This window comes from Streptomyces sp. NPDC048018 (assembly GCF_043202995.1).
Taxonomy (GTDB): domain Bacteria; phylum Actinomycetota; class Actinomycetes; order Streptomycetales; family Streptomycetaceae; genus Streptomyces.
The window spans coordinates 964,835-1,021,056 of sequence record NZ_JBIDBK010000003.1 but is presented as its reverse complement, the minus strand read 5'-3'; the positions used below and the strand labels follow the sequence as shown (position 1 = coordinate 1,021,056).

General features: G+C 73.4%; 49 protein-coding genes, 1 pseudogene and 1 riboswitch (2 of these 51 running past the window's edge). Of the genes and pseudogenes, 31 read left to right on the top strand and 19 right to left on the bottom strand.

All coding sequences use genetic code 11. The annotated features are described in order from the left end of the window. Positions 1-871: the 3' portion of a DNA polymerase IV gene (locus tag ACGF1Z_RS15790; protein ID WP_393004105.1), read on the top strand. The gene continues 524 nt to the left of window position 1, outside the view; only the last 871 of its 1,395 coding nucleotides appear in the window; its start codon lies beyond the left edge, outside the window; the stop codon is at positions 869-871. Positions 872-1,104: 233 nt separating this feature from the next. On the opposite strand, the gene ACGF1Z_RS15785 is transcribed toward ACGF1Z_RS15790, so the two are convergent. Then, positions 1,105-1,476, bottom strand: a complete 372-nt coding sequence (locus ACGF1Z_RS15785; protein WP_393004103.1) for a PRC-barrel domain-containing protein — start codon at positions 1,474-1,476, stop codon at positions 1,105-1,107. A gap of 114 nt (positions 1,477-1,590) precedes the next feature. Further along, a riboswitch (glycine riboswitch) is annotated at positions 1,591-1,689 on the top strand. A gap of 179 nt (positions 1,690-1,868) precedes the next feature. On the opposite strand from ACGF1Z_RS15785, the gene gcvP reads away from it, so the two are divergent. Beyond that, positions 1,869-4,754, top strand: a complete 2,886-nt coding sequence (gene gcvP / locus ACGF1Z_RS15780; protein ID WP_393004101.1) for an aminomethyl-transferring glycine dehydrogenase — start codon at positions 1,869-1,871, stop codon at positions 4,752-4,754. A gap of 82 nt (positions 4,755-4,836) precedes the next feature. On the opposite strand, the gene ACGF1Z_RS15775 is transcribed toward gcvP, so the two are convergent. After that, the gene (locus tag ACGF1Z_RS15775; protein WP_393004099.1) at positions 4,837-5,043 is read right to left on the bottom strand and encodes a DUF5999 family protein; all 207 of its coding nucleotides are present in this window, start codon (positions 5,041-5,043) and stop codon (positions 4,837-4,839) included. 298 nt (positions 5,044-5,341) lie between these two features. Next, complete coding sequence (locus ACGF1Z_RS15770) at positions 5,342-5,962, bottom strand: hypothetical protein (protein WP_393004097.1); 621 nt, start codon at positions 5,960-5,962, stop codon at positions 5,342-5,344. A 481-nt stretch (positions 5,963-6,443) separates the two neighbouring features. Here ACGF1Z_RS15770 and ACGF1Z_RS15765 point away from each other — a divergent pair, with 481 nt between their 5' ends. Beyond that, positions 6,444-7,961, top strand: coding sequence for a glutamate--cysteine ligase (locus ACGF1Z_RS15765; RefSeq protein WP_393004095.1), 1,518 nt, complete (start codon positions 6,444-6,446; stop codon positions 7,959-7,961). Between the two features lie 67 nt (positions 7,962-8,028). Then, positions 8,029-8,817, top strand: a complete 789-nt coding sequence (locus tag ACGF1Z_RS15760; RefSeq protein ID WP_393004093.1) for a CPBP family intramembrane glutamic endopeptidase — start codon at positions 8,029-8,031, stop codon at positions 8,815-8,817. A gap of 75 nt (positions 8,818-8,892) precedes the next feature. On the opposite strand, the gene ACGF1Z_RS15755 is transcribed toward ACGF1Z_RS15760, so the two are convergent. Then, positions 8,893-9,702 (bottom strand): PhzF family phenazine biosynthesis protein, encoded by an 810-nt coding sequence (locus ACGF1Z_RS15755; protein WP_393004091.1) that lies wholly within the window; start codon positions 9,700-9,702, stop codon positions 8,893-8,895. A gap of 187 nt (positions 9,703-9,889) precedes the next feature. Here ACGF1Z_RS15755 and ACGF1Z_RS15750 point away from each other — a divergent pair, with 187 nt between their 5' ends. Then, entirely contained in the window at positions 9,890-10,510 is a 621-nt protein-coding gene (locus ACGF1Z_RS15750) for a PadR family transcriptional regulator (RefSeq protein WP_393004089.1), read from the top strand. 66 nt (positions 10,511-10,576) lie between these two features. Here ACGF1Z_RS15750 and ACGF1Z_RS15745 read toward each other — a convergent pair whose 3' ends face one another. Together ACGF1Z_RS15745 and ACGF1Z_RS15740 are read right to left on the bottom strand one after the other, a co-directional pair. Beyond that, positions 10,577-11,005 carry an SRPBCC family protein gene (locus tag ACGF1Z_RS15745; RefSeq protein ID WP_393004087.1) on the bottom strand — a complete coding sequence of 143 codons (429 nt, stop codon included), beginning with the start codon at positions 11,003-11,005 and terminating at the stop codon, positions 10,577-10,579. Positions 11,006-11,074: 69 nt separating this feature from the next. Beyond that, positions 11,075-11,296 (bottom strand): hypothetical protein, encoded by a 222-nt coding sequence (locus ACGF1Z_RS15740; RefSeq protein WP_393004085.1) that lies wholly within the window; start codon positions 11,294-11,296, stop codon positions 11,075-11,077. Between the two features lie 258 nt (positions 11,297-11,554). Between ACGF1Z_RS15740 and ACGF1Z_RS15735 the strand changes: the two genes are divergently transcribed. From ACGF1Z_RS15735 to ACGF1Z_RS15725, 3 genes are all read left to right on the top strand, one after another. Next, positions 11,555-12,100, top strand: a complete 546-nt coding sequence (locus ACGF1Z_RS15735) for a Clp protease N-terminal domain-containing protein (RefSeq protein ID WP_393004083.1) — start codon at positions 11,555-11,557, stop codon at positions 12,098-12,100. A 41-nt stretch (positions 12,101-12,141) separates the two neighbouring features. Beyond that, the gene (locus tag ACGF1Z_RS15730; protein ID WP_393004081.1) at positions 12,142-13,167 is read left to right on the top strand and encodes a DMT family transporter; all 1,026 of its coding nucleotides are present in this window, start codon (positions 12,142-12,144) and stop codon (positions 13,165-13,167) included. A 176-nt stretch (positions 13,168-13,343) separates the two neighbouring features. Further along, the gene (locus tag ACGF1Z_RS15725; protein ID WP_393004079.1) at positions 13,344-14,312 is read left to right on the top strand and encodes a DMT family transporter; all 969 of its coding nucleotides are present in this window, start codon (positions 13,344-13,346) and stop codon (positions 14,310-14,312) included. 90 nt (positions 14,313-14,402) lie between these two features. Here the strand turns inward: ACGF1Z_RS15725 and ACGF1Z_RS15720 are convergent, their stop codons facing one another. Next, entirely contained in the window at positions 14,403-15,062 is a 660-nt protein-coding gene (locus tag ACGF1Z_RS15720; protein ID WP_393004077.1) for an FMN-binding negative transcriptional regulator, read from the bottom strand. A 12-nt stretch (positions 15,063-15,074) separates the two neighbouring features. Then, positions 15,075-15,803 carry a pyridoxamine 5'-phosphate oxidase family protein gene (locus ACGF1Z_RS15715; protein WP_393004075.1) on the bottom strand — a complete coding sequence of 243 codons (729 nt, stop codon included), beginning with the start codon at positions 15,801-15,803 and terminating at the stop codon, positions 15,075-15,077. A 35-nt stretch (positions 15,804-15,838) separates the two neighbouring features. On the opposite strand from ACGF1Z_RS15715, the gene ACGF1Z_RS15710 reads away from it, so the two are divergent. After that, positions 15,839-17,170 carry an aminotransferase class I/II-fold pyridoxal phosphate-dependent enzyme gene (locus tag ACGF1Z_RS15710; RefSeq protein ID WP_393004073.1) on the top strand — a complete coding sequence of 444 codons (1,332 nt, stop codon included), beginning with the start codon at positions 15,839-15,841 and terminating at the stop codon, positions 17,168-17,170. Here ACGF1Z_RS15710 and ACGF1Z_RS15705 read toward each other — a convergent pair. Then, positions 17,161-18,246, bottom strand: a complete 1,086-nt coding sequence (locus tag ACGF1Z_RS15705; RefSeq protein ID WP_393004071.1) for a DMT family transporter — start codon at positions 18,244-18,246, stop codon at positions 17,161-17,163. The two genes, ACGF1Z_RS15710 and ACGF1Z_RS15705, sit on opposite strands and share 10 nt — an antisense overlap. Positions 18,247-18,321: 75 nt before the next feature. Here ACGF1Z_RS15705 and ACGF1Z_RS15700 point away from each other — a divergent pair, with 75 nt between their 5' ends. Next, positions 18,322-19,236 (top strand): LysR family transcriptional regulator, encoded by a 915-nt coding sequence (locus ACGF1Z_RS15700; RefSeq protein WP_393004069.1) that lies wholly within the window; start codon positions 18,322-18,324, stop codon positions 19,234-19,236. 61 nt (positions 19,237-19,297) lie between these two features. Here ACGF1Z_RS15700 and ACGF1Z_RS15695 read toward each other — a convergent pair whose 3' ends face one another. After that, complete coding sequence (locus ACGF1Z_RS15695; protein WP_393004067.1) at positions 19,298-19,774, bottom strand: pyridoxamine 5'-phosphate oxidase family protein; 477 nt, start codon at positions 19,772-19,774, stop codon at positions 19,298-19,300. Positions 19,775-19,864: 90 nt separating this feature from the next. Between ACGF1Z_RS15695 and ACGF1Z_RS15690 the strand changes: the two genes are divergently transcribed. Continuing rightward, positions 19,865-20,518, top strand: coding sequence for a cysteine hydrolase (locus ACGF1Z_RS15690; protein WP_393004065.1), 654 nt, complete (start codon positions 19,865-19,867; stop codon positions 20,516-20,518). Here ACGF1Z_RS15690 and ACGF1Z_RS15685 read toward each other — a convergent pair. Next, a complete protein-coding gene (locus tag ACGF1Z_RS15685) occupies positions 20,505-20,936 on the bottom strand; it encodes a Rieske (2Fe-2S) protein (protein ID WP_393004063.1) in 432 nt (143 codons plus the stop codon). The genes ACGF1Z_RS15690 and ACGF1Z_RS15685 overlap by 14 nt on opposite strands. Positions 20,937-21,100: 164 nt before the next feature. Between ACGF1Z_RS15685 and ACGF1Z_RS15680 the strand changes: the two genes are divergently transcribed. Then, a complete protein-coding gene (locus ACGF1Z_RS15680) occupies positions 21,101-22,624 on the top strand; it encodes an SDR family oxidoreductase (protein WP_393004061.1) in 1,524 nt (507 codons plus the stop codon). A gap of 91 nt (positions 22,625-22,715) precedes the next feature. Next, positions 22,716-24,161, top strand: a complete 1,446-nt coding sequence (locus tag ACGF1Z_RS15675; RefSeq protein ID WP_393004059.1) for a cryptochrome/photolyase family protein — start codon at positions 22,716-22,718, stop codon at positions 24,159-24,161. Between the two features lie 217 nt (positions 24,162-24,378). On the opposite strand, the pseudogene ACGF1Z_RS15670 reads toward ACGF1Z_RS15675, so the two are convergent. The 4 genes and pseudogenes from ACGF1Z_RS15670 to ACGF1Z_RS15655 all read right to left on the bottom strand — a co-directional run. Continuing rightward, a pseudogene (locus ACGF1Z_RS15670) lies at positions 24,379-24,708 on the bottom strand (adenosylcobinamide amidohydrolase); the annotation flags it as partial. Then, entirely contained in the window at positions 24,672-26,051 is a 1,380-nt protein-coding gene (locus tag ACGF1Z_RS15665) for an ROK family protein (RefSeq protein WP_393004057.1), read from the bottom strand. The pseudogene ACGF1Z_RS15670 and the gene ACGF1Z_RS15665, both read right to left, overlap by 37 nt. A gap of 91 nt (positions 26,052-26,142) precedes the next feature. Next, positions 26,143-27,789, bottom strand: a complete 1,647-nt coding sequence (locus ACGF1Z_RS15660; RefSeq protein ID WP_393004055.1) for an FAD-dependent monooxygenase — start codon at positions 27,787-27,789, stop codon at positions 26,143-26,145. 25 nt (positions 27,790-27,814) lie between these two features. Next, positions 27,815-28,690 (bottom strand): NAD(P)-dependent oxidoreductase, encoded by an 876-nt coding sequence (locus tag ACGF1Z_RS15655; RefSeq protein ID WP_393004053.1) that lies wholly within the window; start codon positions 28,688-28,690, stop codon positions 27,815-27,817. A 162-nt stretch (positions 28,691-28,852) separates the two neighbouring features. Between ACGF1Z_RS15655 and ACGF1Z_RS15650 the strand changes: the two genes are divergently transcribed. Next, entirely contained in the window at positions 28,853-29,182 is a 330-nt protein-coding gene (locus tag ACGF1Z_RS15650; RefSeq protein ID WP_393004051.1) for an ArsR/SmtB family transcription factor, read from the top strand. Here the strand turns inward: ACGF1Z_RS15650 and ACGF1Z_RS15645 are convergent. Together ACGF1Z_RS15645 and ACGF1Z_RS15640 are read right to left on the bottom strand one after the other, a co-directional pair. Next, complete coding sequence (locus ACGF1Z_RS15645; protein ID WP_393004049.1) at positions 29,161-30,369, bottom strand: Cmx/CmrA family chloramphenicol efflux MFS transporter; 1,209 nt, start codon at positions 30,367-30,369, stop codon at positions 29,161-29,163. The genes ACGF1Z_RS15650 and ACGF1Z_RS15645 overlap by 22 nt on opposite strands. A 101-nt stretch (positions 30,370-30,470) precedes the next feature. After that, positions 30,471-31,070 carry a TetR/AcrR family transcriptional regulator gene (locus ACGF1Z_RS15640; protein ID WP_393004047.1) on the bottom strand — a complete coding sequence of 200 codons (600 nt, stop codon included), beginning with the start codon at positions 31,068-31,070 and terminating at the stop codon, positions 30,471-30,473. Between the two features lie 274 nt (positions 31,071-31,344). On the opposite strand from ACGF1Z_RS15640, the gene ACGF1Z_RS15635 reads away from it, so the two are divergent. The 5 genes from ACGF1Z_RS15635 (at position 31,345) to ACGF1Z_RS15615 (ending at position 38,577) form a co-directional block, all read left to right on the top strand. Continuing rightward, positions 31,345-35,265, top strand: a complete 3,921-nt coding sequence (locus ACGF1Z_RS15635; RefSeq protein WP_393004045.1) for an amino acid adenylation domain-containing protein — start codon at positions 31,345-31,347, stop codon at positions 35,263-35,265. Positions 35,266-35,307: 42 nt separating this feature from the next. Continuing rightward, on the top strand, positions 35,308-35,532 hold the full coding sequence (locus ACGF1Z_RS15630) for a tautomerase family protein (protein WP_393004043.1): 225 nt from the start codon (positions 35,308-35,310) through the stop codon (positions 35,530-35,532). Between the two features lie 73 nt (positions 35,533-35,605). Continuing rightward, entirely contained in the window at positions 35,606-36,352 is a 747-nt protein-coding gene (locus ACGF1Z_RS15625) for an arylmalonate decarboxylase (RefSeq protein ID WP_393004041.1), read from the top strand. A 111-nt stretch (positions 36,353-36,463) separates the two neighbouring features. After that, a complete protein-coding gene (locus tag ACGF1Z_RS15620) occupies positions 36,464-37,687 on the top strand; it encodes an MFS transporter (protein ID WP_393004039.1) in 1,224 nt (407 codons plus the stop codon). Positions 37,688-37,890: 203 nt separating this feature from the next. After that, positions 37,891-38,577, top strand: coding sequence for a TetR/AcrR family transcriptional regulator (locus ACGF1Z_RS15615; protein WP_393004037.1), 687 nt, complete (start codon positions 37,891-37,893; stop codon positions 38,575-38,577). Here ACGF1Z_RS15615 and ACGF1Z_RS15610 read toward each other — a convergent pair. Further along, complete coding sequence (locus ACGF1Z_RS15610) at positions 38,546-41,410, bottom strand: BREX system ATP-binding domain-containing protein (RefSeq protein WP_393004035.1); 2,865 nt, start codon at positions 41,408-41,410, stop codon at positions 38,546-38,548. The genes ACGF1Z_RS15615 and ACGF1Z_RS15610 overlap by 32 nt on opposite strands. Positions 41,411-42,015: 605 nt before the next feature. On the opposite strand from ACGF1Z_RS15610, the gene ACGF1Z_RS15605 reads away from it, so the two are divergent. From ACGF1Z_RS15605 to ACGF1Z_RS15565, 9 genes are all read left to right on the top strand, one after another. Then, positions 42,016-42,399, top strand: coding sequence for a hypothetical protein (locus ACGF1Z_RS15605; RefSeq protein WP_393004033.1), 384 nt, complete (start codon positions 42,016-42,018; stop codon positions 42,397-42,399). Beyond that, positions 42,396-43,142 (top strand): thioesterase II family protein, encoded by a 747-nt coding sequence (locus ACGF1Z_RS15600; RefSeq protein ID WP_393004031.1) that lies wholly within the window; start codon positions 42,396-42,398, stop codon positions 43,140-43,142. Before ACGF1Z_RS15605 ends, ACGF1Z_RS15600 begins: the two co-directional genes overlap by 4 nt. A gap of 194 nt (positions 43,143-43,336) precedes the next feature. Beyond that, complete coding sequence (locus ACGF1Z_RS15595; protein WP_393004029.1) at positions 43,337-44,227, top strand: class I SAM-dependent methyltransferase; 891 nt, start codon at positions 43,337-43,339, stop codon at positions 44,225-44,227. Positions 44,228-44,584: 357 nt separating this feature from the next. Then, positions 44,585-45,412 carry a BTAD domain-containing putative transcriptional regulator gene (locus tag ACGF1Z_RS15590; protein WP_393004027.1) on the top strand — a complete coding sequence of 276 codons (828 nt, stop codon included), beginning with the start codon at positions 44,585-44,587 and terminating at the stop codon, positions 45,410-45,412. A gap of 45 nt (positions 45,413-45,457) precedes the next feature. Beyond that, a complete protein-coding gene (locus ACGF1Z_RS15585) occupies positions 45,458-45,922 on the top strand; it encodes a group II truncated hemoglobin (RefSeq protein WP_393004025.1) in 465 nt (154 codons plus the stop codon). Positions 45,923-46,236: 314 nt separating this feature from the next. Then, positions 46,237-47,463, top strand: a complete 1,227-nt coding sequence (locus ACGF1Z_RS15580; RefSeq protein WP_393004023.1) for a Cmx/CmrA family chloramphenicol efflux MFS transporter — start codon at positions 46,237-46,239, stop codon at positions 47,461-47,463. A 108-nt stretch (positions 47,464-47,571) separates the two neighbouring features. Continuing rightward, on the top strand, positions 47,572-48,321 hold the full coding sequence (locus ACGF1Z_RS15575) for a methyltransferase (protein WP_393004021.1): 750 nt from the start codon (positions 47,572-47,574) through the stop codon (positions 48,319-48,321). A gap of 70 nt (positions 48,322-48,391) precedes the next feature. Beyond that, positions 48,392-49,849, top strand: coding sequence for an NAD(P)/FAD-dependent oxidoreductase (locus ACGF1Z_RS15570; RefSeq protein ID WP_393004019.1), 1,458 nt, complete (start codon positions 48,392-48,394; stop codon positions 49,847-49,849). 87 nt (positions 49,850-49,936) lie between these two features. Next, the gene (locus ACGF1Z_RS15565; protein WP_393004017.1) at positions 49,937-50,344 is read left to right on the top strand and encodes a RidA family protein; all 408 of its coding nucleotides are present in this window, start codon (positions 49,937-49,939) and stop codon (positions 50,342-50,344) included. A gap of 65 nt (positions 50,345-50,409) precedes the next feature. Here ACGF1Z_RS15565 and ACGF1Z_RS15560 read toward each other — a convergent pair whose 3' ends face one another. After that, positions 50,410-50,994, bottom strand: a complete 585-nt coding sequence (locus ACGF1Z_RS15560) for a flavoprotein (RefSeq protein ID WP_393004015.1) — start codon at positions 50,992-50,994, stop codon at positions 50,410-50,412. Positions 50,995-51,216: 222 nt separating this feature from the next. Between ACGF1Z_RS15560 and ACGF1Z_RS15555 the strand changes: the two genes are divergently transcribed. The 3 genes in view from ACGF1Z_RS15555 to ACGF1Z_RS15545 are tightly spaced (at most 2 nt apart) and all read left to right on the top strand, a layout consistent with a single transcriptional unit that may run on beyond the window. Beyond that, complete coding sequence (locus ACGF1Z_RS15555; protein WP_393004013.1) at positions 51,217-54,483, top strand: amino acid adenylation domain-containing protein; 3,267 nt, start codon at positions 51,217-51,219, stop codon at positions 54,481-54,483. Continuing rightward, entirely contained in the window at positions 54,480-56,129 is a 1,650-nt protein-coding gene (locus tag ACGF1Z_RS15550; protein ID WP_393004011.1) for a GMC family oxidoreductase, read from the top strand. Before ACGF1Z_RS15555 ends, ACGF1Z_RS15550 begins: the two co-directional genes overlap by 4 nt. 2 nt (positions 56,130-56,131) lie before the next feature. Then, a protein-coding gene (locus ACGF1Z_RS15545) for a thioesterase II family protein (protein ID WP_393004009.1) crosses the window boundary here: on the top strand, positions 56,132-56,222 show its 5' portion. Its footprint extends 659 nt past the window's final position; only the first 91 of its 750 coding nucleotides appear in the window; the start codon lies at positions 56,132-56,134; its stop codon lies beyond the right edge, outside the window.

Genomic DNA, 56,222 nt, shown 5'->3' with positions numbered 1-56,222 from the left:
GCTGCTCGGGCCGCGTTCGGTGCGGATCATTCCCGGCATCGGCCCGGCGACCGGCGAGCATCTGCGGCGGGCCGGGATCGTGACGGTGACCGACGTGGTGGAAGCGGGCGAGGACGAGCTCGTGCGGATCCTGGGGCGTGCGCACGGGTCCTCCCTCTACCGGATGGCCCTCGGGCACGACGACCGGCCCGTGGTGGCCGAGCGGGACGCCAAGTCGGTGTCCGTCGAGGACACCTTCGACGTGGACCTGCACGACCGGCTGCGGATCCGGCTGGAGGTGGAGCGGCTCGCGGAGCGGTGCGTGGCGCGGCTGCGGGGCTCCGGGCACTCCGGGCGGACGATCGTCCTGAAGGTGCGGCGCTACGACTTCTCGACGCTGACCCGGTCGGAGACGCTGCGGGGGCCGACGGACGACCCGGTGGTGGTGCGGGAGGCCGCGGGACGGCTCCTGGAGCTCGTGGACACGACGGGCGGGGTGCGGCTCCTGGGGGTCGGCGTGAGCGGGCTGACGGACTACACCCAGGAGGACCTGTTCGCCCAGGCGGAGGCGCGGGAGGCGGAGCTCGCGGGGGAGGAGGCCGGCGGCCCGGCCGGCACGGAGGAGACGGCCGCCGCTGCCGCGGCCTCCCCCGTCCCTCCGACGGCCACGGAGAGCACCGGGCGGCGGTGGGCCGCCGGGCACGACGTGCGGCACGCGGAGTACGGGGCCGGGTGGGTGCAGGGCAGCGGGGTCGGGCGGGTGACCGTGCGCTTCGAGGAGCCGACGTCCGCGCCGGGCCGCGTCAGGACCTTCCCGGTCGACGATCCGGACCTGGAGCCGTCGGAGCCGCTGCCGCTGGTCCCCGGAGGGGCCACGGGGGCGGCGGCGTAGACGGACGTCCCGGGGCGGCCCACTGCCGCGGGCCGGCGCCTCCCGCCCGCGGAGCCACGCCACCCGCCGGGCGCCCACCGCCGCACTCCACCCCGCCGAGCCACGCCACCCGCCGGGCGCCCACCGCCGCACTCCACCCCGCCGAGCCGACGGCACCGCGCACGGCCCGTGCCGGCCACCGCCCTCGGCCGCCGGCCGCGCGCCGCTCCGGCCCGGGGGGCCGCACGTCCTGTCTACGCGTCCTCCTGGCCCGCCAGGCGGCCGAAGTCCCTCGGGGAGTCCTGGGGCGGCGGCGGAAGCGCCATGCTGTAGTGGCGGTAGAGCTGCAGCTCCTGCTCGGGGGAGAGGTGGCGGCCCACGCCGAAGTCGGGGGCGTCCTTGATGAGGGCGCGGTCGTACGGGATGCGGAGGGTGTCGTTCACGAAGTCGCTCGGCTCCAGAGGGACGAACGCGTCCCGGCTGAACAGACCGGTGCGCACGGCGGCCCATTCGGGGACTCCCGTGGCGTCGTCCAGGTACACCTCGTCAACGGTGCCGATCTTGTGCCCGTTCCGGTCGAACGCCTTGCGGCCGATCAGGCTGCGCGGATCGATGTCGGTCTGCACGGTCCCTCCAACTGGTCGCAACTGCTCTACAAGCACAACGAAAGTGCACATCTGGGATGTCGGCCACTTGAGCGATGGAAGAGGGAACGGCGCTGGTAGGCTGGCTGTGGCTGTCGACCCCGCGCGGGAGAGTCCTCCGGAGGAAACTCGCGGAGGCGCCGAAGGAGCAAATCCTCCCCGGAATCTCTCAGGCCCCTGTACCGCGCGGACGAGGTCACTCTGGAAAGCAGGGCGGGCGTCGACGGCGATCCGCTCTCACCGACGGTGAAAGCCGGCCCACCGCGAGGCGGGGCCGGTGAAGCTCTCAGGTTTGGATGACAGAGGGGGAGGCCGTCCGGGCACCCGCGCCGTGGTGCCCCTCGCAGGTCGTGACGACCAGGAGGCCCCCGTACATGACCGCCAACCGCACTCCGCTCTCCGAGCTCGAGCAGGGTATTCCCTTCGAGCAGCGGCACATCGGACCCGACGCCGAGGCGCGCGCCAAGATGCTCGCCCAGGTCGGTTACGGCTCCCTCGACGAGCTCACGGCCGCCGCCGTTCCGGACGTCATCAAGAACACCGAGGCCCTGGCGCTTCCGGCGGCCCGCACCGAGGCCGAGGTGCTCGCCGAACTGCGCGCGCTCGCGGACCGCAACCAGGTGCTCGCCCCCATGATCGGGCTCGGCTACTACGGGACCTTCACCCCGCCGGTCATCCTGCGGAACGTCATGGAGAACCCGGCCTGGTACACGGCCTACACGCCGTACCAGCCCGAGATCTCCCAGGGCCGCCTCGAGGCGCTGCTCAACTTCCAGACCATGGTCGCCGACCTGACCGGTCTGCCCACCTCCGGCGCCTCCCTCCTGGACGAGGGCACCGCCGCCGCCGAGGCCATGGCGCTCTCCCGCCGGGTGGGCAAGGTCAAGAACGGTGTCTACCTGATCGACGCCGACGCGCTGCCGCAGACCATCGCCGTCATCGAGACCCGCGCCGAGCCGACCGGGGTCGAGGTCGTCGTCGCCGACCTGAGCGCCGGCATCCCCGCCGAGGTCGCCGAGCGCGGCGTCTTCGGTGTGCTGCTGCAGTACCCGGGTGCCTCCGGTGCCATCCGTGACATCAAGCCGGTCATCGACCAGGCCCACGAGCTCGGTGCCATCGTCACCGTCGCCGCCGACCTGCTCGCCCTGACGCTCCTCGCCTCGCCCGGTTCGCTCGGCGCCGACATCGCCGTCGGCACCACCCAGCGCTTCGGCGTGCCCATGGGCTTCGGCGGTCCCCACGCCGGCTTCATGGCCGTCCAGGACAAGCACGCCCGCTCCCTGCCGGGCCGCCTCGTCGGCGTCTCCGTCGACGCCGACGGCAACAAGGCCTACCGCCTGGCCCTGCAGACCCGCGAGCAGCACATCCGCCGCGAGAAGGCCACCAGCAACATCTGTACCGCTCAGGTGCTGCTCGCCGTCATGGCCGGCATGTACGCCGTCTACCACGGCCCCGAGGGGCTCAAGGGAATCGCGCGGCGCACCCACCGGTACGCCGCCATCCTCGCCGCCGGACTGCGCGCCGGGGGCGTCGAGCTCACCCAGGGCGCCTTCTTCGACACCGTCACCGCCCGCGTCCCGGGCCGTGCCGACGCCGTCGTCGCCGCCGCCCGCGAGGCCGGCGTGAACCTCTACCGCGTCGACGCCGACCACGTGTCCGCCTCCTGCGACGAGACGACCACCCGCGCCCAGCTGGCCGCGGTCTGGTCCGCCTTCGGCGTCGACGCCGACATCGAGGCCCTGGACGCCGTCACCGAGGACGCGCTGCCCGCCGACGCGCTGCGCGACGACGCGTACCTGACCCACCCGGTCTTCCACGCGCACCGCTCCGAGACCTCGATGCTGCGCTACCTGCGCAAGCTGGCCGACCGCGACTACGCGCTCGACCGCGGCATGATCCCGCTCGGCTCCTGCACCATGAAGCTGAACGCGACCACCGAGATGGAGCCGGTGACCTGGCCCGAGTTCGGCCAGATCCACCCGTTCGCCCCGGTCGAGCAGGCGCAGGGCTACCTCACGCTCATCACCGAGCTGGAGGAGCGCCTCGCCGAGGTCACCGGCTACGACAAGGTGTCGATCCAGCCGAACGCCGGCTCCCAGGGCGAGCTGGCCGGTCTGCTCGCCGTCCGCGCCTACCACCGCGCCAACGGCGACCTGCAGCGCACCGTCTGCCTCATCCCGTCCTCCGCGCACGGCACCAACGCCGCGTCCGCGGTGATGGCCGGCATGAGGGTCGTCGTCGTCCGGACGGCGGAGGACGGCGAGGTCGACGTCGAGGACCTGCGCGCCAAGATCGAGCAGTACCGCGACGAGCTCGCCGTGCTGATGATCACCTACCCGTCCACGCACGGCGTGTTCGAGGAGCACGTCGCCGACATCTGCGGGGCGGTGCACGACGCCGGCGGCCAGGTGTACGTCGACGGCGCCAACCTGAACGCGCTGGTCGGCCTCGCCAAGCCGGGTCACTTCGGCGGCGACGTCTCGCACCTGAACCTGCACAAGACCTTCTGCATCCCGCACGGCGGCGGCGGCCCCGGCGTCGGTCCGGTCGCGGTGCGCGAGCACCTCGCCCCCTACCTGCCGAACCACCCGCTGCAGCCGACGGCCGGTCCCGAGACCGGTGTCGGCCCGATCTCGGCCGCTCCGTGGGGCTCCGCGGGCATCCTGCCGATCTCGTGGTCGTACGTGCGCCTGATGGGCGGCGAGGGCCTCAAGCGCGCCACCCAGGTGGCCGTGCTCGCGGCGAACTACATCGCCAAGCGCCTGGAGCCGCACTACCCGGTGCTCTACACCGGCCCGGCCGGCCTGGTCGCCCACGAGTGCATCGTCGACCTGCGCCCGCTCTCCAAGGAGACCGGGGTCAGCGTCGACGACATCGCCAAGCGTCTGATCGACTACGGCTTCCACGCGCCGACGATGTCGTTCCCGGTGGCCGGCACGCTGATGATCGAGCCCACCGAGTCCGAGGACCTGGTCGAGCTCGACCGCTTCTGCGACACGATGATCGCGATCCGCGCCGAGATCGAGAAGGTCGGCTCCGGCGCCTGGCCGGCCGACGACAACCCGCTGCGCAACGCCCCGCACACCGCGGCGGCGCTGGGCGGCGAGTGGAACCACGCGTACACCCGCGAGGAGGCGGTCTTCCCCGCCGGCGTCTCGACCGCGGACAAGTACTGGCCGCCGGTGCGCCGCATCGACGGGGCCTTCGGCGACCGCAACCTGGTCTGCTCCTGCCCGCCGCTGGACGAGTACGACAACTGAGTCCAGGCATGACACAAGGGCCGGTTCGGAGACCTCTCCGGGCCGGCCCTCGGCGTTGCGCGTACCGCGCGGCGGCGGCCCCTCAGGCCGCCGTGATGACCCGGGCCGCCGTCAGCGGGCGGTGCGGGGCGATGATCTGCCCGTCCGGCAGCAGCTCACCGGTGTCCTCGAAGAGCAGGACACCGTTGCACAGCAGGCTCCAGCCCTGCTCCGGGTGGTGCGCCACGAGTCGGGCGGCCTCCCGGTCGGCGGAGTCGGCGGTGGGACAGGCAGGCTGGTGCTGGCACATGGGTGGGTTCTTTCGCTGCGTCGTGGTGGATGTCCTGCGGCTCTTCGTCGGCATGGCCGCCCCCGTCGGTCGGTTCGGTTCCGGTCCCAGTCTTGCCCTACGAACGACGTTCCGCAGGTATTTCGCGGCAGCTCGTCCTCTCCCGGGAAGACGCATCACCCGCAGGGGCGGTTCAGGTCAACTGCACCATCTCTTCGGGGGGTTCGGGGTGGTCCCCTTGGGCTAGTCCGAACGGGACCCGTCTCGGACGACAGTGCGCCCCGCGGCCGAGGGCCCCGGGGCGCACCTGTGTGCCGGATCAGGCGGGAGCCGGGGAGCCGAGCAGCGGCGGGGGTGCGAGCCGCAGACCGATCACGGGCAGCAGGTCGGCGAGCCGGTAGGGCCGGTCGGCGGCGATTCCCGGCGGCGCGGGGGCGAGCGGGACCAGGAGGTCGTCCGGTCCGGGCTCGGTCGTGGCGCCGTCCGCCTCCGTGTCGGTGTGCAGCCACAGGGTCAGCATGTACAGCTCCGGTACGGAGAGCAGCCGCGGTTGGTACGGGGTGGCCAGGGCCTCGGCCTGGATCAGGGCCCGTTCGGTGGCGGTGACGTAGGGACCCTCGAAGAAGTGCGAGAAGGACCAGCCGTCCGGGGTGAGCATCGTGTCGCCGGCGGCGATCGCCCGGTCCCCGTTCCTGATCAGGAAGCGCCAGCCCGCCAGTCGGGTGCCGGGTGGCTGCTGCTCCGTCGCGGCGGCCGCGCCGGGGGCTCCGGATGCGGTGGACAGCCCGAGAACGTGTACGGGCAGGGGGAGTTCGGGGCTCAGCGGTCCCTGTGCGGCCCGCAGGGCCGGGGTGCGGGGTTCGCGGACCGCCGAGGGCGAGCCGAGAGCCGCGAGGACACTGCGGAGAGCCGGCGCGGGGGCCGGGGAGGGTCGGAGCATGGTGGGTCGCCTCTCACTCAGGAGACACGGTGATGCGTGGGCAGGTACGACGGCGTTGTCGGCGACGGGGCCAGAGCGGGGGGCCATGGGTGCATGGCCGGGCGCCAACACTCTGCCTCGTGCGCGGAGTTTATACGACACGTGTTCACACAGTGTTTCCGGTAGACGGCCTCTATATTCCTGACAAGGCGTCATCCGGTCGTCATTCTCCGGAGATTCTGTGGAATGCGCGCGTCCGGCGGAACATCTGCCTGCACTTTCCGCGGGAGGCCGGTAGGCCGAATCTCACCCCCACCTCTCAGGACAATATGACTTTGGTATATGTCGATTGCCCTTGCCTGTGGGGACTGCCTCCGGAGAAAGCCGGTCCAGACTATCCGCTCACACCTCGGATTCGCAGGCTTGTCGATCAACCCGGTGGGCATCATGGTCCGAGACGCTCGCGGCCGTCGTGGCGGCTGCTCACTGGGAGGGACGCTCGATGGGGGAGAAGGTCGTGGCCGACGGGTTCGGCCCGTCCGACCGGCAGCACTACCGCCGAAAGCTCCAGCAATGCCTCGCCGCCCTCGCGCGGCTGCTTGCGGAGAAGCGGTTCGACCGGCCCCGCAATCTCATGGGCCTGGAGATCGAACTCAATCTCGCAGGCGAGGACGGGCTGCCCCGGATGCTGAACGCCCCGGTGCTCGACCGCATCGCGAGCTCCGATTTCCAGACCGAACTCGGAATGTTCAACCTGGAAGTGAACATCACCCCGCACCGGCTCGGCGGCCACGTATTCGACCGGCTCGCGGAGGAACTCCGCACCGGGCTCGGCTATGCCGACCGCAAGGCGGGGGAACTGGGGGCCGGAGTCGTGATGATCGGCATCCTGCCGACCCTCACCCAGGAGGACGCCGTCTTCTCGAACCTGTCCGCGGCCGACCGCTACACCCTGCTCAACAACCAGATCCTCGCCGCCCGCGGAGAGGACTTCACCCTCGACATCCACGGCGTCGAGCGCCTGCTGTGCACCTCGGCCTCGATCGTTCCCGAGGCCGCCTGCACCTCCGTCCAGCTGCACCTCCAGGTGACGCCGCCGCGCTTCGCCGCCGTGTGGAACGCGGCACAGGCGATCGCCGGGGTCCAGATAGCCATGGGCGCCAACGCGCCCTTCCTCTTCGGCCGGGAGCTGTGGCGCGAGTCCCGTCCGCCGCTGTTCACACAGGCCACCGACACCCGCCCGCCCGAGCTCCAGTCCCAGGGAGTGCGGCCGCGCACCTGGTTCGGGGAGCGCTGGGTGGACTCCGCGTACGACCTCTTCGAGGAGAACCTGCGCTACTTCCCCGCCCTGCTGCCGATCTGCGAGGACGAGGACCCGCTGCGCGTCCTCGACGAGGGCGGGGTGCCCCGGCTGCAGGAGCTGATCCTGCACAACGGCACCGTCTACCGCTGGAACCGCCCGGTGTACGGCTGGGTCGACGGTGTTCCGCACCTGAGGGTCGAGAACCGCGTCCTGCCGGCCGGCCCCACGGTCACCGACGTCGTCGCCAACGCCGCGTTCTACTACGGGCTGGTTCGGGCGCTCGCCGAGGAGTCCCGGCCCCTCTGGAAGCGGATGGACTTCGCGGACGCCGAGCACAACTTCGACACCGCGTGCCGCCACGGCATCGAGGCGGAGCTGCGCTGGCCCCGTCCGGGCCGTTCCGGCGGGATCGCCACCGTGCCCGCCGTACGCCTCGTCCTCGACGAGCTGCTCCCGCTGGCCGCCGCCGGGCTCGACGCCTGGCACGTCGAGCCGCGGGACCGGGACTTCTATCTCGGCGTGATCGAGGAGCGCTGCCGGCGGCGGGTGAACGGCGCCTCCTGGCAGGCCGACACCTTCCACCACGGCCTCGACTCGGGTCTGGACCGCCCGGCGGCGCTCGCGGCCACCACCCGCCGCTACCGTGAGCTGATGCTCACCGGAGAGCCGGTGCACACCTGGCCCGTGGGGCTCGACGGCGGTTCCCCGGTGGCATAGGTAGGGTTCCCGTTACCCGACAGGCGATGGGGAATGGGAGACAGGTGTGGTGGCGGAGCAACGAGTGATGGACGCTTCCCCTCCTCCCGGCGGCCTGCCGCGCCGGATCCTGCGCTCCGAGACGCTGATCGTGCTGGCGCTGTCGCTCGGCGCGAGCGGGGTCTCGGCCCTCATCAGCTTCATCGGCTCGCTGACCAAGCCGGGTTCCCTGAAGGAACAGGCGGCCACGCTCAACGGCTCGTACGCCCCGGGCCGGCCCTGGCTCGACCTGGCGTGGCAGCTCTTCGGCATCGCGAGCGCCCTCGTGCCGGTCGTCCTCGTCGCGCATCTGCTGCTGCGCGAGGGCGCCGGGGCGCGGGGCCTGCGGGCCATCGGCTTCGACCGCACCCGGCCGTGGCCGGACCTGGGACGCGGTGCGTTGGTGGCGGCCGGGATCGGCAGCGCCGGCCTGGCCTTCTACCTGGCGGCGCGGGCGTCCGGGTTCAACCTCACCGTGGTGCCCGAGTCGCTGCCGGACGTGTGGTGGAAGTACCCGGTCCTGATCCTGTCGGCGATCCAGAACGCCGTCGTGGAGGAGGTGATCGTGGTCGGCTATCTGCTGCGCAGGCTCGACCAGTTGGGCTGGTCCCCGAAGTCCTCGCTCGCCGCGAGTTCGGTGCTGCGCGGCTCGTACCACCTCTACCAGGGGGTCGGCGGCTTCCTCGGGAACATGGTCATGGGCGTGGTGTTCGTCTGGCTGTACCGCCGCTGGGGGCGGGTGGGGCCGCTGGTGGTCGCGCACTCGCTGCTCGACATCGTGGCCTTCGTCGGCTACGGCCTGCTCGCGGGGAAGGTGGGCTGGCTGCCCACGGTCTGAGCGCCGGCCCCCGGGGCCGGGGAGAAGGGGCGTACGGCATCGGCCGTGCGCCCCTTCGCCATGGGCGGGTGACGCTCAGGCGCGCAGTTCGCCGTCGATGACGGTGACCGCGTGCCCGTTGAGGAGGGTGCGGTCGCCGCGCAGCCGGGTGCGGACCAGGCCGGTGCGCGCACCGCCCTGGAAGCCGGTCAGCTCGTCCCGGCCGAAGCGGGCGGACCAGTACGGCGCGAGGGCGGTGTGGGCGCTGCCGGTGACCGGGTCCTCGTCGATCCCGACGGCCGGGAAGAAGCCGCGCGAGACGAACTGGTACGCGCCCTCGGGCTCGTCGGCCACGGCGGTCGCGATGATCCCCCGGTCGGAGAGCGTGGCCAGGGCCGCGAAGTCCGGGGTCAGGCCGCGGACCGTCGCCTCGTCGGCGAGCTCCACGACCAGGTCGCCGATGTGGGCGGCGGTGTCGTGCACCGCGACCGGCTCGGCGCCCAGTGCCGCGGCGAGGCCCTCGGGCGCGGGGACCGGCGTCAGGGAGGAGGTCGGGAAGTCGAGGGTGATCGTGCCGTCCGTCTCGGCGGTGGCGACCAGGACCCCGCAGCGCGCGGCGAAGCGCACGGTGCCGGTGGCGGCGCCCGTGCTGTGCAGGACGTGGGCGGTGGCGAGGGTGGCGTGGCCGCACATGTCGACCTCGGTGGTGGGGGTCAGCCAGCGCAGGGCCCAGTCCGCCTCGCCGCCCGGCGGCAGGGGGTGGGCGAAGGCGGTCTCGGAGAGGTTCACCTCCGCTGCCACCTTCTGGAGCCAGGCGTCCTCCGGGAAGGAGTCGAGGAGCAGGACTCCGGCCGGGTTGCCGGCGAAGGGCCGGTCGGTGAAGGCGTCGACGATTCGAATCCGCATGGAACGGGACCGTACCCGAACGGAAAACGCGCAGGCCAAGGCCAATTCGGGAGATCTGGACCGCTGCGCCTCCCGGCCGGGCGGCGGGCGGCGTGACAGTCGGGGTGTTGCTCGGCGAACAGTTCCGATATATCGTTGAAGCATCGCGACAGTTCAACGATGGAATCCCGATGGAAGGAGCGTTGCGATGCGTACCTACGGACACGAGTACGGACACGGCCCGGGAGCCGGACGCGGACCCTGCGGACCCGGCCCTCGCGGTGACTTCGAAGGGCGGCGAGCCGCCTTCGGCCCCTTCGGGCCTGGCGGTGGCGGGCCCTGGGGCGGCGGCCCCTTCGGCGGCCGGGGGCGCGGCGGCGGCCGCGGCCGGGCGCGGCGCGGCGATGTGCGGGCCTCGATCCTGGCCCTCCTCAAGGACCGCCCGATGCACGGCTACGAGATGATCCAGGAGATCGTCGAGCGCAGCGGCGGGGCCTGGAAGCCCAGCCCCGGTTCGGTCTACCCGACGCTCCAGATGCTGGAGGACGAGGGGCTGATCGTCAGCGAGAGCGAGGGCGGCAAGAAGCTGTTCACGCTCACCGACACGGGGCGCGAAGAGGCCGGGGCGGGGCCGGAGGCCCCCTGGGAGGAGGCGGGGCGCGGCGTCGACTGGGACGCCGTGAACGAGATCCGGCAGGCCGGCTTCGGTCTGATGGAGGCCTTCGGCCAGGTCTGGAAGACCGGCAGCGCCGAGCAGCGGCAGAAGGCCGTCGAGGTCATCAACGACGCCCGCAAGAAGCTGTACCTGATCCTGGCCGACGAGCACTGAGCCGGGACCGTGACCGAGGAGCCCCGCGGCGATCCGCCGCGGGGCCCGTCGGCGTACGGGGCGCGGTCAGGCGACCAGGCCGGCCAGCTTGCGCAGCGACTCGGTCAGCGCAGCCGTCGCCGAGTCCTTGAGCCTGCCCGCCATCAGGGAGACGGCCGCACCCGTGAACTCCCCGTCGATCCGTACGGTGGTGGCCCCGCCGTCGGCGCTGAGGGAGTAGCGCGTGCCGACGACGACGCCCATCGGGCCCTTCCCGCGGATCGCGAGGACGCGGCCGGTCTCCAGCTCCTCCACCGTCCAGGTGACCTCGGCGGGGAAGCCCATGAGCTTCATGTTCTCCGCGAAGGTGGCGCCGGTCTCCAGGGTGGACGGGCCGCCGTCCGGGAAATCGGTGTGGGTGGCGTTCCACTCCCCGTACGAGGCGAAGTCGGTGAGCTGCGCCCACACCTTCCCGGACGGTGCCTCGATCCGTGCCTCCGCGCTGACTTCGGCCATGGGGCCACCCCTTCACGCGTACCAGTCGGGCTTTCGTGTCGCGGAACGTAGCCCTGGCGGCGTGAACATTCAATACTGATGAACCGTCAGTTCTGCGGGCTCGCCGTCGGCGCCGTCGAACCACCAGATCTGCGCGGAGTCGAACCGGTCCGATGCGCGCGGTCCGCCGCTCTCGTCGTGGCAGTGGAACGCGGCCCAGAAGAGATCGGCCGGCAGTGCCGCCCGCGGCGCGTACACGCGGTAGACGTACTGCCGCCCGTCGAGCGCGAGCAGGGCCACCATCCAGAACATGCCTGAAGGACGACACGGCCGGGGGTCGTGGTTGCGAACAGGGCGCGTGACAAGGCGGCGCGCGCCCCTCTGAAGAACTCGCGTGATCTCATCCGTAAGGAGGAGGAATCGTGCGCCCGTGCACACCTCCGGTGGGATGCGCACATGCTCCTCCCCGGGGATGTCCGGGCCCGCTGCGCATGGTGAGGTGGAAGGGTGCAACCTCCTGCCCCTTCGGCGCCCGTCCCGTTCGACCCCGCGCCCGGCCGCCCCGCGCCCGTGCCGAACCGTGTCCCCGTTCCCCGGGTGCCCCGGCTGCTGCCCGCCGAGCGCCGCGCCGAACTGGAGGAGGCGCTGACCGCCCCGCTCGTGACCGCGGTCACCGGTGCCCGGCGCCGGGCCCTGCGCGACGGCGACCGGCAGGTCGACACCGCCCACCTGCTGCACTCCCTCGTCGAGGCCGACCCCGAGGCCGCCGCCGTCATCGGGGACGGCCACCAGCTCGCCCGGGTCCTCGGCTACCTCGTCCAGCGCTCCATCGGATACGGGCTCCGCTGGCAGCGCTCCGTCGAGGACGCCGGCTCCACCCTGCCCGCCGTCCGCGGCGCCGGGAACGCCTCCGGCTGGTCGCCCGCCGCCGCAGCGGCCCTCGCCGGTGCCTTCGAGCGGGCCGCGCGCCGCGGGGACCGGCGCGTCCGCGGCCTCGACCTGCTCGCCGCCCTCGCCGCGGATCCGGACCACCGGGCCGCCGAGGTGCTGCGCCGGGCCGGGGTCGACGGGTCCGCTCTGGCCGCCCGGATCGAGGAAGCGTCTCAACAGGTGTAACGGGGGTTACGCACCTGTCCGCGTCCTGCCATGATGGCCCGATGCACGCGTCTCAGGGGAGAAGCGCCGGCCTGGGACTCGCCCTGGCGTCGGCCTTCGCATTCGGTGGTTCAGGAGTGGCGGCCAAGCCGCTCATCGAGGCGGGACTCGACCCGCTCCACGTGGTGTGGCTCCGGGTGGCCGGAGCCGCCCTCGTCATGCTGCCCGTGGCCTGGCGCCACCGCGACCTGGTCCGGCGCAAGCCCGCCCTGCTCGCGGGCTTCGGCCTGCTCGCCGTCGCCGGCGTGCAGGCCTGCTACTTCGCCGCGATATCCCGGATCCCCGTCGGCGTCGCCCTGCTCATCGAGTACCTCGCTCCCGCCCTCGTCCTCGGCTGGGTCCGCTTCGTCCAGCGGCGCCCGGTGACCCGCGCCGCCGCCGTGGGCGTCGTCCTGGCCGTCGGCGGCCTCGCCTGCGTCGTCCAGGTCTGGTCCGGACTCAGCCTCGACCTGCTCGGACTGCTGCTCGCGCTCGCCGCCGCCTGCTGCCAGGTCGGCTACTTCGTCCTGTCCGACCAGGGCAGTGACGAGGCCGAACCCGCCGATCCGATCGGAGTCATCGCCTACGGACTGCTCGTCGGCGCCCTCCTCCTCACCGTCGTCGCCCGCCCGTGGGGCATGGACTGGGCGATCCTCGGCGGCACCGCCGACCTGAACGGCACCGCGGCCCCGGCCTGGCTGCTGCTCGGCTGGATCGTGCTGATCGCCACCGTCCTCGCGTACGTGACCGGCGTCGTCTCGGTGCGCAGGCTCTCCCCGCAGGTCGCCGGTGTCGTGGCCTGTCTGGAGGCGGTCATCGCGACCGTGCTCGCCTGGGTCCTGCTCGGCGAGCACCTGGCGGCGCCGCAGATCATCGGCGGTGCGGTCGTCCTCGTCGGCGCCTTCATCGCCCAGTCCTCGACGCCCAAGGCGGCGCCGGACGAGCCGGTGGCCGGTTCCCGGGAGCCGGCCACCGAGGGCACCGGGGAAGCCCGGGACACCCGGGGGACCGGGGAGGGCGAGCTGGCGGCCGGGCGGACCGGCCCGTAGGGTGCGGATCATGCACGCGACCGTTCTTCCGCCTCCTGCCGCCTAGCGCGGGCGGCACCTTCCGCTGACGAAGACCGGGCTCGGGCCGGCCGACACAGGCCCCCGAGCGGTTCGTCGCTGCCCGCCCGCGGAGCCGAGCGACCACCCAGACCCCTGTCTTCACACGGAGAACGCACGTGTCGAACACCGCTGCCTCCGCCCTGTCCGCCGGGCGGAGCCTCACCTACCTGATCGTCGCCGGAATCGCCTGGGGCACCGCCGGGGCGGCGGCCTCGCTGGTCTTCCGGGCCAGTGACACGGGCCCGCTCGCCCTCTCCTTCTGGCGCTGCGTCGGCGGCCTCGTCCTGCTCCTCGGTGCCCGCGCGCTGCGGCGCGGACCCCGGTCGGCGGCGCCCGCCGAAGCCCCCCGGCGGCGGCTCGTGCGCATCCTCGGCACCGGGATCGGCCTGACCGTCTTCCAGAGCGCCTACTTCGCCGCGGTCGAGGCCACCGGCCTCGCCGTCGGCACCGTCGTCACCCTGGGGGCCGGGCCCGTGCTCATCGCGGTGGGCGCGCGCGTCCTCATGGGCGAGCGGATCGGCGCCGGCGGCGCCATGGCCGTGACCGGGGCGCTCGCCGGACTCGGGGTCCTCGTCCTCGGGGGCGGCGGCGCCGAGGTCCGGCCGCTCGGGATCGGGCTCGCTCTGGTGTCCGCCGCCGGATACGCGGCGATCACGCTGCTCACCCGGTGGCTCGGCCGCGCCGGCGGTGCCACGGACGCGCTGTCGACGACCACGTGGGCCTTCGCGATCGGAGCGGTCGGGCTGCTGCCCCTGGCCGCGCACGAAGGGCTCGTTCCGCACACCGACGCCCCGGAGCGGGTGCTCGGACTCCTCGTGTACGTGGCGGCCGTGCCGACCGCCCTCGCCTACGCCCTCTACTTCGCCGGGGCCGCCGTCGTCCGCGCCGCGACCGTCTCCGTGATCATGCTTCTGGAGCCGGTGAGCGCGGCCCTCGTCGCGGTCACGCTGCTCGGCGAACGCCTCACCGCCGCGACCGTCGGCGGCACCCTGCTGCTGCTCGCTGCCGTCACCGGCCTCGCCTTCGCGGAGGCCCGCGCGGCGGCCGGGCGGCGACGGCCGGAAGGGGTGGCGGTCACCTCGTAGCCCGGGAGCGGCCCGTGGCCCGGGCCGGATCACCGTCCGGAGCGCCCTTCGCGCGGACCGCCCGTGGCCCGGGCCGGGGCGTGACCTCGGTCAGCTCCCGGCGGTCGGCCCGGTGGCGCGGCGGCGGGTCTGGTGGGACCTGGCCGCCGCGTCGCCGGGGCCGTCCCGCTCCGCCAGATGGGCCCGGACGCGCTCCTGGACGTCCTGCGGCTTGTTGCCCGCGTACTTGAACTTCGCCCGGACGTCCGTGACTTCCAGGCGCAGGACCCGGATGCCCGCGAGCATCCGGCCGAACGGGGGCTCGGCGGGGCGCACCTCCGCCGTGCCGCCCTCCGGCTGGAAGTGGGCGACCTGACGGTTGAGGAGGGCCGCCTTCTCCGCCGGGTCCTCGACGACGTGGGCGGTGCAGCGGAGCTGGACGGCCGCGTAGTACGAGGTCGGGGTGCCGTGGCTGCTGGGCGAGCCCGCCGGGGCGGTCCAGTGACCGGGGACGTAGACGTAGTCGTCGACCACGCTCAGGAGGACCACCGGGCGCTGCTCCAGGTCGTGCCAGAGCGGGTTCGGGCGGGCGAGATGGGCGATCACCTGGCCGTACGGGCCGGGGGTCGGCTCGTAGCGGAAGTGCATCGGCTGCACCCACGGCGGCTCGCCGGGCGCGCCGTTGACGGCCAGCTGGCCGAAGTCGTGGGCGGCCAGCCAGCTCCGCCACTCTCCCTCGTCGTGGGCGGCGTCCCAGGGGTGGATCAGCATGCGGGTCCGTCCTCAGAGGGTGACGAGGTAGTCGGGCAGGGCGATCGCCGGGTCCAGGTCCGCGGCCGGCACCGGGGTGCCGTAGGTCCGCCGGACCGGGACCACGCCGGACCAGTGGGGCAGCGCCAGGTCCTCGGGTTCGTCGTGGGGGCCGCCGGTGCGGACCTTGGCCGAGACCTCGTTCAGGTCGAGGCGCAGCACGGCGGTGGCGGCGAGCTCCCTGGCGTTGCCGGGGCGGGAGTCGTACGAGCGGCCCGGGACGACGTGGTCGACCAGTGCGTCCAGGGCCGTGCGCAGCTCCTCCGGGTCGGTGACCTGGTGGGCGGTGCCGAGGACCACGACCGAGCGGTAGTTCATCGAGTGGTGGAAGGCGGACTTGGCCAGCACCAGCCCGTCCACGTGGGTGACCGTGAGGCAGACCGGCAGGCCGGGCGACTCCTCGCCGGTCCCCGCCATCCGCAGCGGCCGGGAGCCGGTCGAGCCGTGCACGTACAGCCGCTCGCCGACCCGGCCGTAGAGCGTGGGCAGGACCACGGGCGCGCCGTCGCGGACGAAGCCGAGGTGGCAGAGGTAGGTCTCGTCGAGTATCGAGTGCACCAGCTCGCGGTCGTACGAGGCACGCTCGCGGGACCGGGTGGGGACGGTGCGGTCGGTGGGCTCGTAGGGGTGCGGCAGCGGGGCCGCCCCGGCCGGCGTTCCCGTGGTGGCCTCGGTGTCCGTTGCGGCCGTCGCGTCCGACATTGCGCTCTCCATTGCACTAGTGCATACTGGGCTTTGTGCTAGGAGAGTATCGGATCGAAGGTCGTCGCGCATCGGAGATCGCCGCCAGCGTCGAGCGGGGGGTGGCCTCCGGGGACCTCGCGCCCGGCCAACTGTTGCCGCCGATGCGGGAGTTGGCGGCCACGCTCGGAGTGAATCCGAACACCGTCGCCGCCGCGTACCGCACCCTGCGGGAGCGCGGGGTGATCGAGACCGACGGTCGGCGCGGCAGTCGCGTCCGGCCCGCGCCCGCCACCACCGCCCGCGGCTCCCTCCGCGTCGAGGCGCCCGAAGGCGTCCGCGACGTGAGTAACGGCAGCCCCGACCCGGCGCTCCTTCCGCGGCTGGACACCGCCTTCGCCGCGGTCGCCCGTGAGTACGCCGGGCGTCCCCCCTTGTACGGCGAGGCGCCCGTCGACGAGGAGTTCGCGCGACTCGCGCGCGCCGCCTTCGACGCGGGCGGCGTGCCCGCCGGGCCGGTGGGCGTCGCCTCGGGGTCGCTCGATGCCGTCGAGCGCGTGCTCGCCGTGCATCTCAGGCCCGGCGACGCCGTCGCCGTCGAGGACCCCGGCTGGGGCAGCCTCCTCGACCTCGTGCCGGCGCTCGGGCTGCGGCCCGTGCCCGTCGCCGTCGACGACGAGGGGCCGCTGCCGGACGCCGTCGCGCGGGCGCTGCGCGCCGGGGCGCGGGCCGTGATCATCACCGACCGGGCGCAGAATCCGACCGGGGCCTGCGTGTCCGGGCGGCGCGCCGCCGCACTGCGCGCGGTCCTCGCCGCGCATCCCGACGTGTTGCTCGTCGAGGACGACCACGGGCACGGGATCGTCGCCCAGCCGCTGCACCCGCTCGCCACGGGCGAGGGGCGGTGGGTGTGCGTGCGGTCCGTGGCCAAGGCATGGGGGCCCGACCTGCGGATCGCCGCGTTCACCGGGGACGCCGAGACCGTCGACCGGGTGCTCGGGCGGCAGCGGCTCGGACCCGGCTGGGTCAGCCGGCTGCTCCAGCGCGCCGTGGTGCACCTGTGGCGTACGGGGGCGGTCGACCCCGAGGCCGTCGCGGCGGCCTACGGGGCGCGACGCGACGGCCTGGTGCGGGCGCTCGCCCGGCGCGGGGTCGAGGCACACGGGATCAGCGGGATGAACGTATGGGTGCCGGTCGCCGACGAGACCGGGGCGGTGGCGCGGCTGCTCGGGCGGGGGTGGGCGGTCGCGCCCGGCGCCCGGTTCCGGATGGAGGCGGGGCCGGCGGTGCGGCTGACCGTCTCGGGGCTTGCCGTGGGCGAGGTCGAGGCGCTGGCCGACGCGGTGGCGTTCGCGGCGGGGCCCGCGCCCGCCCGGAGTTACGGCTGAGGGGCGGTCGGCGCCGTCCGTGCCGGCCGCGGTGTCTCCTCGGGCGCCCGGGCTCCCGCCGGCCGCGCCTCCGCCGTCGGCGCCTCGCTCGTGCGTGATGCGGCGGTCCGTGCGGGTTTCCGTGCGTGCGGCGCCCCCGGACCGCCTCCCGCCGGCGCCGGGTGCCGTTCCCGCCGGCTCGAGGCGCGGGTCTGGGTGAGGGCCGCGCCGGCGAGCACCACCAGGGCGCCGAGCGGGGTGTTCCAGGTGAGGTGCTCGTCCAGCAGGGCGACACCCGCGGCGGTGGCGATGACCGGGATGAAGTACGTGACCATCGACGCCGTCGTCGGGCCGACCTCGGCCACCACGCCGTACTGGAGCAGCATCGCCCAGCCCGTGCCCAGCGCGCCGAGCGCGATGACGGAGACCAGCGGGAGGATCTCGACGGACTCCGGCCAGGTGGTGAACAGGGGGGTCACCAGGGCCAGCTGGAGGGTGCCCAGGCCGACCTGCGCCGTGGCCAGGGAGAGGTTCGACGAGCCCGTGCCCGAGAGGGTCCGGCGGACGTAGATCCAGCCGACCGCGTAGGAGGCCGAGGCGAGCAGGGCGAGCGCCGTGCCCCCGGCGTCCAGGCCCGAGAAGCCCTGCCAGGCGCCGAGCACGGTGAGGACGCCGGCGAAGCCGATGCCGAGTCCGGCCGCCCGCACCCGGGTCGGGCGGTCCTCGGAGAGGGCGACGAGCGAGAGCACCATGCCCCACAGGGGGGTCGTGGCGTTGCAGATGCCCGCGAGCGTCGAGGGGATCGTCAGTTCGGCGTACGAGAAGAGCGAGAACGGCAGGGCGTTGAGGAGGAGGGCCGCCACCGTCAGATGGCCCCAGGTGCGTGCCCCGCGCGGCAGGCGGTCGCGCTTCACGACCAGGGCGACGAGCAGGACCGCCGTACCGAACAGGAGGCGGCCGAAGGTCACCTGGAAGGGGGCGAAGCCCCGCGTGCCGACCTTGATGAAGAGGAAGCTGAATCCCCAGATCAGGGCGAGGACGCCGAAGCGGATGCGCCAGTCGACCCCGGCGCGGGGGGAAGGGGTGGTGGAGCTCATGACAACGAGGTTCGCCGAGGGGCACCGTGTAGCACAAGCGAGAATTCATGGAGGTGATGTCTTAGGATCGCTTACATGTTAAACCTGGAGCGCCTGCGGACCCTCGACGCCGTCGCGCGGCACGGCTCGGTGAGCGGAGCCGCCGAGGGACTGCACGTCACGACGTCGGCCGTCTCGCAGCAACTGGCCAAACTGGAGCGGGAGATCGGGCAGCAACTGCTGGCGAAGAGCGGGCGGGGGGTCCGGCTGACCGATGCCGGGCTGCTCCTTGCCGAGCACGCGGCGCGGATCCTCTCCCAGGTGCAGCTCGCCCAGGCGGACATCGAGGCGCAGCGGGGGCAGGTGGTGGGGGAGGTGCGCATCGCCGCCTTTCCCACGGCGATGCGCGGGCTCATCCCCTCCGCGATCCGCTCGCTGCACGCCGCTCACCCCGGACTGCGGGTCCACACCGCCGAGCTGGAGCCCGATCCGGGGGTGCGCGAGGTGCTGCGGGGGGACAGCGATCTCGCCGTCGTCCTGGACTGGAACAACAAGCGGGCTCCGGTGCCGCCCGGGCTGGAGCGGGCGCATCTGCTCGACGACTCCGCCGACGTCGCCCTGTCCGCCGACCACCCGCTGGCCGGGCGGGCGGAGGTGGACCTGGCGGACTTCGCCGAGGAGGAGTGGGTCTCCTGGCCCGCCGGCGAGTTCTGTCACGACTGGCTGATCTTCACGCTCCGCTCCAAGGGCGTCGAGCCGCGGATCGCCCATGTCGCCGGTGACCACCACACCCAGCTGGCCCTGGTCGCCGCCGGCCTCGGCGTCTGCGTCGCCCCCCGGCTCGGGCGGCCGGCTGCCATGGAGGGGGTCTCCTTCGTGCCCGTCCGGCAGCCGGTGCGGCGCCACATCTACGCGACCTGGCGCACCGACGCGGGGCGCCGTCCGTCGATCCGCGCCGTGGTGGAGGTTCTGCGGGCGGTCGGGACGCCGGGCGACGGGCGGTTCCGCTGACCACGGGCATCGTCCGATCCCCGGCGACGCAGGCCGCCGACGAGGCGTGCGGCGCTCGTGATCAGTGCACCGGGGACGTCCCGAGCTTGCGGAAGTCCCAGGACGCGACGGCGTCCGGGGTGAGGCGCATCCAGGCGTGCCGGCCGTCGTGCGGCATGGCGTCGAGGCCGAAGTTCTTGGCGGCGAAGAGGAGTTCCGGCGCGTCGAGTTCGGGGCAGGGCTCGCCGGTGCGGGGGGCCTCGCCCACGAACTCCACGGTGCCCGAGAGCTCGACCCCGCGCAGCTCCCCGTACTCCACACCGTCGTCGATCACGACGGCGATCTGCGGCCGGGCGCGCAGCTCGGCCCAACGGCGGCTGCGCGTCAGGGAGTAGAGCCAGAGCGAGGTGCCGTCCCAGGCGAACCAGAGCGCGCTGACGTGCGGACGGCCGTCGGCCGAGACGGTCGCCACCCGGCAGGTGCGCTGTTCGGAGAGGAACGTGTCGAGCTCGGCCGGGGTCATCATGATCCGGCGTCCACGGCGCTGTGCGACGGTCATCGTCCGCACCCTTCTAGATTTCTGACGAGGTGTCAGAAATCATGGGGGCTGCACCGCCCCGGTGCAAGCGGGTGACCCGAGGAGGACACCGTGGGACAGCACTCGGAACGGCTCAGGGAGCAGCTCGCCCCGGACGGCACGGTGCTACTCACCGTCGAGTGCCAGGAGGGAGTCGTAGGGCCCGCGAGCGCTCTTCCCGAACTCGGCGCCGTGGCAAGGGAGTCCGGCGCCCTGCGCCGGGTCGCCCGGCTCGTCGGCGCCGCCCACGAGGCCGGGGTGCAGGTCCTGCACGCCGTCGCCGAGCGGCGCCCCGACGGGCGCGGCGCCAACCGCAACGCCCGCCTGTTCCGCGCCGCGGCCCGGCTGCCCGTGCAGCAGCACAGCGGAAGCCCCGCCGTACGGATCGCCGAGCCCATCGAGGTCGCCGAGCAGGACCTGGTGGTACGGCGGCTGCACGGCCTCTCGCCCATCGCGGGGACCGACGTCGACGCCCTCCTGAGGAACCTGGGCTGCCGGACCCTGGTCGTCACCGGCGTCTCCGCCAACGTGGCCGTTCCCAACGCCGTCTTCGACGCCGTCAACCTCGGCTACACCGTCGTCGTACCGGGCGACGCCATCGCGGGGGTGCCGGCCGACTACACCCCCGCGATGATCCGCAACACGCTCGCGCTCGTCGCCACCGTCACGAGCACCGACGAGGTGCTCGCCTGCTGGAAGGCCGCCCGGCAGGTCAGCCGAGCCTGATCGCCTTCCCGGTCACCTCGATCGGCGTCGGCTCCAGCGGCTGCGTCGCCGGGCCCTGCTTCACGCTGCCGTCCGAGGCGTCGAAGTGACTCTGGTGACAGGGGCACACGATGACCCCGTCGGCCACGCTGCCCACGCTGCAGCCCTGGTGCGTGCAGCGCGAGGAGAACGCCTTGAACTCGCCCGCCTTCGGCTGGGTGATCACCACGCCCTTGTCGGCGAGCACCTTCCCGCCGCCCACCGGGATGTCACCGGTCATCGCCAGCGGCGCGTTATCCCCGGACGTGCCGCCCGCCCCCTGCGTCCCGTCCGTGACGTTCTTGTCGCCGCCGTCGCTTCCCCCGCAGGCGGCCAGCGCCGCCGTCAGTCCCGCTCCGCCCGCCGCCGCGACGACCGTCCTGCGCGCCACACCACTCATACCGCTCCCCTTGTGAACACCGTTTGCCGATCTCTGCGCCATGGTGGCGGATGGAGGAGCTCCGCGTCACCCGATCGGGGCCGGTGCATCTGACGGAGCCGTCGGCAGGGAAGCATCCGACGGAGGTCCGACACTCCACCGACACGGAAGGGGGCCGAGCGGCCATGCCCAAGCCCGGACCCATGCCCCAGCCCCGCCCGGCGCCCGAGGGGGCGCGCTGCCTGGTCACCGGAGCGGGCGGCTACATCGGCGGACGCCTCGTCCCCGAGCTCCTCGACGCCGGATACCGCGTACGGTGTCTCGCCCGGACCCCTGCCCACCTCAAGGACCACCCCTGGGCCGACCGGGTGGAGATCGTCCGGGGCGACGTCACCGACGCGGAGAGCCTGCGGCCCGCCCTCGACGGCGTCGACGTCGGCTACTACCTCGTCCACTCCATGCGGTCCGGCGGGAACTTCGAGCAGACCGACCGCACCGCCGCCCGCACCTTCGCCGAGGAGTCGAAGCGCGCGGGTCTGCGGCGCATCGTCTACCTCGGCGGCCTCACCCCCCGCGACGTGCCCGACGACCAGCTCTCCCGCCACCTGCGGTCCCGCGCCGAGGTCGGCAGGATCTTCCTGGAATCCGGTGTGCCCACCACGGTGCTGCGCGCCGCCGTCGTCATCGGATCGGGCTCGGCGTCCTTCGAGATGCTCCGCTACCTGACCGAGCGCCTGCCCGTCATGGTGACCCCCAGCTGGGTGGGGACCCGCGTCCAGCCGATCGGCGTGCGCGACGTGCTGCGCTATCTGGTCGGCAGCGCCGGAATGCCGCCCGAGGTGAACCGGAGCTTCGACATCGGCGGGCCGGACGTCCTCACGTACCGGGAGATGATGATCCGGTACGCGGCCGTCGCCCGGCTCCCACGGCGGCTGATCGTGCCGGTCCCGATGCTCACCCCGCGCCTGTCGAGCCACTGGATCGGACTCGTCACCCCGGTGCCCGCCGACCTCGCCCGGCCGCTCGCCGAGTCCCTGCGCCACGAGGTGGTGTGCTCCGAGCACGACATCGCCCGCTTCGTGCCGGACCAGCCCGGCGCGCCCCTCTCCTTCGACCGGGCACTCGAACTCGCCCTCCAGCGGGTGCAGGACGCCCAGGTCTCCACCCGCTGGTCCTCCGCCTCCCTCCCCGGGGCGCCCAGCGACCCGCTGCCCACCGATCCGGACTGGGCGGGCGGCAGCCTCTACAGCGACGAGCGCGCCCGGGTCGTCGATGCCGGGCAGGCGGAGCTGTGGCGCGTCATCGAGGGGACCGGTGGTGAGAACGGCTGGTACTCCTTCCCGCTGGCCTGGGCCGTGCGCGGCTGGCTCGACCGGCTCGTCGGCGGTGTCGGCCTGCGCCGGGGCCGCCGCGACGCGGAACACCTGCGGGTCGGCGACGCCCTGGACTTCTGGCGCGTCGAGGAGATCGAACGCGGCCGGCTGCTCCGGCTGCGCGCCGAGATGCGGCTGCCCGGCCTCGCCTGGCTGGAGCTGCGGGCGGAGCGCGACGAGCAGGGCCGCACCCGTTACCGGCAGCGGGCGCTCTTCCATCCGCGCGGACTCCTCGGCCAGGTGTACTGGTGGAGCGTCGCACCCTTCCACGCGATCGTCTTCGGCGGCATGGCGCGGAACATCGCGCGGAAGGCCGAGAAGGCGTCCCGGCGGTGAGGACGCGCCCGGCGCCGGGCGAGCACGTGCATCCGGCCGGTGCCGCGGACGGGAAGAGTACCGCCGGCGGCCCCTAACCAGGAGTGGTGCCATGAACGTCTCCGTCGTCCTGTTCACCTCGGATCTGCGTCTGCACGACCATCCGCCGCTGCGGGCGGCCACGGCCGGCGGGCGCGAGGTCGTGCCGCTGTTCGTGCGCGACCCCGCCGTGGACCGGGCCGGTTTCGCCGCTCCCAACCGGCTCGCCTTCCTCGCCGACTGCCTCGCCGACCTGGACGCCGCCCTCCAGGAGCGTGGCGGCCGGCTCGTCATGCGTACCGGCGACACGGCGGCCGAGGTGCTCGCGGTGGTGCGGGAGGCGGGGGCGGACGAGGTGCACATGGCGGCCGGGTGCTCGGCCTTCGCCCGTGCGCGGGAGGACCGGCTGCGGCGCGCCCTGGAGTCGGACGGGTGCCGGCTGTTCGTCCACGACGGAGTGATCACCGCCGTGCCGCCGGGCGAACTCACCCCCCAGGGCTCGGACCACTTCGCCGTCTTCACTCCGTACTTCCGGCGCTGGAACGACGTACGGCTGCGTACGCCGCTCGTCGCCCCGCGCGCCGTACGGGTGCCGAACGGGGTGCGGAGCGACGCCCTCCCCCAGCGGTCCGCGGTCGAGGGCGTCTCCGAAGGCCTCGCGACGGGCGGGGAGACCGAGGGCCGCAAGCGCCTCACGGCATGGCTGTCCCGGCACGCCGACGCCTACGAGGAGCGCCACGACGACCTCGCGGGGGACGCCACGTCGCGGCTCTCCCCGTACCTGCACTTCGGCGCCGTCTCGGCCGTCGAGGCGGTGCAACGGGCGCGGGCGCGAGACAGCGCGGGGGCCGAGGCGTTCGCACGGCAGCTGTGCTGGCGGGACTTCCACCACCAGGTCCTGGCGGCACGGCCGGAGACCGCGACCGAGGACTACCGCCCGCGCCAGGACCGCTGGCGGCGCGGCCGGGAGGCGGAGGCTGACCTGCGCGCCTGGCAGGAGGGGCGCACCGGCTACCCCCTGGTCGACGCCGCGATGCGCCAGCTCGCCCACGAGGGCTGGATGCACAACCGGGGGCGGCTGATCGCCGCGTCGTTCCTCACCAAGACGCTCTATCTGGACTGGCGTCAGGGCGCCCGCCACTTCCTCGGCCTGCTGGTCGACGGCGACGTCGCGAACAACCAGCTCAACTGGCAGTGGGTGGCCGGTACGGGGACGGACACCCGCCCCAACCGGGTGCTCAACCCGCTCCTGCAGGCGCGGCGTTACGACCCCGACGGCGCCTACGTGCGCCGCTGGGTCCCGGAGCTCGCCGGGCTCGCCGCGCCGGAGGTGCACGAGCCGTGGCGGCTCACCGGGCTCGACCGCGCGGCGGTCGACTACCCCGAACCCCTGATCGGGCTGGCCGACGGGCTGGCGCGGTTCCGGGCGGGGAGGGAAGGCGAAGGGGAGCGGCAGTCGTCGGCGGCCGACGCGTCTCCGGAGCGCGCGATGGCTGCGGGGCCGGCCGGCCGGGGCTGAGGCCGCGGCGCCGACTGCGCCTCCCGCCCCACGGGCGGGCACCGGCCCCTCGGGACCGGGTCGTCCCGGCGGGCGGTCCGGGCGGGCGGTCCGGGGCGGGCGGGCGGTCCGGGCGGGCGGTCCGGGGCGGGCGGGCGGTCCGGGCGGGCGGTCCGGGGCGGAGTTTGTCAGCCCCTCGGGCGAGCACCTCCGCGCAGGCCTCGCGGGTCGCCCGGTGCGCCGCGCGGGCCAGCCGGGGGCCCCGTGCCGACCGCGGGCCGCCGAAGGCCTCGGCTGCCGCGTTCACGGGGGTGGGACAGGCGACGCAGACCGCGTCGGTGGGGGTGCCGGAGGCGTCCGCGCCCAGTGCCACCAGGGCCTGGACCTTCGCCTCGGTGGCCCTGGCGACGGCGTTGACGAGGAGCGGCCAGCGCCGCCCGCAGGGCGCGTCCCGCGCCCCCCTGTCGGGATTTCCTTCCTGCCTGCGGGCCCCTTGCCGGGCCGCTGCGGCGTCGGCTCCGCCGCACCCCGTCAGCGGGCCTCCCGGTCCCGCACCGTCGTCGTCCACGCGGGCTGCTGCGCCTGCGACTGTTCCGTGCCGGGCTCCGCGCGGCGGCCGCCGCGGGCGAAGAAGTCGGCCAGCGGGAGGATGGCGGCCCCGATGGTGACGGCCTCCGGGCCCAGGGTGCCGAGGCCGATCGTGACCCGGGCGGCCGGATGGCGCAGCGCGTAGTCCACGGCGTGGCGCCGCACCGTGTCGAGGAAGCGGTCGCCCAGCTGGAGTCCGGCCCAGCCGCCGACGAGGATGCGCTCGGGCTGGAAGAGGTTGATCAGGTCCGCGACGCCCGCGCCGAGGTACTCGGCGGTCTCCTCCAGGACGGCGAGCGCCGTCGGGTCGGGGGCCGTTCCCGAGCCGGCGGCCGGGTGGGCGGCGGCGAGCATCGCGGTGAGGGCGGTCTCCTCGTCGGCGCCGGCCGGGGGACGCCCGCCCGCCTCCTGCCAGCGTTCGAGCAGCGCCTCCGCGCCCGCGTACGCCTCCAGGCAGCCCAGGGCCCCGCAGCGGCAGCGGCGGCCCCTGACCCGGACGGTCAGGTGGCCCCATTCGAGGGCGCGGCCGGGACCCATCGGGTCGGTGGCGACGCAGGCTCCGACGCCGGAGCCGAAGAGCACGAAGACGGCGCTGCGGGCGCCGCGTCCGGCGCCGAACCACAGCTCCGCCTGGCCGAGCGTGCGGGCGCCGTTGTCGATCCGGTAGGGGACGCTGCCCGGCAGGTCGACGGCCTCGCGCAGCAACCGCTCCAGCGGTACGGCGTCCCAGCCGATGGTCTGTCCGTGCACCAGGGCCCCGCCGCCGGAGCCCGCTCCGCCCTCGGTGGTTCCGCCCCGCGTGCCGCCCGTGCCGTCCTCTTCCGTGCCGGGGGTGACGATGCCGGGGACGCCCACGCCCACGCCGAGCAGCCGGTCGGGGGGCATCTGCGCGGTGCGCAGCACCTCGGCGATGCCCTCGCGGATGTGCCCGACGATGAGCCCGACCTCGTAGCGGTCGTGAGGCTCCCGGCTGTCGACCGCCAACGGGCGTTCGGTCCGGGCGAGTTCGGTGAGGGTGAGGTCGAACAGTTCGACCCTGACGCGGGTCTCGCCGACGTCCACGCCGATCATGCAGCCGCTGCTCGGGCTGATCCGCAGCAGGGTGCGCGGCCGTCCGCCCGCCGAGTCGACGCTGCCGGCCTCCTCGACGAGGCCTTCGGCGACCAGCTCGCCGACGACGTTGCTGACCGAGCCCGAGCTCAGGCCCGTCGCCGGGCCGAGCGCGAGCCGGCTCGTCGGGCCGTCGAAATACAGCCGTCGCAGGACCGCGGTGCGGTTCTCCCGCCGCAGGTCACGCACCGTGCGGCCACTCGTCGCTCGCACCGTACCCCCAGTTCGTCACGTCTGCTGTGCAACATACACCCGACGCCGAGCGGGGGCCGCCCTTCCTTCGTAGTTCACCTCACGTCATGAGTTAAGGCGTAGGGGAAAGGGTGGGGTCCTGTGCTCCGCGGGGACCCCGGCCGCCGGTGCCGCTTCCGCTCCCCGCCCGTTCCGCCATCGACCGCTCGACGGGCCCGACCGGTCGCCGCGGGGTCCCTGCGGGCGACCTCGCCGGACCCAGCCAGCGCGCCAGCTCCACGGCGAGTTCGGCCGGGTCCGGTTCCGCCCCGCCGGCCGCCCAGGCCAGATAGCCGTCCGGGCGGCACAGCACCGCGCGCCAGCCGAGGGCCGTGCCCTCCGCGTCCGTCCGGCCGACCCGCACCGTCCGCAGGCGGTCCCGCGACCAGCCGTCGAGCAGCTCGCCGGGCACGGTCGTCACGTCCTCGGTGAGCAGCAGCAGGGGAGTGGCGTCCTCCAGGAGCTCGGCCGTGCGGAGCGGGCCGTCGGGCGTGAGGAAGGTGTGATTGGGCAGGAAGGTGCCGGTCAGCGGGTCGGTGCCCGGCCGGGAGTGGCGGATGCTCTGGCCGCTGATCTCGTCCGCGGTCGCCGCGCGGGCCTCCGGCACGTCCATCAGGCGCCCGAAGTAGGCGCGCAGCGGCTCCTGTTGGGGGCGCGGATCCATCAGGGCCGCCTGCGCGCGGGTGTTGGCGACGACCGTCCGTGCCACCGCGCGCCGCTCGTCGGTGTAGCTGTCGAGCAGCTCGCCGGGGGCGTCGCCGCGGGCCACCAGGCCCAGTTTCCAGCCCAGGTTGACGGCGTCCTGGAGCCCGGTGTTGAGGCCCTGGCCGCCGAGCGGCGCGTGCACGTGCGCGGCGTCGCCGGCCAGCAGGACGCGGCCGTGGCCGGGGGAGCGGTAACGGTCCGCGACCCGCGTGAAGTCGGAGAAGCGGGAGCCGTACACGAGGTCCCGCATGGGCAGTTCGCGGCCCAGCACCCGCGCGGCCGTGGTGCTGAGCTCCTCCAGGGTCACCGGCCGTCCCCGGTCGGGGAAGGGACGGGAGAAGTCATGGGTCAGCACCCGGCTGTAGCCGCGCGGGTTGACGTTGATCAGCGTCGCCCCCTCGGGTCCGCGGGCCCAGCCGCCGGGGGCGCCGGCCGGGTCGACCAGTCGCACCAGACCGATGACGCCGCTGAAGGACGGCTCGGTCGTGGTGACCGGGAAGCCCGCCCGCTCCCGCACCGTGCTGCGCGCTCCGTCACAGCCCACGACCCAGTCGGCCGTCAGGGTGCGCCCGCGGCCGTCGTCGCCGACGACCTCCACCTCCACCCGGTCGGGCCGCTCGGTCAGCCGCCGCACCTCCCATCCCCGGCGCACGTCGGCGCCGAGCGCCCGGGCCCGGCCCTCGAAGGCCTGCTCCAGGGAGGACTGCGGCTGGTTGAGGATCGGCGGCCCCTCGGCCGTCGGGCTGGTGATCGTCAGCAGCGGCAGTCCGGCGAAGTGGAAGCCGGTGCGCTGCCGGAGGTCGAGCCGGCCCGGTGCGGGCAGTCGCAGGACGCCCCGGCGCAGCAGGGACTGCACGGTGCGCGCGTGCAGGGTGCCGGCGCGCGGGGTGTCCCGTACCCGCTCGTGCCGTTCGAGCACGAGGGCGTCGACGTTCTGCAGCGCCAGTTCGCCGGCGAGCAGCAGCCCCACGGGGCCGCCGCCGACGACGAGGACGGTGGTGTGTTCGGGGAACATGGCGGGCCTTCCCGGTCCGTGCGGGCTACGCGTCGAAGCTGGCAAACCAGCCCGCGGCCATGTCCTTGTCCCCGTGGCCCCGGGCGACGGCGCGCTGGAAGCGGCGGTGACCGGCCTCGGTGGCGTCGAGCCGTACGCCGACCCGCTCGGCGGCCTCCAGGACGAGCCTGGCGTCCTTCTCGGAGTTGTCCACGGAGAACTGCGGGGTCCAGTCGCCGTTCAGGATCGCGGCGGACTTGCCCTGGAAGAACCCGCTGTCCATGGGGCCGCCGGAGACGACGTCCACGAAGTGCCGCGGGTCGACGCCGAGCCGGTCGGCGAGCGAGAGGGCCTCGCCCACGCCGTGGGTGAGGGCGCCCACCCAGGTGTTCAGGACCAGCTTGAGGCGGCTGGCGGCGCCTTCGGTGCCGTCCTCGCCGACCCAGACGGTACGCGCGCCGATGATGTCGAACAGCGGCTGGACGGTGGGGCGGACGCTCTCCGGGGCGGCGGCCAGGACCACCAGCTTTCCGAGCTCGGCGGGCTGGCGCGAGCCCTGCACCGGGGCGTCGACGAAGACCAGCCCGGCCTCCCCGGCGAAGGCGGCGAGCTCGGCCACGGCCTCGCCGACGGTGCTGACCTGCACCCAGACGGTGCCCGGCGCGAGCTTGGGCGCGGCGGCCCGGACGGCCTCCAGCACGCGGGGGCCGTCGTTGAGGACGGTCAGGACCACGTCGGCGCCGTCGACGGCCTCGGCCGGGGTGTCGGCGACCGTGACGCCGTCGGCGACGAGGGCGTCGGCCTTGGCCCGGGTGCGGTTCCAGGCGCGGACGGTTAAGCCGCTCCGGACGAGGTTGCGGGCGACGGGGGCGCCGATGATGCCGGTGCCGAGGACTGCGATGACCGGCTGTGCGGAGGTCATGTCCGGACTCCTAGAAGGTGGTTCGGGGGGTCGAGCCGCCGGCGCCGTCGGCACCAGCGGTTCGAAAATTTTCGTACCGGGCTACCTTAGGCATGCCGGGACCGGCCCCACAACGCGTCCCGGCCGTGTCTGTCACCTGTCCGACGCCGAGAGGTCCCCGCGATGCCCGTCGAGCTCTTCCATCCTTCGCTGGAGGCCGTCGAACTCGACGCCGTGTACGCGGCGTTGGCCGACCGGCACCGGCGCGGCGTGGTCGTCCGGCTGGCCCGCACCCCGGACGCCGAGGTCGCCTGTACGACGCTGGACGTGCCGGGCGCGAAGTCGACCCGCTCGTACCACTGGAAGGTGCTCCGCGAGGCCGGACTGATCATCCAGCGCAGCACCGGCACGGGCATGCGGCTGCGGCTGCGGCCCGGCTTCGAACGCCGCTTCCCCGGCCTCCTCGGCAACCTGCTGAGCCTGGAGGGCGGTCACGGGGCGCCGGCTCCCTGACGCACGGGCGTCGGCCCGGCGCCCGCCGCCGGCCCGGGGGCCGGCGCCCTCCGTTGCAGCAGCCCCGACAGAACCGCCGTGCCCAGGCCCGCCGTCGCGAGCAGCGCCCCGGACCACACGGGCGCCGTGTAGCCGAGGCCGGCGCCGATGACGCTGCCGCCGACCCAGGGGCCGATCGTGTTGCCGAGGTTGAAGGCGGAGGTGTTGGTCGTGGTGGCGAGCGTCGGCGCGTCGCCGGCCTCGCGCATCACCTGGGCCTGGAGCGCCGGGTTGATGGAGAAGGCGGCCAGGCCGAAGGCCAGCACCGTGACCACGGTGGCCGTCCGGTCGTGCGCGGTGAGCGTCAGCAGCGCCAGCACCAGGGCCATCGCCGCGATCCCCACGTACAGGCTGGGCAGCAGACGGCGGTCCGCGAAGCGGCCCCCGACGACGCTGCCCGCGAAGCAGCCCACGCCGAACAGGGTCAGCAGCAGCGGCACGGCCGCCTCGGAGAAGCCGCTCACGTCGGTGAAGAGCTTGGACAGGTAGCTGAAGCAGCAGAAGATCGCCGCCTGGGTGAGCATCGAGGTCGAAAGAGCCACCCACACGCGGGGGTTGCGGAACGCGGTGAGCTCCGCGCGCACCCCCGCGTACGGGCCGTTCGGGCGACGTGGCACCAGGAGGACGACGCCGAGCAGTGCGGCCACCGCCAGGGCGTCGACCGCCCAGAAGCTCGCCCGCCAGCCCGCGTGCTGGCTGAGGAAGGTCCCCGCCGGGACGCCGAGGACATTGGCCACGGTGAGGCCGGCGAACATGATCGCCAGGGCCCGGCCGCGCCGCTCGGGGCCCGCGAGCTCCACGGCCACCACCGAGCCGATGCCGAAGAAGGCTCCCTGGGCGAGGGCCGCGACGACCCGCCCGGCCAGCAGGACGCCGTAGCCGGGCGCGAGGGCCCCCATGGTCTGCCCGAGGACGAACAGGAACAGCAGGCCGACCAGGGCCTTCTTGCGGTTGACGCGCAGGGTCGCGACGGTGAGGGCGGGGCCGCCGGCCACCACGCCGAGCGCGTAGCCGGAGATCAGCCAGCCCACCGCGGGCACGGAGACCGAGAGGTCGCGGGAGAGGTCGGGCAGCAGCCCGGAGATCATGAACTCGGTGGTCCCGATGCAGAAGACGCTCAGGCCGAGCACGTACACGGCGAAGGGCACCGCCGCTCCTCCTTCGATTCCGGTACCGGAATCTGAACCATCGTTCCAGAACCAGGGTGAAAGAAAGGCCGACGCGGGTGCGTCGGCCGACTGTCGAGACCCTAGGAGGCGTTCCGAGGGGCGGGAGGCAGGATCTGGTCCACCAGTGACACGAGCGTCGCGCGGTCGCCGACCTTGCCGAGCACCCGCAGTCCGTACATCGAGTTGAGCAGGAAGACGGCGAGGGTCTGCGGCTCCTGGTCGCGCGGCATCGAACCGTCGCGCTGCCCCTGCTCGATGCTGACACGCAGTGCCGTCTGCACCCGGGCGAAGGTTCCGCGGACATGCTCGGTGATGTCCGGATCCCGCCCGGCCATCTCCATCGCGGTGTTGACCACGAGGCAGCCGCGGTGGTCGGGGATCTCGGCGGTCTCCTCGTCGACCACGCTCAGCAGGACCGCGCGGATGCGCTCGCGGGCCGTCCCCTCGCCCTCTTCGAGCAGTCTCGTCAGCCGGCTGGTCCACTCGCTGTCATAGCGCCGCAGCGCCGCCTCGAACAGCCCGCGCTTGCTGGTGAACGTGTTGTAGAGGCTGCCACGGCCGAGTCCGGTGCTGTCCACGAGGTCCTGGGCCGATGTGCCGGCGTACCCCTTGTCCCAGAACGTGGTCATCGCCGCGTCCAGTGCGTGGTCGAGGTCGAAGCCTCGGGGGCGAGGTGACATGACGACAGGTTAGCAGTTCTGGAACGATTGTTAAAATTCGATGGACCAGCGTGACTGCCTGCTCGAAGGTGTGATTACCTCAAGTCGTCGACGCGGCACCGAGTGTCCCGGAAGCAATCCCGGGCATGCGGGCAGACCCGTCCGGCGCGGGAGTCCGACCACCCTCCGCCGCCGGTGCGCCGCGAAGACCCGGTCCGCCCGGCGAACGACCCGGGAGGACGCGGGGGAGGGCCCTCTCACCAGGGCACCAACATCCTTTCCATGGGGGATCACCTTGGCACCCGTTCAGTCCGTTGCGCCCTTTTACGGCTTACGCCTGGAAAACGGGGCTTGCCTGCCGGGCCTGCTGGAGCAGCAGGCCACGGCGCGGCCCGAGGCGGTGGCCGTCGTCTCCGACGACCGCAGCCTCACCTACCGTCAGCTCGCCGAGTCCAGTGGGCGGCTGGCCGTCCACCTCTACGGTCTCGGCGTGTCGGTCGACGACTGCGTAGGCCTCTACACCGAACCGTCGCTGGACCTGATGACCGGCGCGTGGGGCATCCTCTTCGCCGGCGCCGCCTATCTGCCGCTGTCCCCGGAGTACCCCGAGGACCGGCTCCGCTACATGATCGAGAACAGCCGCACCGGGGTGATCGTCACCCAGGAGCACCTGCGGGAGCGGCTCGCCGCCATCGCCCCGGCCGGCACCCGGATCGTCACGCTCGGGGACGTGCCGGAGGCCCCGCTCGACGGCGTCCCGCACTGCGGCGTCGGGGGAGCCGGTGCCGCCGGCGCCCCGGCCCGGATCCCGCAGCAGCGCGATCCCCGGGGGATGGGGCCCCGCCCCGACTCCCTCGCGTACGTCATCTACACCTCGGGCAGCACGGGCCGGCCCAAGGGCGTGATGATCGAGCACCGGAGCATCGTGTCCCAGCTGCGCTGGATGCACTCCTTCGGTCACCTCGGCAGCCACGTCACCGTCCTGCAGAAGACCCCCATGAGCTTCGACGCGGCGCAGTGGGAGATCCTCGCCCCCGCCGCGGGGGCCAGGGTCGTCGTCGGCGCGCCCGGCATCTACCGCGACCCCGAGGCGATCGTCGCCACCGTCAACCGGCACGAGATCACCACGCTGCAGGGCGTACCGACCCTGCTCCAGGCCCTGGTGGACCTGGACGAGTTCCGCTCCTGCACCACGCTGCGGCGCGTCTTCTCCGGCGGTGAGGCGCTCTCGCACCGGCTCGCCCGCTCGCTCCTCACCGAGCTGCCGTGGATCTCGCTGGTCAACCTGTACGGCCCCACCGAGACCACCATCAACGCCACCGCGTGCCTGGTGGACCCGGACGTGCTCCGCGACGGCGCCGGCTCGGTGCCGATCGGCGTCCCCGTCGACAACACGCCCTGCTTCATCCTCGACGAGGAGCTCCGGCCGGTCGACATAGGCACCACCGGCGAGCTCTACATCGGCGGCGTCCAGCTGGCCCGTGGCTACCTGCACCGCGAGGACCTCACGGCGGAACGATTCATCCCGTCGCCCTTCGTCCCGACCGAGCGCCTCTACAAGACCGGTGACCTCGCCTACTGGAACGAGGACGGCACCATCACCTGCGTCGGCCGCGCCGACAACCAGGTCAAGCTGCGCGGCTACCGCGTCGAGCTCGACGAGATCTCGCTGGCCATCGAGGAGCACGCCTGGGTCCGCCGCGCCGCGGCCGTCGTCACCGACGACCCGCGCACCGGCTTCCAGAACCTGGTGGCCTGCATCGAGCTCAACCCGCGCGAGGCGGCCCTGATGGACCAGGGCAACCACGGCGGCCACCACCAGTCCAAGGCCAGCAAGCTCCAGGTCAAGGCGCAGCTGTCCAACCCCGGCCTGCGCGACGCCGACGAGCTGGCCGGCCGGCCGGTGCTCGGCCTGCCGGGCCGCGAGGCCACCCCGCGGCAGCGCCGGGAGACCTTCGCCCGCAAGACCTACCGCTACTACGACGGCGGCGAGGTCGGCCGGGAGGACCTCCGGCAGCTGCTCGCGCCGCCGCCGGTCCCGCAGCTGTCGCGAGGGCTTGACGAACTCTCCCTCGCCCAGCTCGGCGAGATCCTCCGCTGGTTCGGACAGTTCCGCAGCGAGGAGCGCCTCCTTCCGAAGTACTCCTACGCCTCGCCGGGCGCCCTCTACGCCACGCAGATGTACCTGGAGACCAGCGGCGTCGCCGGGATCGAGGCGGGCGTCTACTACCACCACCCGGTCGACCACACCCTGGTGCGGATCGCCGGCACGGAGCTGACCGGCCCCGCCCTGAACGTGCACTTCCTCGGCAAGCGGCGGGCCATCGAGCCGGTCTACGCCAACAACATCCTCGAGGTCCTGGAGTTCGAGACGGGCCACATGGTCGGCGTCCTCGAGGAGGTGCTGCCCGAGTACGGACTGACCGTCCGGCCCGCCGGCTTCACCCCCGCCGTCAAGGACCGGCTCGACGTCGTCGACGAGGACCACTACCTCGGCAGCTTCGAGATCCACCCGAACGACGGCGAGCCCCGGCAGGACCCGACCGAGATCTACGTCCAGGCCCACCCCGGCCGGATCGCGGACCTCCCGGGCGGTCACTATCGCTATCTCAACGGCGAGTTCGAGCGCGTCTCGGACGCGCTGATCCAGCGCCGCCACGTCATCGCCATCAACCAGTCGGTCTACGACCGGGCCTCCTTCGGCATCACGGCGATCAGCCGCGCCGAGGAGCCCTGGCTGGAGTACGTCGCGATGGGGGCCAAGCTGCACCACCTCCAGCGCAACGGCCTCGCGCTCGGCTTCATGTCCTCCGGATACAGCTCCAAGTCCGGCAACCCGCTGCCCGCCGCGCGCCGGATCGACGAGATCCTCGCCTCCATCGGCACGCCGACCGGCCCGTCGTACTTCTTCCTCGGCGGCCGGATCAGCGAGGAGCAGGCCCTCAGCGAGGGCATGAACGAGGACGCCGTCCACACCAAGGGCCCGGCCGAGATCATCAAGGAGGAGCTGGCCGGCTTCCTGCCCGACTACATGATCCCCAACCGGGTCCTGGTCATGAACGACCTGCCCCTGACCGCCAACGGCAAGGTCGACGCCAAGACCCTCGCCGCGAGCGAACAGGTGCGGGCCGCGGGCAGCGGCGCCCCCTACGTCGCCCCGGCGACCGCCCACGAGCGCTGGCTCGCCGACGTCTGGGGCAACGCCCTCAAGTACGAGGACGTCTCGACCGAGGACGACTTCTTCGCGGCCGGCGGCAACTCGCTGATCGCCGTCGCCCTGGTCAACCGGATCAACCGCGAGTTCGGCACCCGGCTCCCGCTCCAGGTCGTCTTCGAGGCGCCGAAGCTGGGCGACCTCGCCGCCCGTATCGCGGACGGCTCCGGCGCCGCCGTCTCGCGCCTGGTCCGGCTGCACGACGACACCCCCAAGGGGGCCGAGGGCATCGCCGGCCCGGTGTTCTGCTGGCCCGGCCTCGGCGGCTACCCGATGAACCTGCGGCTGCTCGGCCGCGAGTCCGGCCTCGGCCGGCCGTTCTACGGGGTCCAGGCGCACGGCATCAACGAGGGCGAGCAGCCCTACCCGACCGTCCAGGAGACGGCGGCCGCCGACATCGCCGAGATCCGGCGCGTCCAGCCCGAGGGGCCGTACCTCCTGTGGGGCTACTCCTTCGGCGCCCGCGTCGCCTTCGAGGCGGCCTGGCAGCTGGAGCAGGCCGGCGAGAAGGTGGAGCAGCTGCTCCTCCTCTGCCCCGGCAACCCCAAGGTCCGCGCCGCCGAGGCGGAGCGCCACGGCCGGGAGGCCTCCTACGCCAACCCCGCCTACGTCACGATCCTCCACTCCGTCTTCGCCGGCTCGATCAGCGGCCCCGAGGTGGAGGCCTGCCTGGCGGCCGCCCATGACGAGGACAGCTTCGTCGCCTTCGTCCACGAGCGAATACCCGCCCTGGACGAGCAGCTGATCCGCCGGATCACCCGCATCGTCGGCGAGACCTACGAATTCGAGTACAACTTCCGCGAGTTGAGCGAGCGCAAGCTGAACACCCCGGTCACCCTCTTCAAGGCGACCGGCGACGACTACGCCTTCATCGAGGGCAGCTCCGGCTACTCCGCCGCGCCCGTGACGGTCGTCGACCTGGAGGGCGACCACTACAGCGTCCTCAAGGAGCGCGGCATCGCCGAACTGGTCGCCGCCATCCGCGCCCGGCTCGCCGCCTAGCCCACTTCTCCGCCAGGACTTGGAGTCCCCATCGTGCCGCACGTGGACATTTCGTACTACGACCGGGAATTCACCGACGAGCAGAAGGAGCGGCTCGGCCGCGCCCTCGCCGACGTCGTCGTCGAGCACTTCTCGACCTACGACGGAGCCGTCTCCGTCTCCCTGCACCCCGTGGAGCGGGAGGACTGGACGACGGAGGTCTTCGAGCCCCGGATCACCGGCCTGCAGGACCGGCTGATCAAGGCGCCCGACTACCGGTCCGAGTGACAACCCTCGTCCACCCCGGCGGCCGCGACCCCGGCCGCACCCGCACCACGCGATCTTCTGAGAGGCACCCGCAATGACCGACTCCCTCGGCCCCCGACTCAAGGTCGGCGTCGTCGTCCCCTCCACCAACACCTCGGCCCAGCCCGAGCTGGAGGCCCTGCGGCCGCACCAGGTCACCAACCACATCGGCCGCATGGTCATCGGCGACGACTCGATGGTCGACGAGCCCGGCTTCGACCACGTGATGCACAGCATCCGCAACTCCACCCACCCGGCGATCAAGAGCGTCGTGAGCTGCAGCCCCGACACCGTGATCATCGGCGTCTCCCCGGAGAGCTACTGGGACGGCCCCGCCTCCCACGAGCGCGTCCTCGCCTCCATGGGAGAGGCCGCCGGCGGCCTGCCCGTCATCATGAGCCCCGACGCGATCAACGCCGCGCTCGGCGCCTACGAGGCCCGCAAGGTCGCCGTCATCACGCCGTACCTGCCCGTCGGCGACGACTCCGTCAGCCGCTTCTTCAAGGACAGCGGCTACGACGTCGTCCGCATCCAGGGCCTGGGCATGCCCAGCCCCGCCAAGATCTCGCACGTCTCCGAGACCGAACTCCGCGACGTCATCAAGGAGATCGACGGGCCGGACATCGACGCGATCGTCCAGGTCGGCACCAACGTCGCCATGTCGCGCGTCGCCGCCCTCGCCGAGTTCTGGATCGGCAAGCCCGTCATCTCCAACAACACCGTCCTGTACTGGCACGCCCTGCGCCGCAACGGCATCCAGGACCGCGTCCACGGCCACGGCTCGCTGCTCTCCGAGCACTGACCGGCAGCCACCCGCCCGGCGGTGCGGCGCCGTCGCACCGCACCGCCCTCCCTCTGACCGACGGCCGCGGCCCGTCCCGACCGGCGGGCCGCGACAAACAGGAGAACTCCCGTGACCAGCACTGGCAGTAGCGAAGCGACCGCAACCGCACTGCGCCCCCACCAGGCGCCGCCCGAGGAACGGCTTCCCATCCTCAAACTGTTGGCGTTCACCGCCGCAGGCTTCCTGGCGATCATGACCGAGACGATGCCCGCGGGTCTGCTCCCGCAGATCGGGCAGGGCCTCGACGTGTCCGAAGGACTGGCGGGCCAGCTCGTCACCCTGTACGCCATCGGCTCCGTCGTCGCCGCGATCCCGGTGATCGCCGCGACCCGCAGCGTGCGGCGCCGGCCGCTGCTGCTGTGCGCCGTCGGCGGCCTGTTCGTCTTCAACACCGTCACCGCCCTGTCCACCCACTACGGGATCACGCTGGGCGCGCGCTTCGTCGCCGGCATGGCCTCCGGCGTCATCTGGGGCCTGCTCGCCGGCTACGCCCGCCGTCTGGTGCCCGAGCACCTGCAGGGCCGCGCCCTCGCCGTCGTCGGCGTCGGCCAGCCCATCGCGCTGACCGCCGGTGTGCCGCTCGGCACCTACCTCGGCTCCGTCACCAGCTGGCAGGGCGTCTTCTGGATCATGTCGGCGGTCGCGCTGGCCCTGATGATCTGGGTGCGTCTGCTCGTGCCGGACTTCCCCGGCCAGGCCGCCGAGCAGCGTCAGCCGATCCGCGAGATCTTCGTGACCCCGGGCATCCGCCCCATCCTCGCGGTGATCTTCCTGTGGATCCTGGCCCACAACATCCTCTACACCTACATCTCGCCGTTCCTGAGCAAGGCCGGCCTCGGTGAGCGCGTCGACGTGATGCTCCTCGTCTTCGGTGCCACGGCCATCGTCGGCATCTGGCTGACCGGCATGTACGTCGACCGCAAGCTGCGCGTCCTCACGCTCGGCAGCCTCGCCGGCTTCGCCGCCGCCGCGCTGATCCTCGGCATCGGCCACTCCTCGCCGGTCGCCGTGGTCATCGGCGTCGTCGCCTGGGGTCTGACCTTCGGCGGCGCTCCCACCCTGCTCCAGACCTCCATCGCCGACGCGGCGGGCGACGGCGCCGACGTGGCCCAGTCGATGCTCGTCACCATCTTCAACCTGGCCGTGGCCGGCGGCGGTGTGGTCGGCGGTCTGCTCCTGGAGTCCTCCGGCGCCACCTCGTTCCCGTGGGTGCTGCTCGCCCTGGCCGTCCTGGCCTTCGCGATCGTCGGCACCGCCAAGGCGGGCTTCAAGCCCGGTCGTCGCGGCGCCTGACCAGCCCGTACGACCGGCGGCGGCCCGGCCCCCGAGAGCGGGGGCCGGGCCGCCGGCATGGCCGGGCGCCCCCACGGCGCGATTCACGGGCAGGCGGTCCGCAGGAAACACGACAGTCATGTTTCGTTGCCTCCGTTTCCGTGCCGGAGGCGGTCCCGGTGCGAGACGATGGCGCTCCGATGCCCCCGACCCCGGAGTGTGCGATGCAGCCGCTGACGCGTCCGCACATCGTGGCGGCGGGACTGCGTCTGCTGGAGCGCGAGGGCGCGGCCGGACTCAGCATGCGCAAGCTCGCCGGCGAACTCGGCAAGGCCCCGGCGGCCGTCTACAAACACGTCAGTGACAAGCGCGAGCTGATGTCGCTGATGTTCGACGAGGTGTCCCGGCGGATCGAGCTTCCCGACCCCGGCGACGACCCCCGGACGTCCATCGTGGAGGCGGCGCAGAGCGTGCACCGGGTCCTGGAGGAGCACGGGTGGATCGCCACCGAGATGCTCGACGGACGTCTCCTCGGCGGCGCCACCTCGATGCGGCTCTCCGAGTTCATCCTGGACACCCTGGTCCGCACCGGGATGAGCGACGCGCGGGCCGCGCGCCTGCACGTCGCCATCTGGGAGTACCTGGTCGGACACCTGGTCGCCGCGCGGGCCGGGGCGCCGGGGCTGGGCCCGTGCCCGGAGCCGGGGAACGGCGAGGACGGCTCGGAGGACTATCCGACCGTGCGCCGGGTCGCCCCGCTCGCGGCCGCGATGAGCGACCAGGAGCGGTTCGCGACCGGGCTGCGGGCCCTGCTCGACGGAGCGTTCGCCGAGCCGGGGGACCCGCACGGCACGGGGGACGCCGAAGGCGCGCCGCCGGTCAGCCGGTCCGCAGCTGGTGCGGCGGGGTGACCGCGCTCCGGGGCTGGTAGAGCAGGACCGGCGCCGCGGCCGCCGTCGTCTCCTCCTCCGGCGGGAAGTACCGGGCCAGCTCGTGCCGGCCGCTGATCCGCAACTTCCGGTAGGAGTGCGTGAGATGGGACTCGACGTTCCGCAGGCTCACCTTGAGCAGGTGCGCGATGTCGCGGTTGCTCATCCCGCCCGCGGCCAGCTCCGAGACCTGCCGTTCGGTCGGCGTCAGCAGCGACTCCGTGGAGTCCTTGCGCGGATCGGGCCGCCCGCCCGCGTACCGAAGCTCTCGCTGCACTGCCTCGACCAGCCCGTCGGCTCCCAGGGAGATCCCCAACTCGTTGGCCCTGTGCAGTAGTTCACGGCTGCGCCGGGCCTTGCCGATCTGCCGGTGCGCCCGCCCCGCCTCGTACAGCGCATGGGCGGAGAGCAGCGGAGTGGGGGCCGCGTCGAGGATCTCCAGCGCCTGTTCGGCGAGTTGCAGCGCCTCGCGTCCGGAGCTCGCCTCGGACTGGGCGATCAGGGACCGGCCCAGCGCGAACGGCGCGTCCCAGCGACGGGCGAGCTCGGCCTCCTCCCGGGCGGCCCGCCGGGCGGCGGCCATGTTCCGGAGTGCCCGCTGGAGCGTCGCGCGGGTCGAACGCCACGGCAGGATCGCCGGGTTGACCACGCCCCGGCGGGTGAGCTCCTCCTCGCACCGCGCGATCAGGGCGAGGCCGCGCTGCGCCTGGCCCAGCCGTCCCAGGGCGCGGCCGGCGCTGTGCAGGAGGTGCAGCCGCCACCAGGTCACGGGCTGCTCGCCGGTCAGCGGCGGGGCCTCGTCGAGCAGCGCGCCCGCCGCGGCGACGTCGTCCTTCTCCAGCGCCACGTCGATCAGCACGCTCCGGGCGAGTGCCCCCGCGTGGTACGGCGCGGCGCCGATCCGGGTGAGCAGGCCGAGCGCCTGGACCGCGTCGTCCTCGGCCTCCGCGAGCAGCCCGCGGTGCAGCTGCACCAGGCCGCGGACGGCGAGGGCCTCGGCGATGCGGGTCGTGGTGCCCTCCGCGCGGGCCAGCCGTACCTCGGTCTCCATGTGCCGCCGGGCCTCGTCCACGTCGCCCGCCCAGAGCAGCGCGAGCAGCGCGTGGTACCAGGTGGGGGAGCCGTACGGGGCGCGGGGCGCGGCCAGGAACCGGTCGGCGATCCGCCGTACCGCCTGCGCCGAGTCGCCCGCGGCGGTGCGCAGCAGCATGACCCGCTCCAGGCGGTCGCCGGCCCCGTCCCCGGCCTCCGGGCCGGGACGGTAAGTGCCCTCGTGGAGCCGGATGTGGGTGAGCCGCTCGCGCAGCCGGGCGGCGGCGGACGGGTCGACGGCGCCGATCGCGGTGCGCGCGTCCTCCAGCACCTGGCGGGCGCAGGCCGGCTCGTCGAGCCGCAGCAGGATGTCGGACAGGCGCAGCGCCTCCTGGAGCCGCTCCGCGGGACCGAGCGGCCCCGCCGTGTGCGCGGTGAGCGCCCGGGCGGAGGCGGGCAGGTCCAGGGCGGTGAGCGCCTGGATGCGTAAGCCCTCGGCCCGGGCGCCGAGTTCGTCGGGAACGCCGTGCAGTACGGCCTTCTCGACGAGCCGCCGGGCGCCCGCGGGATCGCGGCCGACGATGTCCTGGGCGGCGTCGAGCAGCAGCCGCGCCATCCACGGCTCGTCGAGCCGGTGGGAGCGCAGCAGGTGCGCGGCCACGTCCTCGCAGGGGGCGCTGCGGCGCCACATGGCACGGGCGGCCAGCCGGTGCAGCTCGGCGCGCTCCGCGCACGGGATGTCCTGGTAGAGCAGTCCGGCGAGGAGGGGGTGGCGGAACGTCATGTCGTGCGGGCACAGCAGCCCCGACTCGGTGAGCCGCGAGAGGCCGCGGCAGGCGTCCTCGGTGGGCACGCCGCACAGGTCGGCGAGGATGGCGGGATCCAGGGGCGAGCCCAGGATGCTGGCCGCCCGGGCGATCTCCAGGCCGTGCGGGTCGAGCCGGCGGAGCATGCACATGATGCGCTCCCTGACCGCCTGCAGGCGTATCCGCTCGTCCGGCGGGTCGGCCGGGGACCGGCCGCCGGCGGCGTCCGGGGCCGGCGCCGCGCCGCCCGGCGGCGGGCCTCCGGGGCCGGCCGGCACGGTGCGTATCTGCTCGGTCAGCAGATAGGGGTTGCCGCCCGTGTCGGCGACCAGGGCGTCCACGGACTCGTGGTCGTGACCGCACAGCGCGGCGGCCAGGTCGAAGGCGGCGCTCGGGCTGAGGTCGTGGAGGTGGATGTGGCGGTCCGGGCGGACGCCCTCCATGAACTCGACCAGGAGGTGCTGGTCGCTGGCCGGTTCGCCGCAGCGTTTGGTGGCGAGCAGGACGACCGGGAGGTTGTCGAGCCGGCGGCTGAGGAAGCCCAGCCACAGCAGGGACGTGCGGTCCGCGTGCTGGACGCCGTCGACCGTCAGCAGGATCGGGGTGCGGCGCGCGGCCCGGCCCACGCCCGCGCAGAGCTCGGCGAGCAGGGGGTAGTCCGGCTCGGCGGGACCGTCGCCGGCCGCCGCGCTCGACGCGAAGGCCCGCTCCCAGCCCTGCGCCGTCTCGGGCAGGGTGCCGAGGAGCTGGTGCACGACTCCCAGGGAGAAGTGCTGTTCGGTGGGGGAGGCGGTGGCGGAGAACACGCCCATGCCCCGTTCGCGGGCGGTCTCCTCGGCCCAGCGCAGAAGCGAGGTCTTGCCCGTGCCGATGATCCCCTCCATCAGCGCGACCGAGCCCGTGCCCGTGGTCGCGGACTCGAGCATCTCGGTAATGATCCTGGATTCTTCGCTCCTGCCGAACAGTTGCCGGGGCACCGCCCTACACCTCCTGCCAGAACCGCGAAACCACTGGGACGAGACGACCGCGACGCGACGACGCGGCGACCGAACGGCGAACCGGTGTGACGGCCGGCGACCCGCGCGCCGGAACCGGCGCCGTCAAGGCCGTCTTCCGGTCGCGGCCGCGTCGTTTCCGCCCTGGCGGAAAGGGTTTCCTCAGACGGTGTGGAGGTGAATGCGGCCCCTCCACTACGACCCCCCGATCACCGGTGAACGGCGTACACCTCCGATGCGCCCCGACGCTAGCACGGCCCCCTCGCGAATTCGTACAACTGCTTCCTCCCGAAGGAATCGAAGCGTGTTCCTTCGGCCATTGCTTCGGTCCCACCGTATTGATGTAGGTGGGTACCGCACGGGTACGGTCTGCGCGGCATTGCGGTGGTGACCGGTGAGCCCTGGGAAAAAGGCTTCGCCGGGACCTGACATATTCGCCCGCGGCCTATTGGCGGAAATCTGATGGAAGGACCGGTGCTCGCGTGAGTGCGACCAGCGAGGAGCTTCGCCCGTTATGGGCCGTCCGCCCTGCCCGGCCGCCGCGGCCGGCCGCAGGCCCGCCCGACGGCGGTCGCACCGAACAGTTCGTGCTGACCCTGACCGGCCTGCTGCCGCTGGTCTACGAGCAGGCCTGGCAGACCGTGCTCGGCCCCGCATTCCGCCTGGAGACGGTGGACTGGCGGGCCACCCGGCCCCAGGTGCAGGACGCCCGTCTCGCCGAGCGGCTGGCCCGGGAGGCGGTCACCGGACTGCTCCTCGACCGGGTGCCGGCCACCTGCGCCACCCTCATCCGGCGGGACGACCACACCTGGACCTTCGCCTGGCGGTACGCCTCCGAGCTGATGGACCGCCAGGCCGGACTCCGGCTCCTCGGCCGGGCCACCGAGGCCTACGCCGTCCTCCTGCGCGGCGGCACACCGCCGGCCCCGCCCCGCACCGACGACCTGCTCGCGGGGCCGGTGGGCCGATGACCGGCGACAACTCGGTGCGCCTGTTCTGTCTCCCCTTCGAGGGCGTCTCGGCCGGCGTCTACCTGCCCTGGGCCGAGGCCGTCGGCCCCGCCGTCGTCGTCACCCCGGTGGAGCTGCCCGGCCGCGGCCGCCATCCGCGGTCCCGCCCCTGCGGCGGCCTGGAGCCGCTGCTCGCCGAGATCATTCCGTACGTGGCCCGCATGTGCGACCGGCCGTTCGCGCTCTACGGGCACGGATTCGGCGCCCTCCTCGCCTACGAGATCGCCGCCCGCCTCGAATGGGAGCACGACGCCGTGGCCGAGCGGCTCTACGTGTCGGGCTCCGGGATGCCGCACCGGCCGGCGCCGGAGCGGGCGGTGGGCCACCTCCCCGACGCGGCGATGATCCGCCGGCTCCGCGACCGCGGCCGGATGCCGCCGCTCGACCCGGACCCGCGCCGCGCGGCCCGGGCGCTGACCGCCCTGCGCGCCGACCTCACCGTCATGGAGGCCTACCGGCGCGACCCGCGCCACGTCGTGCACTGCCCGGTGACGGCGATGGGCGGACAGCGGGACCGCAGCGTCACCGGGGCGGACCTCGCCGGCTGGCGCCGCTGCACCCGGCGCGCCCTGCGGGTGGAGAGCCTGCCCGGCGACCACTACTTCCCGCTCACCGCCCGGCGGGAACTCCTCGGCATCTTCGCGCGCGACCTGATCCGCCCCCCGGCGGCCCGCCGGCTGCTCGCGGCGGCGGCCGGGTACTGACGGCGCCGCCGGCGCTCCCCGGCGCGCGGCGCCCCGGCGCGCGGCGCTCCCCGCGTACCGAAGGGCTGCCGGGGCGCCCTGGCGGCGGTCACCGCCTCCCGCCCGTGCGGCCCGCCGCGCACCGGTTCCGGAATCGGCAACAAGAATTGCCCGGGCCGCGCGGCGTCCACATCCTGGGCGCCGGAGGTGACCCCATGACACCCACACACCGCGCCCGGGACCTCGACGGCGAGGCCCGCGGCGCCGAGCCGGAGCGAGAGGCGGAACTGCACTCCGGCGTCCTGGCGGACGCGGCGCACTGGCTGCGGGGCCTGCTCGGGCCCGAGGACCGGGTCACGGCGGCGGTCCGCCGGATCCTCGACGTCGGCAGCGGGCCCGGCGTGGCCGCCTGCGTCCTGGCCGAGGCCTTCCCGCAGGCCGAGGTCGTCGCCGTCGACCGGTCCCCCGAACTCCTCGCCCGGGCCGAGACCCGCGCCGCCGAGCGAGGCCTGACCGGGCGGATCACCACCAGACGGGCCGAACGGCCCGAGGAGTTCAGCCGCCTCGGCCCCGCCGACCTCGTCTGGACCGGCAACGTCTGCCGCCACCTCGGCGACCAGCAGGCGGCGCTGCGGAGCCTGGCGTCCGCGCTGCGGCCCGGCGGCGTCCTCGCCGTCGCCGAACGCGGACTGCCGCCCCGCTTCCTGCCACGCGACATAGGCATCGGCCGGCCAGGGCTCCAGGCACGCATCGACGCGCACCTGGAGGAGCACTTCGCCGCCGGGCGGGCCGGGCTGCCGGGCGCCACCTCCGTGGTCGAGGACTGGCCCTGCCTGCTGGCCTCCGCAGGTCTGGTGCCCACCGGCACCCGCACCTTCCTCATCGACCTCCCCGCACCGCTCGACCTCGCCCCGCGCCGCCATCTGCACACCCGGCTGCGCCGCGTCCTCGACGAACTCGGCGACCGGCTCGACCTCGTCGACCGGCTGACCGTCGAGCAGCTCCTCGACGGCGACGCCTGTACGGGCATCCTGTGGCGCCCCGACGCCTTCTACCTCTCGGCGGTCACCGTGCACACCGCCCGGCTGTGCCGGGTCCGGTCCTGACCCTTTCCCGGACGCTGCGCCGCCCCGCCGAAGCCGTCGGCGGCACGCCCCGGAATGTGCCGCGGCACCGCCCGGATTCCTCTCCGCGAACGGCCCGGCATTCGATTGCGTTCATGCGTTCCGGCGCCTGTTTCTCCTAATTTCCTTAGCAGTCCGGACGGCCTGTGGTGTTCCCGCCGCAGGCCGTCTCCGTATGTCCGCGTGACCGTAGGAGGACCCCGGTCGCAGATTCTTCGGTCAGCCCTACGGTCGCACCGTATTGAGGCCCTCACCCCCGCACTCCTACGTTCCTTCCCAGAGCGGCAGCCCCGGCGGATCCGGAAAGCGGACGGGGCGCGGAAGGGAGACGGAGGACACGTGAGGATACGGATTCTGGGCCCGCTGCACGCCGAGACGGACGGCGCGCCGGTCGTCCCCGCGGCGGCGAAGACACGCCAGATCCTGGCGCTCCTCGCACTCCATCCGGGACAGCTCGTCCCGGTGGCCACCCTCAGGGAGGAGCTCTGGGGCACGGTCCCGCCGCGCAGCGCGCACGCCACCCTCCAGACCTACGTCCTGCGGCTGCGGCGCGGCCTGGCCGACGCCCTCGGCGGTCCCGAAGGACCGCCCCGGGCCCGGCGGCTGCTCGCCACCGGCCACGGCGGCTACCTGCTCCGGGTCGCCGAGGAGGACGTCGACGCCTTCGCCTTCCGGCGGATCGCCCGGGCCGGCCACACGGCCTTCGCGGACGGTGACAGCGAGCGGGCCTCCCGGCTGCTGCGCGACGCCCTCGCGCTCTGGCGCGGACCGGTGCTCGTGGACGTCCGGGCCGGTTCGGCGCTGCGGATCCACGCGGCCGCCCTGGAGGAGAGCCGGCTGCTCGCCGTCGAACGCCGCGTGGACGCCGAGCTCCGCCTCGGCCTGCACGCAGAACTCCTCGCTGAGCTGGTGGAACTGACGGAGCGGCACCCCGCCCATGAACGCCTGCACGCCCAGGCCATGGTGGCGTTCTACCGCTCCGGGCGGCAGACCGCGGCCCTCGACCTCTACCGCAGGCTGCGCCGGCGGCTGATCGAGGACCTCGGTCTGGAGCCCGCCCCGCAGCTCCAGCGCCTGCACCAGGCGATGCTCTCCGTCGATCCCCGGCTCGACACGGTCGCCCAGGGCGGCCCGCCCATTCCCACCTTCGACCTGTACGCCGCCTGAGCGGCCGCACCCAGGACACCGAGCACCCACAGAAGAGGTGACACAGTGACGGACCGGACCCCCACCCTCTACGAATGGGCCGGCGGCGCCGAGGCGCTGGAACGGCTCACGGAGGAGTTCTACCGGCGCGTCCGCAAGGACGACCTGCTCGCGCCGCTCTTCCGGCACATGGACGACGACCACCCGCAGCACGTCGCGACCTTCCTCGGCGAGGTCCTCGGCGGCCCGGAGCGGTACACCGAGCACCACGGCGGCTACCCCCACATGGTGTCGCGGCACCGCGGCCGCGACATCCAGCCCGAGCAGCGGGCGCGCTGGGTGGACCTGATGCGGGAGGCCATGGACGTCGTCGGCCTCCCGCAGGACGCCGAGTTCCGCTCGGCGTTCATCGGCTACATCGAGTTCGGATCGCGCCGCGCCATGGCCAACTCCCAGCCCGACGCCGGTCCGTCGAGCCGTACGACCATCAAGAAGTGGGGCTGGGGCGAGGCCGTCCCCGGTGATGACTGAGCCGGTGGCCGCCGGGTCCCGGGCAGCCCGGAGCAGGCCCCTCCGGAGGCCGTCCGCGCGTCCCGGAATCGGCAACAAATGTTGTCCGTCCGCCACGCACGGTTCCAGCATGGGAACCAGAAGTGATCACCGTGACCGAGCGGAGCGCCGAGGCGTCCGTGCCCCGCGGGCGGCCGCCGCGGGAGACCCGCGGCGGCGCACTCCGAACGCCCGGCGGACCGGTGCGCACCCGCCCTGATCCGTACCCCGTGAACCATCCGGACAAGGAGTTCGACCATGCCTTCGACCACCCCCCGCCTCCCCTGGGGCGTCCGATGAGCGTCCAGACCGAGGCCCACGAGGCCGCCTCCGCCAAGGCGAGCGCCCGACTGCCGTTCGCGGTCTATCTCCTCGCGTTCAGCCTCTTCGCGATGGGCAGCGCCGAGTTCCTGCTCGCCGGCGTCCTCCCGGACATCGCCGACGACCTGCACATCTCGCTCTCCTCCGCCGGCGCGCTGATCTCCGCCTTCGCCATCGGCGTGGTCATCGGCGGCCCGCCGCTGGCGGTCCTCACACTGCGCTGGCCGCGCCGGACCACCCTGGTGGTCTCGCAGGTCCTGTTCGCGGTCTGCGTGGCGATCGGCCTGGTCACCGACGACTTCACCGTCCTGATCGTCACCCGCTTCCTGTGCGGTCTGGCCTACGCCGGGTTCTGGGCGGTCGCCGCGGTCACCGCGATCGGACTCGTCACCCCCGACCGCACCGCCCGCGCCTCCGGCGTCGTCGTCAGCGGACTCTCCATCGCCATGGTCGGCGGCGGCCCGGCGGGCGCGTTCCTCAGCCACTTCACCGGCTGGCAGGGCGGATTCTGGGCGGTGGTCGCCCTCACGGTCCTCGGCGCGGTCTCGACGGCCCTCGCCGTCCCCGCCACCCGGGCCGCCCAGGAGCCGAGCGTGCGCCGCGAACTGCGCACCATGCGACAGCCGCAGCTGTGGGTCGTGTACGCCGCGACGCTGCTCAGCACCGCCGCGTACATGATCTCGTACAACTACCTGGCGGCCTTCCTCACGGACATCACCGGGGTCGACTCCGTCTGGGTGCCCCCGATCCTCGTCCTGTTCGGCATCGGCGCCTTCGTCGGCCTGTCCATCGGTGGCCGGATCGCCGACGGGCGCCCGCACCACGCCCTCCTCATCGGGGCCGGCGGCATCCTCGTCACCTCGGTGCTGCTCGCCCTGCTCGCCCACCACCCGATCGCCGTCATCGTCCTGGTCCTGCTCCTGGGCGTCGCCGGCTTCGTGCTCAACCCCGCCGTCTACGGGCGGGTGTTCACCGTGGCGGCCGAGGCGCCCACGCTCGCCGGCGCCACCGCCGTCTCCATGTTCCAGCTCGGCATCAGCCTGGTCCCCGTCCTCGCGGGCGTCGCCCTCGGGGCCGGAGCGGGACTGACGTCCATCCCCTGGCTGGGCGCAGGCCTGGCCGTCCTGACCGTCCCGGTCGTCCTCGTCGACCGGGCGATGACCCGCAAGGGCGCGCGGAGCCCGCAGACCGGCGAGAACTGACCTCGCCCTCCGCTGCACGGTCCGCGCTCCCGTCCCCCGTCCGAAGACCGGAGCCGCGGAGGAATTCTCCCCCGGAATTCCTCCGCGCGCTCCTCCAAGGAGGATCCCATGGACAACGAACTCGGTTACGAACTCGGGAATTGGGTGGTGTCGCAGATCCAGAGCCCGGACCGTCCCGCGCAGACGGCGTTCACGCTTCTCGACCAGGAATGGGAACTCCTCCCCGAGGTGTTCCCGCCCTACACGGACCCCGGCCCGGGACTCTTCGCCTCCTGGGTGCCGTACGAGAAGGGCATCCGCTTCCTGGAGATGGGCTGCGGCGCGGGCATCGCCGCGGTGCTCGCCGCCCAGCGCGGCGCCGGGCACGTGGTCGCCCTGGACATCAACCCGGCCGCGGCGGAGAACACCCGTCGCAACGCCGCCCGGCACGGCGTGGCGGACCGGGTGACGGCCCTGGCCAGCGACCTCTTCGAGGCCCTGGAGCCCGCCGAGCCCTTCGACCTCGTCTTCTGGAACACCCCGTTCATCGAGGCGCCCGAGAGCCGTCCCTACGCCGGCCAGATCGAGCGCGCGGTCTTCGACCCCGGATACGAGATGGTGCGCCGGTTCTTCCGCGACGTGCGGGCCCACCTGGCCCCGGGCGGACGGGTCTACCTCGGCACCAGCGAGGCCATGGGCAACCGGGACAAGATGCTGCGGGCCGCCGCCGACGCCGGATTCGATGGCCACCGGCACCGCAGCGAATCCGTGGAACTGCCCGCGACGGAATTCCCCGCCTCCCCGGTGGTCGCGGCCCACACCGACGAGCGCGGAATCGTCGACATGGATTTCACGATGTACGAGTTCCTGCGCCGCTGACCCGGCACCTGTCCATTCGCATCCGATTCACGACCGGGCGGACTCGACCGCCCCGGAAGAGGGGAATGTCATGAGCGTCAACGGGAACGCGAACGCCACCGGCTTCGACGTCGTCATCGCCGGAAACGGGGTCCTCGGCCTCTCGCTCGCCTGGGTCCTGGCCCAGCGGGGACAGCGCGTCGCGGTGCTCGGCCAGCCACACCGGCCGTGGGCCGGATCGGCCGCCGCCGGCGCCATGCTCGGCAGCTTCGGCGAGGTCACCACCTCGCTGCTCGCCACCGAGCACGGCCGCGCCAAGCTCGAACTCGGCATCGAGGCCACCGCGTTGTGGCCGCAGTGGCTCGCGCAGCTGGAGGCGGACACCGAGGGCGCGCCCGTGAAGACCGCCGACGGCACCACGGTCATCCTCAACACCATCGGCACCGCCGAGATCGACGACGCCAACTACAACGCCATCCAGGCCGAACTCACCCGCTACGACGAGCCCTTCGAGAACGTCGAGCCCGAGGACCTCGACTGGGTGGACGCCGAGCCGATCTCCCGCCCGCTGAAGGCCTTCCACATACCCGGCGAGCACGCCGTCAACGCCGCCGCCCTGCTGGAGCGCCTGGAGCAGGCCGCCGTCCGCGCCGGCGCCACCCTCGTCCCCGAGTTCGCGACCCGCGTCGTCCACCAGGGCGAGCGGGTGACCGGCGTCGTCACCACGTCGGGGCGGACGATCAGCGCCGACCACGTGACGCTCGCCGCCGGCGCCCGCAGCCAGGAACTGCTCGACAGCCTGCCCATCGGCCCCCGCGTCCCGCGCCTGGTCAGCGGCTACGGCGTCTCCGCCCTGATCCGGACCGCCGACGGCACCCACCCGGACAGCGTCATCCGGACCCCGAACCGTTCCTTCGCCTGCGGCCTCCACGTCGTCCCCCGCGGCGACGGGCACGTCTACGTCGGCGCCACCAACGTCATCTCGGTGGAGCCGCGCGACACCGCCGAGATGCGGGACCTGGTCTTCCTCCTCCAGTGCGCCCACCGCCAGGTCCGCCGCAACCTCTGGAACAGCGACGTCGCCAAGGTCCAGGTCGGCAACCGCCCCGTGTCCATGGACGGCTTCCCACTGCTCGGCCACGGCGGCATGCAGGGCCTGTGGATCATGACCGGCACCTACCGCGACGGCCTCCACCTCTCGCCGCTCCTGGCCCAGGACTTCGCCGCCCGGATCCTCGGCGAGCAGCACCGGACCGAACTCGACCGCTTCGCCCCGGTGCGACAGCCGTACCGTACGGGCACCCGCGAGGAGATCGTCGACGTCCTCATCGACCACCAGATGGGCATCGGCTACGAGCAGGACTGGACGATCCCGGTCGAGTGGCACCAGTGGATCGAGATGGACCTGCGCCCGGCCACTCTCGCCTGGGCGAACGAGCTGGACCCGGAGTTCACCCCGCCGGCCGAGCTGCTCTTCGCCTCCCGCTTCGACCCCGAGCTGGTCAGCCTGCTCCGCAAGTACTACGCGACCTGCCGCGAGCACAGCTGACCCGGCCTCCCACCCGCTTCGCCCCTCCCGGGCTCCCGCCCGCCCATCTCTTCGGCACCCGAGACCCCATCGAGAAAGGACCGTCCCATGGCAGTCGAGGCGATCGACCCGCCCGGCCTTCCCAAGCCCTACGGCTGGCGCCAGCTGGCCGTCGGCACCGGCAGCCGCGTCGTGTTCCTGAGCGGCCAGACCCCGCGCACCGCCGACGGCGAACCGGTCGGCCTGGGCGACCTCGCGGCCCAGACCGAGCAGATCTACCTCAACATCGCCACCGGCCTCGAGGCCGCCGGCGCCACCTTCGACGACGTCCTGCGGCTGACCATGTACGTCGTGGACTGGTCGCTCGACAAGTGGGAGGCCGTCACCGCCGGCGCCGAGCGCGCGGCGGCCAGGCTCGGCGCCGACGTCGTCCGGCCCACGACCCTGGTCGGGGTGGCCACCCTCGCCGAACCCGACTTCCTGATCGAGATCGAGGCGACCGCCATCGCCCCCTGACCGACCTCCCCGCACACACGTGAGGCCCCGCCGGATCCGGCGGGGCCTCACACGTGCGCCTGCGGTCAGTGCTGTTCGGCGAGCAGTCCGTCGATCACCGCGGCGACCGCCTCCGGCGAGGGCAGCCCGGGGTGGTGGCTGCTGGTGCCGGTGGTGGGGTCGAATCCGTCGTGCCACTCGGGCTCGTTGACCAGCCCGCCGTCCTCGCGGATCCGCGCGATGTTCCGCTGGACGGCCGGCTTGTGCCACATCTTGGCGCCCATCACCGGGAAGTAGACGACCGGGCAGTCCACCGAGAGCGCCACCGTCATCAGCCGGTTCGGCGCGGCACCGCCCGCGGCGGCCGCGAGGGTGTGGGCGGTTGCCGGCAGGACGGCGAGGAGGTCGTGGTCACCGGCGAGCCGGGACGGCTTGTCCGTCGGCCAGTCCGCCGGGGAATCCCCGTACACCACCCGCTCGGCGAAGAGCGCGAGACTCTCCGGCGAGACGAACGACGCGGCCGTGTGCGTGAGGAGAACCGTGAACGTACTGCCCGCGATCTGCCGTCGCATCGCCTCGACATAGGACGGAAGCCGGGTCACCGCAATCGATCCGGTGGCGCCGACGAGTATGCGTTTCCCGGGCGTGGCCGGGGAGTTCCGAATTCCCATGCACCGATGATGTCGCCGCGCTCCCGGCATCGGTCAATGCCCAAGTCCCCTGCACGGCAGGGGAGTCCAGCGCCGGTCCAGCGGCGGTCGAGCACGGGCCAAACCCTACGGTCGTCCCTACGGTCCGACCGTATTGAGGCCGTTTGCCGCCCCTCCTAACCTCCGTTTCCGTAAAGGAATTCGAAGCCCGTCAGGGCGACTGATGAAAAGGGGCGGACCTCGATGGAGGATCTTTTCGCGGAGCTGCGCGGCGGGGCCGGCCACCCCCGCCTGGACGACACCCGGTTGCCCGAGCTCAAGCCGCAGCCGGAGCACCGTCACGAACCCTTCCCCCTCACCGACATCCAGCAGGCCTATCTGATTGGCCGTCACAAGGGCCTGGAACTCGGCGGCATCTCCAGCCAGTACTACCTGGAGTTCGACTGTCCCGCCCTCGACCCGGACCGGCTGACCGATGCCCTGCGGAAGGTCGTCGCCCGCCACGACGCGCTGCGCACGGTGGCCGGTCCCGACCAGACCCAGCGGGTCCTCGCCGCCGACGAGGTGCCGCCGTACGTCATCGATGTCACCGACCTGCGGGGCCGGAGCGCCGAGGACGTGGCCGCGGACCTCGACCGGATCCGCGCGGACATGACCGAGCAGGTACTGCCGACGGACCGGGCGCCGCTGCTCGACGCCCGCCTCACCCTGCTCGACGGCGCCCGGGTCCGGCTGCACCTCGCCGTCGACCTGCTCTTCCTCGACATGCGCGGCCTGTACCGCCTCCTCGGCGAATGGCGCCACCGCTACGACGAGCCCGGCCTCGCCCCGGAGCCGCCGGAGCTGTCGTTCCGCGACTACGTGCTCGCGCAGGAGGAACTGCGCGACGCCACCCTGGGCCAGGAGGCCGCCGCGTACTGGGCGGACCGCCTCGACAGCCTGCCGCCCGCGCCGGAACTGCCGCTGGCCGCCGCGCCCGAACAGCTCGGCACCCCCCGCTTCGTACGGCACCGGGCGCTGCTCGCGCCGGAGCGCTGGACGGCGCTGCGCGAAGCCGCCGGCCGGCACGGACTCACCCCCTCCGGCCTGCTGCTCGCGGCCTACGCCGAGGTGGTGCGGACCTGGTCGCGGCGCCAGGAGTTCACCCTGACCGTCACCCAGTTCCACCGGCTCGGGCTGCACCCGCAACTCGACGAGATCATGGGCGACTTCCTGTCCCCGAGCCTGCTCGCCGTCGGCGGCCGGGCCGAGGACACCTTCGCACAGCGAGCCCAGGACCTGCAGCGACGCCATCTGGAGGACCTCGCGCACTCCACCTACGGCGGCATCCGGGTGCTGCGCGACCTGGCCCGCCGCAGGGACGACGGCCGGGCCGCCATGCCCGTGGTCTTCTCCAGCACGCTCGGCGCCTCCGACGGGGGCCGCCTGGAGGCCTTCGGCGAACTGGTCCACGACCACAGCAGGACCCCGCAGGTATGGCTGGAGAACCAGATGCTCGAACGCGACGGCCGGCTCTCCGTGAACTGGAACGCGGTCGAGGGCCTGTTCCCCGACGGCACCCTGGAGGCCATGTTCGACGCGTACGTGACGCTGCTCGACCGCCTCGTCGACGACCCGGCCGTCTGGGACGCCACCCGGGGGATCGTGCCGCTGCCCGCCGCGCAGGCCGAGGAACGCGCACGGGCCAACGCCACGGCCGAGGACATCGCGCCGGCCCTGCTGCACGAGCTGGTCGCCGAGGCCGCCGCCCGCCGCCCGGACGCGGTCGCGGTCGTCACGCCCGGCACGGAGACCACGTACCGCCGCCTCACCGAGGACGCGCACCGCATCGCGCACCGGCTGCTCGAAGGGCCCGGCGCCGAACCGAACGAGATCGTCGCCGTGTCGATGCGGCCGGGCGCCGCCCAGTACTCCGCGCTGCTCGGCGTGCTGCACGCCGGCGCCGCCTACGTGGCCATCGACCCCGAACTGCCCGAGGAGCGCCGGCTGAAGCTGCTGGCCCGGTGTTCCGTGCGGGCCGTGGTGACCGAGCCGGAACTGCGGGACCGCCTGACCTGGCCGGCCGGCGTCACGGTGGTGACCGGCGAGGACGAGGCCACCCTGGCGTGCTCCGCCGAGCGGCCGAAGCCCCGGCAGGATCACGACGACCTCGCCTACGTCATCTTCACCTCGGGCTCCACCGGCGAGCCCAAGGGCGTGATGATCACCCATCGCAGCGCCGCCAACACCGTGCAGGACATCAACCGGCGCTTCTCCGTGGGGGAGGACGACCGGACCATGGCCCTCGCCCCGACCGGCTTCGACCTGTCGGTCTACGACCTCTTCGGCGTCCTGGGCGCGGGCGGCACCGTCGTCGTGCCCGACCCGGCGCGCGGCAACGACATCGCCCACTGGTCGCAGCTCATCGGCCGCTACGGCGTCACCATCTGGAACAGCGTGCCCGCCCCCATGCGCATGTGGATCGACTCGCTCGGCGACGGGGCCGTGCCGCGCGGCTGCCGGCTGCGGCTCGCCCTGCTCAGCGGCGACTGGATCCCGGTCGACCTGCCGGCCCGCGTCAGGGAGAAGATCCCCGCGATGCGGGTGATCAGCCTCGGCGGCGCCACCGAGGGCTCGATCTGGTCCATCCACCACCCGATCGACGAGGTGCGGCCCGACTGGTCGAGCATCCCGTACGGCAAGCCGCTCGCCAACCAGACCATGCACGTGTTCAACCAGTGGCTGGAACCCTCCCCGGTCGGCGTCACCGGCGAGATCCACATCGGCGGGACCGGCGTGGCCCAGGGCTACCTCGGCGACCCCGAGCGGACCTCCGAGCGCTTCCTCGTCCACCCCGTCACGGGCGAGCGGATCTACCGCACCGGCGACCTCGGGCGCTATCTGCCCGGCGGCGACATCGAGATCCTCGGCCGCGAGGACTTCCAGGTGAAGATCAACGGCTACCGCGTCGAACTGGGCGAGATCGAGGCCGCCCTGCTCCGCCGGCCGGGGGTGAGCAGCGCACTCGTCACCGCGCCCGCCCACACCCGTACCGGCCAGCGCCAGATCGCCGCCTATGTGGTGCCCGAGCCCGGGGCCGACCCGGACCCGGCCGAGCTGCGCGAGGCGCTCAGCGCCGTACTGCCCGGCTACATGGTGCCCAGCCGCTTCCTGACCCTGGACAGCCTGCCCCTCACCACGAACGGAAAGATCGACCACAAGGCGCTGCCCACGCCGTGGAACGACGACCCCGACACCGCCTCCGAGCGGGTCGCACCCCGTAGCCCGGTCGAGGAGCGCCTGTTCACGCTCTGGTCCCAGCAGCTCGGCCACGGCGACTTCGGCGTGGAGGAGGGCTTCTTCGACATCGGCGGCGACTCCCTGCACGCCGTCGGCCTGCTCGCCCTGCTGCGCACCGAGTTCGGCCTGGAGGCCGACACGGAGCAGGAGATGGTCGAGGGGCTCTTCATGAACGCCTCCATCGCCTCGTTCGCCGAACTGATCGTCACCGTCGAGGAGTCCGCAGCGTGACCACCACACCCGATCCCCTCGCGACCGCCGGCGAATGGGAGTACGTGATCGTCGGGGCCGGCTCCGCGGGCGCCGTGACCGCCGCCCGGCTCGCCGCCCGCGGCTCCGGCCCGGTCCTGCTCCTGGAGGCCGGCGAGGACCAGCCGCGTCCCCGCGACCGCTCCCACCCGCTGGCGGACGCCGGACGGCTCGTGCTGGCCGGCCACAACTGGGACTACCGCGCCAATCTGCGCACCAGTGGGCGCCTGGAGGACCTCGTCGAGGGCCGTACCGGAGCGGCGGAGCCCGACGCGGCCACGGGCGGCCGGGTGCCCGCCCGGGCCCTGTGGGAACGCTTCCCCTACCAGCTCGGCAAGGTCGTCGGCGGCGGTTCCGCCGTGAACGGCGCCATCGCCCTGCGCGGACTGCCCCGGGACTTCGCCGCCTGGGAGGCGGCCGGGAACCCGGACTGGTCCTGGGAACGCGTGCTGCCCTTCTACAAGGACATCGAGAACGACGCCGACTTCCCGGGCCGGCTGCACGGAGACAGCGGGCCGCTGCCGATCCACCGCACCCCGCGCGGACAGGTCCACGCCCTGGACGCCGCCTTCTGGGAGGAGTGCAACCGGCAGGGCGTCACCGACCTGCCCGACCTCAACGCCGGGGTCGAGGCCGGCGTCGGCCCGATCCCCGGCAACGCCGTGGACGGCGAACGCATCGACGCCTCCACCGCCTTCCTGGCCGGCGTCCGCGACCTGCCCGGCTTCCACCTCCGCAGCGGCGTCCGGGTCACCCGGGTGCTGTTCGAGGGCAACCGGGCCGTCGGCGTGGAGGCCGAACGCGACGGCGTGCTCACCACCGTCCGCGCACGGAACGTCGTCCTCAGCGCCGGGGCCGCCGGCACCCCCGTCATCCTCCAGCGCTCCGGGGTCGGCGCCGCCGGCCTGCTCGGGGCCCTCGGCATCACCCCCGTCGCCGACCTGCCCGGTGTCGGCCGCGACCTGGTGGACCACCCCTCGGTCGTCATCTGGTCCAGGCCGGCCGACGGGGTCTGCACCCCCGGCCTGCCCTGGCGGCAGGTCGCTGCCCGCATGAGCAGCGGCTTCGACGACGACGTGGACATCCAGACAGGCCTGCTCAACAACGTGGAGAGCCACACCATCCCCGGCTTCGTCGACCGGCTCGGCTGGCCGCTCGTCGTCGGCATCTCGGTGATGCTGCTGCGCCCGCGCTCCCGGGGCCGGGTCTACCTCGACAGCGCCGACCCCCACGCGGCGCCCGTCATCGAACTGGGCATCGGCACCGACCCCGAGGACGTGGAGCGGCTCTGCCACGGCGTGCGCCGGGCCTGGAGCTTCCTGCGGTCCCCGGGGCTGTCGAGCCGGCTGACCAGGACGCAGTTCTGGAGCGACCGGATGATCGCCAACGACGGCGTCGTGCGCAGCGGCGTCCGCCACATCATGAACCCCGGGTGGCACGCGGCCGGTTCGTGCCGGATGGGACCGGACACCGACCCGTGGGCGGTCGCCGACCAGGACGGCCGGGTGCACGGCACCGAGAACCTGCGGATCGCCGACGCCTCGCTCTTCCCCACCATCCCGAGCGCCCCCACCAACCTGACCACCCTGATGCTGGCCGAGAAGCTGGCCCGGAGCACCAAGGAGTGACCGTGCAGCCCGAATCCAGGCCCCCGGTGCGGCTCTACTGCTTCCCGCACGCCGGGGCGACCTCCCTCGTCTACCGCGGCTGGCAGGCGCTCG

What these genes read in the sequence shown, in the direction of transcription:
- gcvP (WP_393004101.1), top strand. Translation starts at nt 1,869, where the DNA reads ATGACCGCCAACCGCACTCCGCTCTCCGAGCTCGAGCAGGGTATTCCC.
- ACGF1Z_RS15775 (WP_393004099.1), bottom strand. Translation starts at nt 5,043, where the DNA reads ATGTGCCAGCACCAGCCTGCCTGTCCCACCGCCGACTCCGCCGACCGG.
- ACGF1Z_RS15770 (WP_393004097.1), bottom strand. Translation starts at nt 5,962, where the DNA reads ATGCTCCGACCCTCCCCGGCCCCCGCGCCGGCTCTCCGCAGTGTCCTC.
- ACGF1Z_RS15765 (WP_393004095.1), top strand. Translation starts at nt 6,444, where the DNA reads ATGGGGGAGAAGGTCGTGGCCGACGGGTTCGGCCCGTCCGACCGGCAG.
- ACGF1Z_RS15760 (WP_393004093.1), top strand. Translation starts at nt 8,029, where the DNA reads ATGGACGCTTCCCCTCCTCCCGGCGGCCTGCCGCGCCGGATCCTGCGC.
- ACGF1Z_RS15755 (WP_393004091.1), bottom strand. Translation starts at nt 9,702, where the DNA reads ATGCGGATTCGAATCGTCGACGCCTTCACCGACCGGCCCTTCGCCGGC.
- ACGF1Z_RS15750 (WP_393004089.1), top strand. Translation starts at nt 9,890, where the DNA reads ATGCGTACCTACGGACACGAGTACGGACACGGCCCGGGAGCCGGACGC.
- ACGF1Z_RS15745 (WP_393004087.1), bottom strand. Translation starts at nt 11,005, where the DNA reads ATGGCCGAAGTCAGCGCGGAGGCACGGATCGAGGCACCGTCCGGGAAG.
- ACGF1Z_RS15740 (WP_393004085.1), bottom strand. Translation starts at nt 11,296, where the DNA reads ATGTTCTGGATGGTGGCCCTGCTCGCGCTCGACGGGCGGCAGTACGTC.
- ACGF1Z_RS15730 (WP_393004081.1), top strand. Translation starts at nt 12,142, where the DNA reads ATGCACGCGTCTCAGGGGAGAAGCGCCGGCCTGGGACTCGCCCTGGCG.
- ACGF1Z_RS15720 (WP_393004077.1), bottom strand. Translation starts at nt 15,062, where the DNA reads ATGCTGATCCACCCCTGGGACGCCGCCCACGACGAGGGAGAGTGGCGG.
- ACGF1Z_RS15715 (WP_393004075.1), bottom strand. Translation starts at nt 15,803, where the DNA reads ATGTCGGACGCGACGGCCGCAACGGACACCGAGGCCACCACGGGAACG.
- ACGF1Z_RS15705 (WP_393004071.1), bottom strand. Translation starts at nt 18,246, where the DNA reads ATGAGCTCCACCACCCCTTCCCCCCGCGCCGGGGTCGACTGGCGCATC.
- ACGF1Z_RS15700 (WP_393004069.1), top strand. Translation starts at nt 18,322, where the DNA reads ATGTTAAACCTGGAGCGCCTGCGGACCCTCGACGCCGTCGCGCGGCAC.
- ACGF1Z_RS15695 (WP_393004067.1), bottom strand. Translation starts at nt 19,774, where the DNA reads ATGACCGTCGCACAGCGCCGTGGACGCCGGATCATGATGACCCCGGCC.
- ACGF1Z_RS15685 (WP_393004063.1), bottom strand. Translation starts at nt 20,936, where the DNA reads ATGAGTGGTGTGGCGCGCAGGACGGTCGTCGCGGCGGCGGGCGGAGCG.
- ACGF1Z_RS15680 (WP_393004061.1), top strand. Translation starts at nt 21,101, where the DNA reads ATGCCCAAGCCCGGACCCATGCCCCAGCCCCGCCCGGCGCCCGAGGGG.
- ACGF1Z_RS15675 (WP_393004059.1), top strand. Translation starts at nt 22,716, where the DNA reads ATGAACGTCTCCGTCGTCCTGTTCACCTCGGATCTGCGTCTGCACGAC.
- ACGF1Z_RS15660 (WP_393004055.1), bottom strand. Translation starts at nt 27,789, where the DNA reads ATGTTCCCCGAACACACCACCGTCCTCGTCGTCGGCGGCGGCCCCGTG.
- ACGF1Z_RS15655 (WP_393004053.1), bottom strand. Translation starts at nt 28,690, where the DNA reads ATGACCTCCGCACAGCCGGTCATCGCAGTCCTCGGCACCGGCATCATC.
- ACGF1Z_RS15650 (WP_393004051.1), top strand. Translation starts at nt 28,853, where the DNA reads ATGCCCGTCGAGCTCTTCCATCCTTCGCTGGAGGCCGTCGAACTCGAC.
- ACGF1Z_RS15640 (WP_393004047.1), bottom strand. Translation starts at nt 31,070, where the DNA reads ATGTCACCTCGCCCCCGAGGCTTCGACCTCGACCACGCACTGGACGCG.
- ACGF1Z_RS15625 (WP_393004041.1), top strand. Translation starts at nt 35,606, where the DNA reads ATGACCGACTCCCTCGGCCCCCGACTCAAGGTCGGCGTCGTCGTCCCC.
- ACGF1Z_RS15615 (WP_393004037.1), top strand. Translation starts at nt 37,891, where the DNA reads ATGCAGCCGCTGACGCGTCCGCACATCGTGGCGGCGGGACTGCGTCTG.
- ACGF1Z_RS15600 (WP_393004031.1), top strand. Translation starts at nt 42,396, where the DNA reads ATGACCGGCGACAACTCGGTGCGCCTGTTCTGTCTCCCCTTCGAGGGC.
- ACGF1Z_RS15595 (WP_393004029.1), top strand. Translation starts at nt 43,337, where the DNA reads ATGACACCCACACACCGCGCCCGGGACCTCGACGGCGAGGCCCGCGGC.
- ACGF1Z_RS15580 (WP_393004023.1), top strand. Translation starts at nt 46,237, where the DNA reads ATGAGCGTCCAGACCGAGGCCCACGAGGCCGCCTCCGCCAAGGCGAGC.
- ACGF1Z_RS15575 (WP_393004021.1), top strand. Translation starts at nt 47,572, where the DNA reads ATGGACAACGAACTCGGTTACGAACTCGGGAATTGGGTGGTGTCGCAG.
- ACGF1Z_RS15570 (WP_393004019.1), top strand. Translation starts at nt 48,392, where the DNA reads ATGAGCGTCAACGGGAACGCGAACGCCACCGGCTTCGACGTCGTCATC.
- ACGF1Z_RS15565 (WP_393004017.1), top strand. Translation starts at nt 49,937, where the DNA reads ATGGCAGTCGAGGCGATCGACCCGCCCGGCCTTCCCAAGCCCTACGGC.
- ACGF1Z_RS15560 (WP_393004015.1), bottom strand. Translation starts at nt 50,994, where the DNA reads ATGGGAATTCGGAACTCCCCGGCCACGCCCGGGAAACGCATACTCGTC.
- ACGF1Z_RS15555 (WP_393004013.1), top strand. Translation starts at nt 51,217, where the DNA reads ATGGAGGATCTTTTCGCGGAGCTGCGCGGCGGGGCCGGCCACCCCCGC.